This is a genomic window from Maritimibacter dapengensis (genome assembly GCF_019218265.1).
GTDB classification, from domain to species: domain Bacteria; phylum Pseudomonadota; class Alphaproteobacteria; order Rhodobacterales; family Rhodobacteraceae; genus Maritimibacter; species Maritimibacter dapengensis.
This window is the reverse complement of sequence record NZ_JAHUZE010000002.1, coordinates 53,849-110,568: the sequence shown is the minus strand read 5'-3', so window position 1 is coordinate 110,568 and position 56,720 is coordinate 53,849. Positions and strand designations below refer to the sequence as shown.

At 62.9% G+C, this 56,720-nt stretch carries 55 protein-coding genes (2 of these 55 running past the window's edge); 26 read left to right on the top strand and 29 right to left on the bottom strand.

Features of this window, described 5'->3' with window-relative positions:
* Positions 1–739 carry the 3' portion of an SPFH domain-containing protein gene (locus tag KJP28_RS06840; RefSeq protein ID WP_218391829.1) on the top strand. Its footprint begins 362 nt before the window's first position, so 739 of the gene's 1,101 nt are visible here — the last part of the coding sequence; its start codon lies beyond the left edge, outside the window; its stop codon occupies positions 737–739.
* 99 nt (positions 740–838) lie between these two features.
* Here the strand turns inward: KJP28_RS06840 and KJP28_RS06835 are convergent, their stop codons facing one another.
* Complete coding sequence (locus tag KJP28_RS06835; protein ID WP_255552263.1) at positions 839–1,375, bottom strand: hypothetical protein; 537 nt, start codon at positions 1,373–1,375, stop codon at positions 839–841.
* Between the two features lie 122 nt (positions 1,376–1,497).
* Between KJP28_RS06835 and KJP28_RS06830 the strand changes: the two genes are divergently transcribed.
* The 5 genes from KJP28_RS06830 to dtd all read left to right on the top strand — a co-directional run bounded on the left by KJP28_RS06830 (position 1,498) and on the right by dtd (position 5,105).
* Positions 1,498–1,854, top strand: a complete 357-nt coding sequence (locus tag KJP28_RS06830) for a nuclear transport factor 2 family protein (RefSeq protein ID WP_218391828.1) — start codon at positions 1,498–1,500, stop codon at positions 1,852–1,854.
* Positions 1,844–2,965: a TFIIB-type zinc ribbon-containing protein gene (locus KJP28_RS06825; protein WP_218391827.1), complete on the top strand. Its 1,122-nt coding sequence runs from the start codon at positions 1,844–1,846 to the stop codon at positions 2,963–2,965. Before KJP28_RS06830 ends, KJP28_RS06825 begins: the two co-directional genes overlap by 11 nt.
* 76 nt (positions 2,966–3,041) lie before the next feature.
* Positions 3,042–3,713, top strand: coding sequence for a nitroreductase family protein (locus KJP28_RS06820; protein WP_218391826.1), 672 nt, complete (start codon positions 3,042–3,044; stop codon positions 3,711–3,713).
* 55 nt (positions 3,714–3,768) lie between these two features.
* Complete coding sequence (locus KJP28_RS06815; RefSeq protein WP_218391825.1) at positions 3,769–4,671, top strand: carbohydrate kinase family protein; 903 nt, start codon at positions 3,769–3,771, stop codon at positions 4,669–4,671.
* Entirely contained in the window at positions 4,668–5,105 is a 438-nt protein-coding gene (dtd, locus tag KJP28_RS06810) for a D-aminoacyl-tRNA deacylase (RefSeq protein ID WP_218391824.1), read from the top strand. Before KJP28_RS06815 ends, dtd begins: the two co-directional genes overlap by 4 nt.
* A 13-nt stretch (positions 5,106–5,118) precedes the next feature.
* Here the strand turns inward: dtd and KJP28_RS06805 are convergent, their stop codons facing one another.
* Together KJP28_RS06805 and guaD are read right to left on the bottom strand one after the other, a co-directional pair.
* Entirely contained in the window at positions 5,119–5,784 is a 666-nt protein-coding gene (locus tag KJP28_RS06805) for a methyltransferase domain-containing protein (RefSeq protein WP_218391823.1), read from the bottom strand.
* A 94-nt stretch (positions 5,785–5,878) separates the two neighbouring features.
* Positions 5,879–7,165: a guanine deaminase gene (gene guaD, locus KJP28_RS06800; RefSeq protein ID WP_218391822.1), complete on the bottom strand. Its 1,287-nt coding sequence runs from the start codon at positions 7,163–7,165 to the stop codon at positions 5,879–5,881.
* 117 nt (positions 7,166–7,282) lie between these two features.
* Here guaD and mgtE point away from each other — a divergent pair, with 117 nt between their 5' ends.
* On the top strand, positions 7,283–8,665 hold the full coding sequence (gene mgtE / locus KJP28_RS06795) for a magnesium transporter (protein WP_218391821.1): 1,383 nt from the start codon (positions 7,283–7,285) through the stop codon (positions 8,663–8,665).
* Positions 8,662–9,237 (top strand): 5-formyltetrahydrofolate cyclo-ligase, encoded by a 576-nt coding sequence (locus tag KJP28_RS06790; protein WP_218391820.1) that lies wholly within the window; start codon positions 8,662–8,664, stop codon positions 9,235–9,237. Before mgtE ends, KJP28_RS06790 begins: the two co-directional genes overlap by 4 nt.
* Before the next feature lie 111 nt (positions 9,238–9,348).
* On the opposite strand, the gene KJP28_RS06785 is transcribed toward KJP28_RS06790, so the two are convergent.
* Complete coding sequence (locus tag KJP28_RS06785) at positions 9,349–10,470, bottom strand: cobalamin-independent methionine synthase II family protein (RefSeq protein ID WP_218391819.1); 1,122 nt, start codon at positions 10,468–10,470, stop codon at positions 9,349–9,351.
* Positions 10,471–10,740: 270 nt separating this feature from the next.
* On the opposite strand from KJP28_RS06785, the gene KJP28_RS06780 reads away from it, so the two are divergent.
* Entirely contained in the window at positions 10,741–11,556 is an 816-nt protein-coding gene (locus KJP28_RS06780) for a TIGR00282 family metallophosphoesterase (RefSeq protein WP_218391818.1), read from the top strand.
* 54 nt (positions 11,557–11,610) lie between these two features.
* On the top strand, positions 11,611–13,389 hold the full coding sequence (locus tag KJP28_RS06775; protein ID WP_218391817.1) for an SLC13 family permease: 1,779 nt from the start codon (positions 11,611–11,613) through the stop codon (positions 13,387–13,389).
* Positions 13,390–13,395: 6 nt separating this feature from the next.
* On the opposite strand, the gene KJP28_RS06770 is transcribed toward KJP28_RS06775, so the two are convergent.
* The 3 genes from KJP28_RS06770 to KJP28_RS06760 are packed head-to-tail and all read right to left on the bottom strand — an operon-like array spanning position 13,396 to position 16,976.
* Positions 13,396–14,562, bottom strand: coding sequence for a hypothetical protein (locus KJP28_RS06770; RefSeq protein WP_218391816.1), 1,167 nt, complete (start codon positions 14,560–14,562; stop codon positions 13,396–13,398).
* Between the two features lie 7 nt (positions 14,563–14,569).
* Entirely contained in the window at positions 14,570–16,351 is a 1,782-nt protein-coding gene (locus tag KJP28_RS06765; RefSeq protein ID WP_218391815.1) for an SLC13 family permease, read from the bottom strand.
* 31 nt (positions 16,352–16,382) lie between these two features.
* Complete coding sequence (locus KJP28_RS06760) at positions 16,383–16,976, bottom strand: LysE family translocator (protein WP_218391814.1); 594 nt, start codon at positions 16,974–16,976, stop codon at positions 16,383–16,385.
* A gap of 72 nt (positions 16,977–17,048) precedes the next feature.
* Between KJP28_RS06760 and KJP28_RS06755 the strand changes: the two genes are divergently transcribed.
* Together KJP28_RS06755 and KJP28_RS06750 are read left to right on the top strand one after the other, a co-directional pair.
* Positions 17,049–17,501: an Lrp/AsnC family transcriptional regulator gene (locus tag KJP28_RS06755; RefSeq protein ID WP_218391813.1), complete on the top strand. Its 453-nt coding sequence runs from the start codon at positions 17,049–17,051 to the stop codon at positions 17,499–17,501.
* Between the two features lie 73 nt (positions 17,502–17,574).
* Complete coding sequence (locus KJP28_RS06750; RefSeq protein WP_218391812.1) at positions 17,575–18,315, top strand: YebC/PmpR family DNA-binding transcriptional regulator; 741 nt, start codon at positions 17,575–17,577, stop codon at positions 18,313–18,315.
* 63 nt (positions 18,316–18,378) lie between these two features.
* On the opposite strand, the gene KJP28_RS06745 is transcribed toward KJP28_RS06750, so the two are convergent.
* From KJP28_RS06745 to KJP28_RS06735, 3 genes are read right to left on the bottom strand one after another with little or no spacing between them, the layout of a single operon-like run.
* Complete coding sequence (locus KJP28_RS06745) at positions 18,379–18,846, bottom strand: hypothetical protein (RefSeq protein WP_218391811.1); 468 nt, start codon at positions 18,844–18,846, stop codon at positions 18,379–18,381.
* 8 nt (positions 18,847–18,854) lie between these two features.
* Positions 18,855–19,016, bottom strand: a complete 162-nt coding sequence (gene hemP / locus KJP28_RS06740) for a hemin uptake protein HemP (RefSeq protein ID WP_218391810.1) — start codon at positions 19,014–19,016, stop codon at positions 18,855–18,857.
* The gene (locus KJP28_RS06735; RefSeq protein WP_218391809.1) at positions 19,013–19,216 is read right to left on the bottom strand and encodes a hypothetical protein; all 204 of its coding nucleotides are present in this window, start codon (positions 19,214–19,216) and stop codon (positions 19,013–19,015) included. The genes hemP and KJP28_RS06735 overlap by 4 nt, the downstream gene beginning before the upstream one ends.
* A 137-nt stretch (positions 19,217–19,353) precedes the next feature.
* On the opposite strand from KJP28_RS06735, the gene KJP28_RS06730 reads away from it, so the two are divergent.
* A complete protein-coding gene (locus KJP28_RS06730) occupies positions 19,354–20,265 on the top strand; it encodes a DMT family transporter (protein WP_218391808.1) in 912 nt (303 codons plus the stop codon).
* Here KJP28_RS06730 and KJP28_RS06725 read toward each other — a convergent pair.
* Genes KJP28_RS06725 through KJP28_RS06715 form a run of 3 tightly spaced genes read right to left on the bottom strand, consistent with a single transcriptional unit; the run spans position 20,262 to position 21,646 of the window.
* The gene (locus tag KJP28_RS06725; RefSeq protein ID WP_218391807.1) at positions 20,262–20,849 is read right to left on the bottom strand and encodes a hypothetical protein; all 588 of its coding nucleotides are present in this window, start codon (positions 20,847–20,849) and stop codon (positions 20,262–20,264) included. The two genes, KJP28_RS06730 and KJP28_RS06725, sit on opposite strands and share 4 nt — an antisense overlap.
* A gap of 12 nt (positions 20,850–20,861) precedes the next feature.
* Complete coding sequence (locus KJP28_RS06720; protein WP_218391806.1) at positions 20,862–21,161, bottom strand: DMT family transporter; 300 nt, start codon at positions 21,159–21,161, stop codon at positions 20,862–20,864.
* A complete protein-coding gene (locus tag KJP28_RS06715; protein WP_218391805.1) occupies positions 21,158–21,646 on the bottom strand; it encodes a hypothetical protein in 489 nt (162 codons plus the stop codon). Before KJP28_RS06715 ends, KJP28_RS06720 begins: the two co-directional genes overlap by 4 nt.
* Positions 21,647–21,808: 162 nt before the next feature.
* Between KJP28_RS06715 and KJP28_RS06710 the strand changes: the two genes are divergently transcribed.
* Positions 21,809–22,378 (top strand): hemerythrin domain-containing protein, encoded by a 570-nt coding sequence (locus KJP28_RS06710; protein WP_218391804.1) that lies wholly within the window; start codon positions 21,809–21,811, stop codon positions 22,376–22,378.
* Between the two features lie 78 nt (positions 22,379–22,456).
* Positions 22,457–22,702, top strand: a complete 246-nt coding sequence (locus KJP28_RS06705; protein ID WP_218391803.1) for a YdcH family protein — start codon at positions 22,457–22,459, stop codon at positions 22,700–22,702.
* A gap of 72 nt (positions 22,703–22,774) precedes the next feature.
* Here the strand turns inward: KJP28_RS06705 and KJP28_RS06700 are convergent, their stop codons facing one another.
* The 5 genes from KJP28_RS06700 to KJP28_RS06680 form a co-directional block, all read right to left on the bottom strand.
* The gene (locus KJP28_RS06700) at positions 22,775–23,254 is read right to left on the bottom strand and encodes a CoxG family protein (RefSeq protein ID WP_218391802.1); all 480 of its coding nucleotides are present in this window, start codon (positions 23,252–23,254) and stop codon (positions 22,775–22,777) included.
* Positions 23,255–23,355: 101 nt separating this feature from the next.
* Positions 23,356–24,747: a helix-turn-helix domain-containing protein gene (locus KJP28_RS06695; protein ID WP_218391801.1), complete on the bottom strand. Its 1,392-nt coding sequence runs from the start codon at positions 24,745–24,747 to the stop codon at positions 23,356–23,358.
* Between the two features lie 65 nt (positions 24,748–24,812).
* Complete coding sequence (locus KJP28_RS06690) at positions 24,813–26,060, bottom strand: multidrug effflux MFS transporter (protein WP_255552261.1); 1,248 nt, start codon at positions 26,058–26,060, stop codon at positions 24,813–24,815.
* Between the two features lie 92 nt (positions 26,061–26,152).
* A complete protein-coding gene (locus KJP28_RS06685; RefSeq protein WP_218391800.1) occupies positions 26,153–27,679 on the bottom strand; it encodes a M10 family metallopeptidase C-terminal domain-containing protein in 1,527 nt (508 codons plus the stop codon).
* 188 nt (positions 27,680–27,867) lie between these two features.
* Positions 27,868–29,325, bottom strand: a complete 1,458-nt coding sequence (locus KJP28_RS06680) for a M10 family metallopeptidase (RefSeq protein ID WP_218391799.1) — start codon at positions 29,323–29,325, stop codon at positions 27,868–27,870.
* A gap of 330 nt (positions 29,326–29,655) precedes the next feature.
* On the opposite strand from KJP28_RS06680, the gene KJP28_RS06675 reads away from it, so the two are divergent.
* The 5 genes from KJP28_RS06675 (at position 29,656) to KJP28_RS06655 (ending at position 36,200) form a co-directional block, all read left to right on the top strand.
* Positions 29,656–31,188 carry an acyl-CoA carboxylase subunit beta gene (locus tag KJP28_RS06675; RefSeq protein ID WP_218391798.1) on the top strand — a complete coding sequence of 511 codons (1,533 nt, stop codon included), beginning with the start codon at positions 29,656–29,658 and terminating at the stop codon, positions 31,186–31,188.
* Between the two features lie 58 nt (positions 31,189–31,246).
* On the top strand, positions 31,247–31,660 hold the full coding sequence (locus tag KJP28_RS06670; protein WP_255552260.1) for a DUF6497 family protein: 414 nt from the start codon (positions 31,247–31,249) through the stop codon (positions 31,658–31,660).
* A gap of 1 nt (position 31,661) precedes the next feature.
* Positions 31,662–32,075 (top strand): hypothetical protein, encoded by a 414-nt coding sequence (locus KJP28_RS06665; protein ID WP_418887919.1) that lies wholly within the window; start codon positions 31,662–31,664, stop codon positions 32,073–32,075.
* Positions 32,076–32,414: 339 nt separating this feature from the next.
* Complete coding sequence (locus KJP28_RS06660) at positions 32,415–34,460, top strand: ATP-binding protein (RefSeq protein WP_218391797.1); 2,046 nt, start codon at positions 32,415–32,417, stop codon at positions 34,458–34,460.
* 144 nt (positions 34,461–34,604) lie between these two features.
* Positions 34,605–36,200, top strand: coding sequence for a hypothetical protein (locus KJP28_RS06655; protein ID WP_218391796.1), 1,596 nt, complete (start codon positions 34,605–34,607; stop codon positions 36,198–36,200).
* Between the two features lie 13 nt (positions 36,201–36,213).
* Here the strand turns inward: KJP28_RS06655 and KJP28_RS06650 are convergent, their stop codons facing one another.
* Positions 36,214–36,654 (bottom strand): DUF4174 domain-containing protein, encoded by a 441-nt coding sequence (locus KJP28_RS06650; protein WP_218391795.1) that lies wholly within the window; start codon positions 36,652–36,654, stop codon positions 36,214–36,216.
* Between the two features lie 84 nt (positions 36,655–36,738).
* On the opposite strand from KJP28_RS06650, the gene scpA reads away from it, so the two are divergent.
* A complete protein-coding gene (scpA, locus tag KJP28_RS06645) occupies positions 36,739–38,865 on the top strand; it encodes a methylmalonyl-CoA mutase (protein WP_218391794.1) in 2,127 nt (708 codons plus the stop codon).
* Between the two features lie 130 nt (positions 38,866–38,995).
* Here the strand turns inward: scpA and KJP28_RS06640 are convergent, their stop codons facing one another.
* The 8 genes from KJP28_RS06640 to KJP28_RS06605 all read right to left on the bottom strand — a co-directional run bounded on the left by KJP28_RS06640 (position 38,996) and on the right by KJP28_RS06605 (position 48,305).
* On the bottom strand, positions 38,996–39,799 hold the full coding sequence (locus tag KJP28_RS06640; RefSeq protein WP_218391793.1) for a DUF1194 domain-containing protein: 804 nt from the start codon (positions 39,797–39,799) through the stop codon (positions 38,996–38,998).
* 57 nt (positions 39,800–39,856) lie between these two features.
* Positions 39,857–40,786 (bottom strand): 2-hydroxyacid dehydrogenase, encoded by a 930-nt coding sequence (locus KJP28_RS06635; protein ID WP_418887918.1) that lies wholly within the window; start codon positions 40,784–40,786, stop codon positions 39,857–39,859.
* A complete protein-coding gene (gene rodA / locus KJP28_RS06630) occupies positions 40,783–41,928 on the bottom strand; it encodes a rod shape-determining protein RodA (RefSeq protein WP_218391792.1) in 1,146 nt (381 codons plus the stop codon). The genes KJP28_RS06635 and rodA overlap by 4 nt, the downstream gene beginning before the upstream one ends.
* Positions 41,925–43,868, bottom strand: a complete 1,944-nt coding sequence (mrdA, locus tag KJP28_RS06625) for a penicillin-binding protein 2 (RefSeq protein ID WP_218391791.1) — start codon at positions 43,866–43,868, stop codon at positions 41,925–41,927. The genes rodA and mrdA overlap by 4 nt, the downstream gene beginning before the upstream one ends.
* Positions 43,865–44,404: a rod shape-determining protein MreD gene (locus tag KJP28_RS06620; RefSeq protein ID WP_218391790.1), complete on the bottom strand. Its 540-nt coding sequence runs from the start codon at positions 44,402–44,404 to the stop codon at positions 43,865–43,867. Before KJP28_RS06620 ends, mrdA begins: the two co-directional genes overlap by 4 nt.
* Positions 44,401–45,429 (bottom strand): rod shape-determining protein MreC, encoded by a 1,029-nt coding sequence (gene mreC, locus KJP28_RS06615; RefSeq protein WP_218391789.1) that lies wholly within the window; start codon positions 45,427–45,429, stop codon positions 44,401–44,403. Before mreC ends, KJP28_RS06620 begins: the two co-directional genes overlap by 4 nt.
* A gap of 43 nt (positions 45,430–45,472) precedes the next feature.
* Positions 45,473–46,510: a rod shape-determining protein gene (locus KJP28_RS06610; RefSeq protein WP_218391788.1), complete on the bottom strand. Its 1,038-nt coding sequence runs from the start codon at positions 46,508–46,510 to the stop codon at positions 45,473–45,475.
* Between the two features lie 232 nt (positions 46,511–46,742).
* The gene (locus KJP28_RS06605) at positions 46,743–48,305 is read right to left on the bottom strand and encodes a 2-isopropylmalate synthase (RefSeq protein WP_218391787.1); all 1,563 of its coding nucleotides are present in this window, start codon (positions 48,303–48,305) and stop codon (positions 46,743–46,745) included.
* A 262-nt stretch (positions 48,306–48,567) separates the two neighbouring features.
* Between KJP28_RS06605 and KJP28_RS06600 the strand changes: the two genes are divergently transcribed.
* The 4 genes from KJP28_RS06600 to KJP28_RS06585 all read left to right on the top strand — a co-directional run bounded on the left by KJP28_RS06600 (position 48,568) and on the right by KJP28_RS06585 (position 52,958).
* Positions 48,568–49,227: an SDR family NAD(P)-dependent oxidoreductase gene (locus KJP28_RS06600; RefSeq protein ID WP_218391786.1), complete on the top strand. Its 660-nt coding sequence runs from the start codon at positions 48,568–48,570 to the stop codon at positions 49,225–49,227.
* Positions 49,221–50,750: a cryptochrome/photolyase family protein gene (locus KJP28_RS06595; protein ID WP_255552324.1), complete on the top strand. Its 1,530-nt coding sequence runs from the start codon at positions 49,221–49,223 to the stop codon at positions 50,748–50,750. The genes KJP28_RS06600 and KJP28_RS06595 overlap by 7 nt, the downstream gene beginning before the upstream one ends.
* A gap of 114 nt (positions 50,751–50,864) precedes the next feature.
* On the top strand, positions 50,865–51,461 hold the full coding sequence (locus tag KJP28_RS06590; RefSeq protein ID WP_218391784.1) for a TetR/AcrR family transcriptional regulator: 597 nt from the start codon (positions 50,865–50,867) through the stop codon (positions 51,459–51,461).
* 204 nt (positions 51,462–51,665) lie between these two features.
* Positions 51,666–52,958, top strand: coding sequence for an NAD(P)/FAD-dependent oxidoreductase (locus KJP28_RS06585; RefSeq protein WP_218391783.1), 1,293 nt, complete (start codon positions 51,666–51,668; stop codon positions 52,956–52,958).
* A 15-nt stretch (positions 52,959–52,973) separates the two neighbouring features.
* On the opposite strand, the gene KJP28_RS06580 is transcribed toward KJP28_RS06585, so the two are convergent.
* Positions 52,974–53,378 carry a hypothetical protein gene (locus tag KJP28_RS06580; RefSeq protein ID WP_218391782.1) on the bottom strand — a complete coding sequence of 135 codons (405 nt, stop codon included), beginning with the start codon at positions 53,376–53,378 and terminating at the stop codon, positions 52,974–52,976.
* Positions 53,379–53,515: 137 nt separating this feature from the next.
* Complete coding sequence (locus KJP28_RS06575; protein ID WP_218391781.1) at positions 53,516–55,231, bottom strand: 2-isopropylmalate synthase; 1,716 nt, start codon at positions 55,229–55,231, stop codon at positions 53,516–53,518.
* 148 nt (positions 55,232–55,379) lie between these two features.
* Here KJP28_RS06575 and KJP28_RS06570 point away from each other — a divergent pair, with 148 nt between their 5' ends.
* On the top strand, positions 55,380–56,720 hold the 5' portion of the coding sequence (locus KJP28_RS06570; RefSeq protein WP_218391780.1) for an NAD+ synthase. Its footprint extends 321 nt past the window's final position; the window shows 1,341 of its 1,662 coding nt (coding positions 1–1,341); it begins with the start codon at positions 55,380–55,382; the stop codon falls past the right edge of the window.

The window sequence follows — 56,720 nt, the reverse complement described above, 5'->3', positions numbered from 1 at the left end:
CGGCCCGGTCCGCCTGCGTGCCTTTGGCACCTATTCCGTGCGCGTCTCGGACCCGTCCAAGTTCCTCGTCGAAATCGTCGGCACCGACGGCGAATTCACCATGGACGAGGTCAGCTTCCAGATCCGCAACATCATCGTGCAGGCGTTCTCGCGCGTCATCGCGGGCTCCGGCATCCCGGTGCTCGACATGGCCGCGAACACGATGGAACTGGGCAAGATGGTCGCCTCGGAAATATCGAAAATCGTGGCCGATTACGGTCTGTCGATCCCGGAATTCTACATCGAGAACATCTCGCTCCCCCCGGCGGTCGAAGAGGCGCTGGACAAACGCACTTCGCGCGGGCTGGCCGGCAATCTCGACGAGCATATGAAATGGTCCGCCGCCGAAGCTCTGCAAAAGGGCGGGGCCGCGTCCGAAGGCATGGGCGCCGGAATGGGCATGGGTATGGGCATGGCGATGTCCGGCATGGCCGCAGGCCCATGGGGACAAGCGCCCGCCGCCGCACAGCACGCCGCGCCGCCGCCACCTCCCCCCGCCGAGAAAGTCTGGCACATCGCCGAGGGCGGAGCGACGACCGGCCCCTTTTCCCGCGCCACGATGGGGCAGAAGGCAGGCACGGGCGAGGTGACGCGCGACACGCTGGTCTGGACCGCTGGTCAGGACGGGTGGACTCGCGCCGAAGACACCGAGCTTGCCACGCTCTTCACGGTGATGCCCCCGCCCCCGCCGGGCGCATAAGCCGTCTCGGAGGCCGACACAGAGAGGTCCCGGATCAAGTCCGGGACGTGCGTTTCTTGCTTCCAATGCCCCGGACCTGATCCGGGGCCTCCCTCAAGGTCATTCCAGCGCGCTCAGCATCATCGCGTCCCGGCAGGCATCGGGCGAAAACGTCACCGCGTCGTCGCGCACCGCCGGAAACGGCGTGCGCGGGGGCATCTGGCTTGCGATGAGGAGCTTGCCGTCGAGACACAGATCCTGAGCGTAATTCCCGATGTTGAACCCGAAGCCGCCCTCGCCGCAGCTCGTCCCCAACCCGTCCATGTTCCATTCCTGCGGCGTCGGGGTCGCCAGCGAATAGACCGCGAAGGCGCCCTGCCCCGGCAGGAACGTCAGCCGCCAATCGGTCTCGAGCGTCACCATGTCCAGCGCGAAGCGCCCGATCGCATCCCCATCCTGCCGCCCTTCGATCTCGAAACAGGCCAGATCGCCCTCGTAGATCACCGGTTCGGACATGAGGCTCTCGTCGAAGGCCAGCGCGCCGACCATCTCGAACCCGCTCGCCCCTTCCCACAGAAATCGAAAACCCACGTTCTCGGCGACGGCCGGAAGGGCGACGACGCTCAGAACAAGACCCATGATCGCGCGTATCAGCATGCCCCGACCCTAAGCCCGCGACGGAAAGTTGCAAATGCGCGATCCGCGCACGGTGATCGGTTCCCGACCCGCCTGCCCCATGCTACCACTTCCCCAAATCACCCGCGAGCCAGAGAGACCCCGTGACCGAAGTTATCCGCTCCGCCGATTGTGGCAACAGCCCAAAGAACGCCCGCGCCGAAGACATCGCGCTCGCGCTCATGGGCGTTGGCGACCTGCCAAGCGAACTCGTCGCCGAAGGCGTAACGTGGGAGCGTCCGGCGGGCGCGATCACCGGGCGCGACCGGGTGCTCGCCGCCATCGAGACCGGATTGACGCGGGTCGAAGTGGACCAGGTCGTCACCCACGGCAAGGCGGGCTCGGTCTCGGGCCGCCTCACCCGTGATGGCGAAACCCGGCTCTTCTGCCACGTGATCCGCTTCACCACCGCCACCCAGAAACAGATCGGCCAGCTCGTGAGCTTTGAGCATGCAGGATGACGCCAACCCCTTCGACGTGACCGCCCCCGAGGAAGAGCACCGCTTCCCCTGCGACCAATGCGGCGCAGACATGCGCTTCGACGCGCAGGCGGGCGAATTGAAATGCGACCATTGCGGCAATGTTGTCGAGATCGAAGGGCACGGCGGCCACGTCACCGCGATTCACGAACTCGACTTCCGCGCCGCCCTCGACGCGCAATTGCCCGAAGCCGAGATCGAGGAAACCCGCGTCGCCAAATGCCCCAATTGCGGTGCACAGGTGGAATTCGACGAACGCACCCATGCCGATGAATGCCCGTTCTGCGCAACACCCGTCGTGACCGACACCGGCACACACCGGCACATCAAGCCCAAAGGCCTCCTCCCCTTCGCGGTCGAGGAAAGCGCGGCGCGGGACGCCATGAACAAATGGCTGGGCCGGCTGTGGTTCGCCCCCAACGGCTTGCAGCAATATGCCCGCAAGGGGCGCAAAATGTCCGGCATCTACGTGCCCTACTGGACCTTCGACGCCGACACGAAATCGCGCTACCGGGGCGAGCGCGGCACGGTCTACTACGTCACCAAAACCGTGATGCGGGACGGAAAGCGCGTGCAGGTGCGCGAACAACGCGTGCGCTGGTCCCCGAAATCCGGTCGGGTCGCGCGGTTCTTCGACGACGTGCTCGTTCTCGCCTCCCGGTCCCTGCCCAAGCGCTTTACCGACGGGCTCGCCCCATGGGATCTCGCCGCGCTCGAACCCTATCGGCCCGAATACCTCGCGGGGTTCCGGGCCGAGGGCTATTCGGTCGAGCTTCCCGACGGCTATTCCGAGGCGCGTATGCATATGGATCAGGTGATTCTGCGCGACGTGAAGTTCGACATCGGCGGCGACCGCCAGAGGGTCCATTCCGTCGATACCAGCGTCAGCGACGTCACCTTCAAACACGTGCTGCTCCCGGTCTGGCTCGCCGCCTACAAATACCGGGGCAAGACCTACCGCTTCGTCGTCAACGGCCGCTCCGGCAAGGTGCAGGGCGAACGCCCTTGGTCGTGGATCAAGATCACCATCGCCGTCATCCTCGGCCTGATCGCCGCCGCCGTGGTCGGCTATATCGCGAGCCAAAGCCAATAACCTCACCCGCGCGGCGGTGCCGCCTCTTCGGCCCGCGAAGAAAGGGCCACGCCCTTGATGAGCGCCAGGAGAAACCATGTCGAAATACGAGACCCTGCTATCCATCCTCACCGCCCGCCACTCCTGCCGCGCCTTCACCGATGCCCGGGTGTCGCGCGCCGACATCGAGGCTATCCTGACCGCCGCCCAGCGCGTGCCGTCATGGTGCAACGCACAGCCATGGCAGGTCTCGGTGACCTCGGGGGACGAGACCGACGCCCTGCGTGATGCGCTGACCAAAGAGGCGATGGGCGGCAAGCCCGCGCCGGACCTGCCCTTTCCTGAAGGCTATTCGGGCGAACACCGGGACCGCCGCCGCACCTGCGGTTGGCAGCTTTACGAAGCGGTCGGCGTCGAAAAAGGCGACCGGATCGGCTCGGCACGCGAAATGATGAAGAACTACGCCTTCTTCGGCGCGCCCCATGTCGCCATGATCTCTTCGGGTCGGGAACTCGGCGCCTATGGCGCGCTCGACACCGGCGGCTTCGTCACCGCCTTCACCCTTGCCGCACAGGCACGCGGCATCGCCACCATCGCACAGGCCGCCCCGGCCGCCTTCTCGCCATTCCTGCACGACTGGTTCGGGCTGGGCGAGGATCGGCTCGCGCTCTGCGTCATCTCCTTCGGCTACAGCGATCCCGACCATCCCGCCAACAGCTTCCGCACGGCCCGCGCCCCTCTGGACGAATGGGTCGACTGGCGCGGGTGATGGACAAGCGCCGCCCGCCTCGCTACTCATGTGACCGCTAACATCCGAGGTCCAAATGATCCTGTGCTGCGGTGAATCCCTGATCGACATGCTGCCCCGTGAAACGGTCGCGGGCGAACCGGCCTTCGCGCCCTATCCCGGCGGGGCGGTGATGAACACGGCCATCGCGCTCGGGCGTCTCGGCGCGGCGTCCGGCTTCCTCTCGGGCATTTCCACCGACATGTTCGGCGCGATCCTGACCGATGCGCTTGCCGCGTCGAAGGTCGATACCGCGCTCGCCATCCGCTCGGACCGCCCTACCACGCTCGCCTTCGTCAAACTCACCGACGGCCACGCCCAATACGCGTTTTTCGATGAGAACACCGCTGGCCGGATGCTGACCGAAGCCGACCTGCCCGTGATCCCCGACGGCGCGGGTGCGATGTTCTTCGGTGGCATCTCTCTTCCCGTCGAACCCTGCGGCGCGGCATACGAGGCGCTCATGCTGCGCGAAGCGCCCGCCCGCGTGACCATGATCGACCCCAACATCCGCCCGGACTTCATCGAAGACGAAAACCGCTTCCGCGCCCGGATCGAGCGCATGATCGGCGCCGCCGACATCGTGAAAATCTCGGATGAAGACTTGGACTGGCTCGGCCTCGATGTCGCCGGGATGATCGCGCTCGGCGTGAAACTCGTCTGCCTGACCGAAGGCGCGAAAGGCGTGACCGGGCACACGAAGAACGGCGCGGTCTCGGTCCCCGCCCGCCGCGTCGTGGTCGAGGACACGGTCGGCGCGGGCGACACGTTCAACGCCGGGCTGCTGGCCGGTCTGGACCGCGCAGGCTGCCTGACGAAGAACGCCCTCGCGGCCCTGCCCGAAGACACGCTTCGCGACGCACTCGCGCTTGGTGCTGCTGCCGCTGCCGTCACCGTCTCGCGCGCCGGTGCGAACCCGCCGTGGGAGCACGAGTTATGAGAGCGCTACTGCAACGTGTGACCGAAGCGGCGGTGCGCGTCGATGGCGAGGTGGTGGGCGAGATCGATCCCGGCCTCCTCATCCTCGTCTGCGCCATGCGCGGCGATACCGAAGCGAATGCCGACAAGCTCGCCGCCAAGGTCGCCAAGTGCCGGATCTTCCATGACGACGCCGGCAAGATGAACCGCTCCGTCTCCGACATCGGCGGTGCGGTGCTGGTGGTGAGCCAGTTCACCCTCGCCGCGGATACGAGCGGCGGAAACCGTCCCGGCTTCTCCACCGCCGCCGCGCCCGAAGACGGCGAGCGGCTCTACGAATATTTCTCAGACCAGATGCGCGGCCACGGGCTGACTACCGCACAAGGCCGGTTCGGCGCGGACATGAAGGTGTCGCTCCTCAATGACGGGCCGGTGACGATCTGGATGGAGTTCTGAGCGGCAAGCACGCTTATTCCGCGGCGATCTTTCCGGCGCTCGTTTCGGGATGCAGCGCCACGAAGTGGCGCATGTAGTCGAGCGCTACGGTATCCGCTGTCGCCTGCGTCTTCACGAACACGCCCACGGTATCGCCCCAGAAATTGTCCTCGTGCCGCCGGGTCCGGATCAGCCGCTTCGCGCGTGGCTTGTTGGTCTTCTGGTAATGCTCGACATGCTCCTGCGACCAATCCGTGGTGGTTTCGACGCAGTCGAACCCGGCCCATTTCGCCATCGCGAACATGCCGTCCCGATAAAAGCGCCAGCAATCCTGCGGGTCGCGATGCTCCGGCCCGCGCGAGGGCACGACATGCACCATGATCCCACCGGGCTTCAGAACGCGGGACATCTCAAGGAAGGTGAGCCAGAAAAACTCGTTGTGTTCCAGCATGTTGCCTGAAATCACCGCATCATAGGACTCGTCGGCAAGATCGAACTTCCAGGGATCGTCGAGCACGATGTCCACGTTGAACGTGTCCTTCATGTCCATGCCATGATAGGTCCAGCCATGCGTCTCCCAAACATCGCGGAACCAGGCCCGTTTCTGCGCCGACCCGACGTCGAGCACGAGGCCCGGCTCGCGCTGTGCCACATGTCTGCGGAACGCGCGTTTCATCAGATTGATTGTCTCTTTGTGCATTTGGGTCGCCTGTCCCTTGATCTGCCCGGTGCCCCGGTTGTCCGGGGTCTTTAGCGGAGAATCGCAAATTAACTGCGTATGGGGAAGGGTTTTCTCACACCTTCCGCCCGGCGACATAAGTCGCGGCCACGGCCCGATCATCCCCCATCATGATGGTCGGGAACACCTGCTCCCAGATATCCTCGGCCCGCGCCGCACGTTGCGCGATCCCCGGTGTCGATGCCATGTCCAAGACCACGAGGTCCGCCTCGTATCCCGCCGACAGCGTCCCGATCCGGTCGCCGAGCCTCAGCGCCTCCGCCGACCCGCATGTGGCGAGCCACAAAAGCTGTGCAGGGTGAAGCGCGGTGCCATGCAACTGGCCCACGTCATAGGCCGCCGCCATGGTGCGCAGCATCGAGAAGGACGAACCACCCCCGGTGTCCGTCGCCAGCCCGATCCGCTGCCCCTCGGCCTTCAGCCCCGGCATGTCGAACAGCCCCGATCCGATGAAGGTGTTGGAGGTCGGGCAATGGATCAGGCTCGCGCCGACCTCCTTCAACCGCGCCCGCTCCCGCGCGGACAGGTGGATCGCGTGGCCCATCAACGCCCCCTCGCCCAGAAGCCCGAATCGGTCGTAGATGTCGGTGTAGTCCTTCGCCTCGGGGAATAGCCCCATGACCCAGTCGATTTCCTCGGTCTGCTCCGACAGATGCGTCTGCATCAGGCACTCCGGGTGCTCGCCCCACAGCGCGCCCAGCGCCTCGAGCTGCTCCGGCGTCGAGGTGGGCGCGAAACGCGGCGTCACCACATAGCCGAGCCGATCGACCCCGTGCCATGCCTCCAGAAGTGCCTTGCTGTCGTCATAGGCCGATTGCGCACTGTCGCGCAGGTCGTCCGGCGCGTTTCGATCCATGCAGGTCTTCCCGCCCAACGCCCGCAGCCCGCGTTTCTGCGCCACGGTAAAATAGGCGTCCACGCTTTCGGGATGGATCGTGCAATAGCTCACGCTGGTGGTGGTGCCGTGTGACAGGGCGAGGTCGAAGAACCGCCCTGCGATCTCGTCGGCATAGGCCCGGTCCCCGAACCGCGCCTCCTCGGGAAATGTATAGCTGTTCAGCCAGTCGATCAGCCGCTTGCCCCAGCTCGCGATGATCCCGGTCTGGGGGTAATGCACATGCGCGTCGATGAAACCCGGCAGAATGAGCGCCTCGCCGTGATCCACCACCTTCGCCTCGCGATAGGATGCGCGCAGATCCTCCGCCGGCCCGACCTCGACGATCCGGCCCGTCGCCTCGTCCACGGCCACCGCACCGCGCCGTTCCCACCGCGCCGAAGCGGTCGGCTCCTCCACGAAGGGATCGGCCACGAAGGACAGGGTCTGACCCAGCAACAGTTTCATAAAGCACCCCTTTTTCGGTCACGTTACGAAGCCCCCCCTGAAACGTCCATCGCTTTCCCCCCTGTATCTCCCCGGCCCCTTCGCCTAATGTCGCCACGACGACAGGTGAGGGCGAGAATGGCGGAAGACCAGACAGCCGAAGAGATCATCGCCGAGGGCGATTATGTGCTGGACCGCGACACCGTCGCCCCGGTCCTCAACGCCGTGCGCGAAGGCGATTCCGACGCGCTCATCGCGGCGTTCGACCCGCTTCACCCCGCCGACATCGCCGACCTTCTGGAACAGGTGGACGACGACACCCGCGTTCGGATGGTCCAGCTTTACGGGCAGGAATTCGACGGCGACATCCTGTCCGAACTGGACGAAGGCGTGCGCGAAGAGGTCATCGCGGCGCTCCACCCCGAAGTGCTGGCCGAAGCGGTGCGCGATCTCGAATCCGACGACGTCGTCGACCTGATCGAGGACCTCGAGGACGAGCAGCAGAACCTGATCCTCGACGCGCTCGCGGTGTCCGACCGGGTCGCGGTCGAGCAATCGCTCTCCTACCCGGAGGAATCCGCAGGCCGCCTGATGCAGCGCGAGATGGTCGCGGCCCCCGAACATTGGGACGTGGGCCATGTCATCGACCACATGCGCGCCCATGACGATCTGCCGGGGCAATTCTACCACGTCATCCTCGTGGACCCCCGGATGCGGCCCACCGGCTACGTCACGCTGGGGCGCATCATGTCGGCGGCGCGGACGACCCCGATGCGCGACCTCGTCGAAGACAGCTTCCGCACCATCCCCGTCACGCAGGACGAGGAAGACGTGGCCTATGCCTTCAACCAGTATCACCTGATTTCCGCCCCCGTTGTGGACGAAGACGACCGGCTCGTCGGCGTCATCACCATCGACGACGCCATGGCGATCCTCGACGAGGAGCACGAAGAGGACATCCTGCGCCTTGCCGGTGTGGGCGAAGGCTCGCTCTCGGACCGCGTTGTGGAAACCGTGCGCGCGCGCCTTCCGTGGCTCGCGGTGAACCTCGTGACCGCCATCCTCGCTTCGCTGGTGATCGACCAGTTCGAAACCGTGATCGCGGGCTTCGTGGCACTGGCTGTCCTGATGCCCATCGTCGCCTCGATGGGCGGCAACGCGGGCACGCAGTCGCTTACCGTCGCCGTGCGCGCGCTGGCGACCAAGGACCTCACCTCGTCGAACCTCTGGCGCGTGATCCGACGCGAAGTCGCGGTCGGCTTCGTCAATGGCGCGATCTTCGCCATCGCGATGGGCGCGGTCGGTGCGCTCTGGTTCAGCACGCCGATGCTGGGCGTCGTCCTCGCCGCCGCCATGATCATCAACCTTGTCATCGCGGGGTTGGCGGGCGTCCTGGTCCCGGTCGTGCTCGACAAGCTGAAAATCGACCCGGCGCTGGCCTCAGGCGCCTTCGTGACCACCGTCACCGACGTGGTCGGCTTCTTCGCCTTCCTGGGCCTCGCGGCGGTGGTCCTGCTGTGACCAGCGATCTGACCCAACGAAAGAAAGACGCACGCGCGGCCGCCTTCGCCCGGCGGGCCCGCGCACATGGAACCGGGTTGGACCGGGCCGCGCAAAACCGATTGCGCGATTGGCTGGCCCCGTATCGTGGAAAGTCACTTTCGGGTTTCCTGCCGATCCGAACCGAGATCGACCCCGTGCCCATCATGTCCGAACTGGCCCGACATGGCCCTGTCTGCGTCCCGATCACCGGAAAAATCGGCGAACCGCTCCGGTTCGCGCGCTGGACACCGGGATGCGACATGATCGAGGGAAAGTTCGGCACGCTCTCGCCCGCGACGCCGGACTGGGTCGTGCCGGAGGTCCTGATCGTGCCGCTTCTGGCCTTCGACTCCGAGGGAAACAGGCTGGGATACGGGGGCGGGTTCTACGACCGCACGCTTGAGGCGCTCCGCGCGCAGCGGCCGACCCTCGCCGTCGGGTATGCCTATGACGCGCAGCGTGTCGACAGTCTGCCGTTAGAAGCAACCGACCAACCGCTCGACGCGATCGTCACCGAGACCCGGACATACACGTTCCCTAAACCCGCCTGAGACACGTCTGCCGAAGTCCCGGATCAAGTCCGTGACGGGTGTGAGCCGCAGGGGGTCCATTCCATGCGCCATACGCCCCGGACCTGATCCGGGGCCTCGACACGCCGCCCATCAGCTCGACGCGAGGTCGGCCCCGGCACGCAGATTGCGCAGCTTCTTCCACGTCACGTCCGGGTCGATCTTGCCGTAACCCGCGAAGGTCCCGAACCCGCAATCCGTGCTCGCGATCACCCGATCTTCGCCCACGATGTCGATGAATTTCTGCAACCGCTGGCGCACAAGCTCCGGGTGCTCGACATAGTTGGAACAGGTGTCGATCACACCGGGGGCGAGCACCTTGTCCTCGGGAATGTCCGCATCGCGCCAGACCACCCATTCGTGTTCGTGGCAGGGGTTCGCGCTCTCGAACAGGATGGTCGACGGGTTCGCCGACAGCACCACGTCGATCACCTTTTCCAAAGGAATATCATGGTCATGCGGGCCTTCGTAGTTGCCCCAGCACAGGTGCATCCTCATCCGGTCTTTCGGCAGTCCTTCCGTCGCCGCGTTCAGCGCCTCGACATTGGCCGCCGCGACCTTCACGAACTCGTCCTGGCTCATGTCCTGATACCCGGTGTGGGCCGACATGGCGAGGTCCGGGCAATCGAACTGGATGTCGAATCCCGCGTCGAGAATGGCCTCGTATTCCGGGCGCATGGCCGCGGCAAGGTCGGCCAGGTAAGCCTCGTGGCTCGGATAGTATTTGTTCACCTGAAACGCCGTAATCAGGCCCGGTGACGCGGCATTCATGAAGGCGCGCGTGCCATTGCCCTCGGCCTCCAACGCGGCCTTGAACCGCCGGATATCCTCGAGCGCCGGTTGCAGATCGACGAGCTTCACCTCTCCGATACAAGAGGCGCGGGTGAACTCCTGGCTCCCCATGATCGCCGAAAGCTTCTTGGCGAGGTTCGGGTGGGCTGCAAGGTCCTTGGCCGGCTTGCGGTCGATATGCCCGCCGAACCCGCTCAGCCGCTCCTGCATGTAGGTCGAATAGCCGACCTTTCCCAACTCGCCATCCGACACGACGCTGACGCCGGCGTCCTTCTGATGGCGCACCGCTTCGTTTATTGCGGCCTGCACCACCTCTTCGAACGCCTTCGGGTCGTAATCCTCGCCCTTGTCCTTCGCGATCAGCAACGCCGACAATTGATCGCCGCGCGGCAGACTCCCGACATGGGTGGTCTCGATGGTCATGATGTTCTCCCCCTGCTCGTGGCTTCGGATGTCATCTGACCATCACACCGCGCGAATGACAATCGGCCTCTCACGCGTTGCGCGAACGCTGGGTTAAGGGCGCTGATCCGGGCGCGGTTGCCATACGTCTTCCATACGTGTTCCATACGTATTCCATACGTGCCCTGTTCGGCCCGCCGTCACAGATTGCCTTGGGGAACGCACCCTTAACCTTTCGCTCAGGTTGCGAGCGGTCTTGCCCTCTTCGCGCAGTCGCAATACTCACTAATCATGAAGATTTTGTTCCTCGGTGATGTGATGGGCCGCGCCGGACGGCAGGCCGTTTCCGAACACCTCCCCACGCTGCGCCGTGACTGGTCCCTCGATTTTGTGGTCGTCAATGGCGAAAACGCTACCAATGGTGCTGGTCTGACCGAAGAACATGCGAAGCTCCTGTTCGAAGCAGGCGCGGACGTGGTCACGCTGGGCGATCACGCGTTCGACCAGAAAGAGATGCTGTCCTACAGCCAGAAAGAGACCCGGATCATCCGCCCGCTCAATTTCGCCAAGGACGCCCCGGGCCGCGGCGCACGGGTGTTCGAGGACCAGCGCGGCCGCCGCATTCTCGTCGCACAGGTGCTCGGAAATGTCTTCATGAAACGCGCCTTCGAAGACCCGTTCGGCCATATAGAAAAGGCGCTTCAGCCGTTCAATCTCGGTGGCGCGGTGCAGGCCACGCTGGTTGATGTCCATTGCGAAGCCACCTCTGAGAAGATGGCGATGGGCCACTTCCTCGACGGCCGCGCGTCGCTCGTCGTCGGCACCCACACGCATGTCCCGACAGGCGACGCGATGATCCTGCCGGGCGGTACCGGATACCTTACCGATGCGGGCATGTGCGGCGACTACCATTCGGTCATCGGCATGGACAAAGCCGAGCCCCTGCGCCGTTTCGTGACCGGCATGGTCAAGGGCCGGTTCCAGCCCGCGAATACCGAAGCCACCCTGTCCGGGGTTTATGTCGAAACGGACGACGCCACCGGCAGGGCGACGCGGATCGAGATGGTGCGCCAGCGCGGACACCTCCAGAACACCGGACCTCAATAAGCTTGCCGAACGCCAGTAGGGCGGGCAAACTGTGCCGGATCGAGACAGGGCTACATGGACTTCATCGCGCTTTCCCCAACAACCGAAGCCATCGTCGCGCTTGCTGTCGTAGGCGTCATGTTCCTGTTTTTCCTGCGCGAATCCTTCCCGACCGAAGTCGTCGCAATCGGCGGCGTGGCGGTCATGCTGCTCTCGGGCATCCTGCCCTATGACGCGGCACTCGACGTGCTCGCAAACCCTGCGCCGTGGACCATCGCCTGCATGTTCATCGTCATGGGGGCGCTTGTGCGCACCGGGGCGCTCGACTGGTTCACCCAGATCGCGGATTCGCAGGCCGCCGCCCGCCCCATGTTTGCGCTCGCCGTGCTCATGGGCTTTGTCGTGCTGGCTTCGGCCTTCGTCTCGAACACACCCGTCGTGGTCGTGATGATCCCCGTCTTCGCCCAGCTCGCCCGGCGGCTCGACATTGCGGCATCCAAGCTCCTTATCCCCTTGTCCTACGGCGCGATCCTTGGCGGCACGTTGACCCTTATCGGCACATCCACGAACCTGCTCGTCGATGGTGTGGCACGGGTCAATGGCTTGGAACCCTTCACGATTTTCGAGATCACGCCCCTCGGCCTCGTGGTCGTCGCATGGGGCATGGCCTATCTCTACGTCGTCGCGCCACGCCTGCTGCCGGACCGATCCTCGATGGCGAGCCTGCTCACGGACCGGTCCCGCAAGAAATTCTTCACCGAGGCCGTGATACCCCCGGACTCCAACCTCATCGGGCGCGAAGTCACGGATGTGCAGCTCTTCAAACGCGAAGGTGTCCGCCTGATCGACGTGCTGCGCGGTGACGTGTCGCTGCGCCGCAACCTGACCGGGGTCAAATTGCAGGTCGGCGACCGCGTCGTGCTCCGCACCGCCATGACCGAACTGCTTTCGCTTCAGCGCAACAAGTCGCTCAAGCGCGTGGATCAGGTGTCGTCGGTCGAGACGACGACCGTGGAAGTGCTGATCTCCCCCGGCTGCAAGATGATCGGGCGCAAGCTCGGCCAATTGCGCCTGCGCCGTCGTTACGGTGTCTATCCGTTGGCGGTGCATCGGCGGAACCAGAATATCGGGCAACAGCTCGACAGCATCACCGTGCGCGTCGGCGACACGCTGCTTCTCGAAGGCGCGCCCGAGGATATTCAGCGGCTCGCATCGGACATGGACCTCGTCGATGTGGCCAAGCCCTCAGGTCGCGCGTTTCGCCGTGGGCACGCACCCATCGCGTTGGGAGCCATGGTCGGGATCGTCGCCATAGCGGGTCTTGGCCTGTCCCCGATCCTCGCCATCGCTGTCGTCGCAGTAGCCGTCGTGCTCCTCACCGGCGCCATCGACGCGGACGAGGCTTTTGCCCAGATCGACGGACGGCTTCTCGCACTGATCTTCGCAATGCTCGCCATCGGCGCCGCGCTCGACGCCTCGGGCGCCGTGTCGCTGATCGCCAATTCACTGGCGCCATGGATCGAAACGCTGCCGCCGTTCTTCATCGTCTGGGCGATTTACCTGCTGACCTCGGTTCTGACCGAGCTCGTGTCGAACAACGCCGTCGCGGTCGTCGTGACGCCCATCGCCATTGGCATCGCCACCGCCATCGGTTACGACCCCCGACCGCTCGTCGTCGCTGTCATGATCGCCGCATCGGCCAGTTTCGCGACCCCCATCGGGTATCAGACGAACATGCTGGTTTATGGTCCGGGCGGCTACAAGTTCACGGATTTCATGAAGGTCGGCATCCCGCTCAACATCACGACGGGCCTCATCGCCTCGGCGGTCATTCCGCTGATCTGGCCGCTCTGACCGGCGCTACTCGATCTTGACCTTGAAGCCCTTGGCGCGTGCTGCCCGCGCCTGCGCTTCGACCTGCCGCGCGGCGAAATCGTCCTGACCCACATGCATCCGACCGGGAAGCGCATAGCCCGGATCGAACGGGGCGCTTTCGCCGTATCCGAATGCGCTGTCCTGCACGAACACCCGCCCACGCATGCACGGCCAGATCTCCTGCCGCAGGAAAAGCTGGTCCTCGACGCGGGAGTTCAGGATCTTCTCGCGCGACTTGGCATAGGCGAGGATCTTCTTCCCCATCCCGCCCGGAATATTGCCGCGATGCGCGCCCCAAAGTCCTGCGAGCACGAGTTCCGAATGGGTCGGATAGTCGCGCATGACATGAAACGGCTGACCGGAGGCGAGCCAATCATGCACCGCCACGGCTTCGCGCACCGACGGCACGCTGTCGGCGTCGCGCACGAGATAAAGGTCCACGTCCGTGTCGTCCTCGACAAGAAACCGCCAGAACAGCCCATAGCGTTCCGCGGGCATGTTCGGCACCTTGCGCAATTGAGCGCCGTTCCGGGCAAGCTCGCGCTGGGTATCGGCCGGAACGCTGTCGTCCACGTAAAATCGCGGTGTCCAACCCGGATAGACGTGGCGCACCACGATGGCATTGCGCACGGCCCCTTCCAGATACCGCGCGCCGGCGCCATACAACGAATAGGCGATGATGTTGCGCTCGGGCGTCTCGGGGTCGAACGCGCGGACCGAAGGCTCTGGCCTGTCCTCGATCACCGGCGCTTCGGCATCTTTCAACTCCAGCGCGCGGTAGGACCACTTCCGGTTCGCCCCCATGTCCTTCTTCCGGGCAAAAAGTTCGGAAAGATAGCTCGCCCGCGTGACCTCTGTCAAAGGCGTGTCCGGGTCTGCGGCCACCTCGACCGCCTCGTCCAGACGCCCGGAGCGGCTCAGGGCCGATACGAGGTTCGAGGCGTTCTCGGCATTCGGTTCGGCATCGAAAACCCGCCGCGAAATGTCGGCGGCGCGCCCCGGCTCTCCCACGTTGAACCAATGCGCGGCGAGGATGCGTTGGGCCGGCAGATACCCGGCGTCCACGGTTTCGAGCCGCGCCACATCCTCCGGCGACAGCTTCAGATGCCCCCGCCCGGTGATCTCGTCTACGAGCCGTTTCGGATCGTCCATTGCCGCCTCACATCGGCCAGAACGTCAGGATCGCCGGGATCGAGACCGCGACGACGATCACCTCGAGCGGCAGGCCCATACGCCAGTAATCCCCGAACTTGTAACCCCCCGGGCCGAGGATCAGGGTGTTGTTCTTGTGCCCGATGGGCGTGAGGAAGGCGCAGGACGCTGCGACCGCGACGGCCATCAGGAACGGGTCGGGATTCTTGTCCAGTGCCTGTGCCATCTGAATACCCACCGGGGCGGCGACGATGGCCGTGGCGGTGTTGTTCAGCACGTCCGAGAGCGACATGGTCACCACCATCAGGAGCGTCAGCACCGCCCAGGCGGGAAGCCCCTGCGTGACGTTGACCAGTCCGGTTGCGATCAACTGCGTGCCGCCCGCGTCTTCCAGCGCCGCCCCGAGCGGGATCATCGAGCCGAGGAGCACGACCACGGGCCATTCGATGTGATCGTAGAGCTCTCCCAGCGGCACGATGCCCAGAAGCACGAACAGCACCACGACGATGCCAAGCGCGATGGGAAGGTAGAGCAGACCGAAGCTCGCGAGCGCCACGGCGGCGGCGAAAATGCCGATGGCGAGCCAGACCTTGTTTTCCTGTGTGACGGACAGGCCGCGCTCGGCCAAAGGCAGGCAGCCAAGCCATTCCGTCACGGCCGCCTCGCGACCGGATGGCACCAGAAGCAGCAGGATGTCGCCCGGTTTCACGCGGGTCTTGGCGATCTGTTCGCGGGATTTGCGGCCAGAGCGGCGGATGCCGAGAAGCACCGCGTTGCGCCGCCAGTTGAGCCCGATGGACTGCGCGGTCTTGCCCGCGATCCGGCTGTCGTCCGCCACGACGACTTCGATCTTGGACAGACCCGCGCCGTCGGCCCGAAGCCGGTCCTCGCGTTTCGTGTCCGCGAATTTGAGCGACATGGCCGCCCGGAATTCGTCCAGCGCATCCGGCGTGGCTTCCAGCACCAAAGTATCGTCTGCCTCGATCTTCGTCGTTCGCTGGGTGCCGTATTTGCGTTTGCCGTCGCGAATCAGGCCAAGGATCACGACGTCGTTCGACTCCGCCTCCTCGTAAAGTTCCTCGACCCGCTGACCGATGAGTTTCGATTCCTCAGGGACGACGAGTTCGGCGGTGTAGTCCGAGTAATCCTCCATCGGGTCGATCGCCGCCCCGCCCTCTTCGGCGCGCGGGATGAGCCGCCAGCCGACGAAGGCCACGAAGACAAGCCCGACCGCAGCCGTGATGACGCCGACCGGGGCGAAGTCGAACATGCGGAACGGTTCGCCGAGGTTCTCTCCACGGATCGAGGCGATGATGATGTTGGGAGGCGTGCCGATCAGGGTCGCCATTCCGCCGAGGATCGTCGCGAAGCTGAGCGGCATGAGGCTCAGCCCCGGCGCACGACCGGCTTTGCGCGCGGTCTGGATATCGACAGGCATGAGAAGTGCGAGCGCCGCGACGTTGTTCATGAAGGCCGACAGCACGCCGCCGATGGCGCCCATGATCGCGATATGCGCGCCGAGCTTTCGCGAACTGTCCACCAGCGTCCGGGTGATGAGAAACACCGCGCCGGAGCGCACCAGCCCGGCGGAAACAACCAATACAAGTGCCACGATGATCGTTGCAGGATGACCGAACCCGTCGAAGGCGTGGTTCGTGTCCACGACGCCCAGCACGACCCCGGCCATGAGCGCCCCGAAGGCCACGAGGTCATAGCGGAAACGGCCCCAGAGCAGGAGACCGAATACGCAGACAAAAAGCCCGAACAGGAGGATCTGATCCAGCGTCATGTCAAAGGCTTACCGCGTCCGGCAGGCGAGGTCACGCCAATAGAACGGGGATCAGCGAAGCGACGAGAAGGACCGCCATGGTCCAGTTGAAGATGCTCAGCCGGCGCGGGTTGGTCAGGATGCGGCGAAGCTCCTGCCCTGCCCTGATCCAGACGCTGGTCGAGAACATGGTGACGACGAAATAGCTTCCCGCGACAATGGCGATCGTCGTGGCGGCGTTGTCGGGGACGTAGATGGTAGCAGCCGAAAGCGCCATCGCCCAGGCTTTGGGATTGACCCATTGGAACGCGGCTGCTTGCAGGAAGGTCATTGGCTTTCCCGCTCCCGCCCCGCTTCCGGGCGCGGCGGCATGGGCGATCTTCCAGGCAAGCCACAGCAGATACACCGTCGCGGCGGCCATCAACACGATATCGAGGCGGGGGAACGCTTCGAAAACGACCGCGATGCCGAGCGCCATGAGGATCACCATGAACGCGAAGCCGACAGCGATGCCCAGTTGATGCGGCAGCGTGCGTCGATGCCCGAAGTTCGCGCCCGAGGCCATGACCATCAGGTTGTTGGGCCCCGGGGTGAGCGAGGCGGCCAGCATGAAGCCGACGAAGGCCATATAGAGATCGAACGTCATGGCGCAATATATGCATCTTTCACGCGCGGAATTGTTGTAATAATCGTTCAGGAACGCAAATCTGAGCAACTCATGATGGAAATTGACCATATAGACCGCAAAATATTGCGTGAGCTTCGGGCGGACGGGCGCATTGCCAACACGCGGCTTGCCGAGCGGGTCGGGCTGTCGCCCTCGGCCTGTCTGCGCCGGGTGCAGGCGCTCGAAGCGGCCGGCGTGATCGCAGGCTACCGCGCGGTGATCGACGCGGGCCGCACCGGCGTCGGTTTCGTCGCCTATCTCACGGTGGGACTGTCGGAGCACACGAAGGCGTCTCAGGCGCGGTTCGAACAGGCGATGATCGCAAGCCCCGAAGTACGCGAGTGCCACAACATCACCGGAACGGTCGAATACCTCCTGCGGGTCGAGGCTGCCGACCTCGCCGCCTACAAGGCATTTCACACGGATCGGTTGGGCACCGTGGACGGCGTGAACCAGATCGTGACGCATGTGGTCATGGGGTCGCCCAAGGACGAGCGGGCATAGCGCGGGAGGTCTTGCCCCGCCCCCGCTAGCTGCCATATAGAAGCGCGACCAACGGATACAGGCGGAGGCACAGATGGCTGGCCACTCAAAATGGGCGAATATTCAGCACCGCAAGGGGCGTCAGGATGCCGCCCGGTCCAAGCTCTTCTCGAAGCTGGCGAAGGAGATCACCGTCGCCGCCAAGATGGGCGACCCGGACCCGGACAAGAACCCGCGCCTGCGGCTTGCGGTGAAGGAAGCCAAGACGAGCTCGGTGCCGAAAGACGTGATCGACCGCGCGATCAAGAAATCGCAGGCGGGCGAAGGCGAGGATTACGAGGAAATCCGGTATGAGGGCTACGGCCCGAACGGCGTGGCGGTGATCGTCGAGGCGATGACCGACAACCGCAACCGCACGGCCTCCACCGTGCGCTCGACCTTTTCCAAAAACGGCGGCAACCTCGGCGAAACCGGATCGGTCGGGTTCATGTTCGACCGGATGGGCGAAGTCGTCTATCCGGCTTCGGTGGGAGACGCCGACACCGTCATGATGGCCGCGATCGAAGCGGGTGCGATGGATGTGGAAAGCTCGGAGGACGGGCATATCATCTACTGCGCCGACACCGACCTCAACGACGTGTCGAACGCGCTGGAAGCCGAGCTTGGCGAAAGTGAATCGACGAAGCTGATCTGGAAGCCGACGACGACGACCGAAATGGACCTCGAGTCGATGCAGAAGCTCATGAAGCTGATCGACGCGCTCGAGGACGACGATGACGTTCAGCGTGTGACGACCAATTTCGAAGCGTCCGACGATGTCATGGAGCAGCTCTGAGCTTATTGCAAAAGTGCAGGCGATGGGGGCCGAAAGGCCCCCTTTTTCGTTTCAAATGCAGGATTAATGCAACCGGCACCCTTGCGCTTCGCCCGCCACAGGGGTCGCTGCCAGCCTGGCGAGCGCTGCGCCTGCGCGTTCGGCATACGCCACGACACCCGGCGCATAGTCGGCCCGAACCATGAGGGTCGCCAGCATCATCGCATCGTCCCGGTCGCCCAGCAGCGCGGCCTGAACCATATGGGCGAGGCAGGCTTCATCGGCACCAAGGCAGTCGCAGCGGAGATGATGGCGCACCATGGGCCGACGCCCGAAATCCTGCCAGATCGCGCAGATACCGCCGATCGCCTCCAGCGCAGCCCGACCGCCGAACCGCCCCATGTCGCGCTCGAAATCCATACGAGCGGGCGAAGCCGGGGCTTCGTGCCAGAGCCGGAGACACAGCACAGCGCCAGCTTCGATCGCTCCGAGATCCATGAGCCGTCCGACCGCCGCACCGCCGCGTCGATCATCGAGTAGACTACCGTCCATGGCGGGCCTCACTTCGTCAGGATGAGCTTGCCGGCCTTTGTGATGCGCAGCGTGTAGAGGGCGTCGCCCAGCATGATTTTCGCCGTGCGCCCACCAAGCGTCAGTTCCTCGGCGTGGTGAAGGGGCGATGGGATTTCGCGCGCTTCGTGTGTATTTCTGACCATATTCATGCTCCGGCCTCCCCTTTCTTGGACAGCCAGTCGAGCCATTCCTCGATACCACGGCGGCGACCGAAACCGAGATCGGCGAACATGTCAGGGATGTCGTGGTCCCCGCGTTGATCCGTCTCGTTTGCATGTGCGCCCGTTTTCGGGGGCGTTCGATCCTGTCCGCGTGTCACGACCGGCTCCTGGCGTTTCAACTCACTCAACTTTCCTCTGGCGGGCCGTCGTTCGGGTGGCTGGAGGTTCTGAACTAATCCTGAGTGTTTTGCTAAGTTTTGTCAATTCGAGATTGGACGAAACGTCGCAGCTTGCGCATCGCCGCTTAACCCTGCACAGGTTTTTCATGGAAAATAAGGCTCAGCCCCCTGTTTCCCGACCCGTCGTCGGCGTGCTCTGGATGGTCGTCACCGGCTTCTGCTTCGTCGGCGTGACCGCAATCGTGAAGCATGTGGGCGGACGGATTCCCGCAGCCGAGTCGGCGTTCCTGCGGTACGCGTTGGGGATCGTCTTTCTGATCCCGATGCTCAAACCTCTTGCCGCCGCCAAGCTCGATCGCCGGACGCTCGCGCTCTTCGGGTTGCGTGGCGTCGCCCATACCTTCGGCGTGATCCTGTGGTTCTACGCGATGACGCAGATCCCGCTGGCCGAGGTGACGGCGATCAACTATCTCAACCCGGTTTTCGTCACCATTGGCGCTGCGCTGCTCTTTGGGGAGGTTCTGGCGGCACGCCGGATCTTGGCCATCTGCGTCGCGTTGTTCGGGGCGCTGGTGATCCTCAGGCCAGGGGTCCGGGAGATCGAGACCGGGCATATCGCCATGATCGGAACGGCGGTGTTCTTTGCCGTCGGATACCTGATTGCGGGCCGACTGGCCGGACGGGTGCCGCCCGTGGTGGTGGTCGCGATGCTGTCGATCACGGTGACCATCGGCCTTGCCCCCTTCGCTGCCGCGAATTGGGTGGCCCCGACGGTCACGGAAATCGCCTGGTTGTTCGGGGTCGCTGCCTTCGCGACGGCGGGGCATTACACGATGACGCTGGCCTTCGCCGCTGCACCGCTGACCGTGACGCAGCCGGTGACGTTCCTGCAATTGGTCTGGTCCGTCAGCCTCGGGGCGATCCTGTTCAACGAAGCGGTCGATATGTGGGTCGTCATCGGCGGCTCCACGATCCTCGCTGCGGTGACATTCATCACCTGGCGCGAGGCGGTGCTGCGCCGCAGGGTGACGCCGGGCGCGAACGAAGCGAAATTCTAGCGCGCGACGTCGGCGGCGGTTCCGATCCAAGAATAGGCGTAGTCCTGCGTCGCGAGGATCACGCCAAGGTCCGGGGTGTAGACCACCTGCCGCTCGCCTTCGATCTGCCCGTCAATCACGAAAGTCTCGGTGATCTCCCACGTGTCATAGTCGCAGCCCAGGATGCTGACGTCGTTCGTCGCAGCAAAAACATGCACCAGTTGAAAGGCGCGCGGGGTTCCGTCCGGTTCGACCAGTTTGCCGTTCGTCACCATGCTGCCCGCCGCCGGCAGACCATCGAGCCGCGCTGGATCTTCGCCGGGGATGATCCGCGTTATGTCGCGACCTTCGGAAAAGCCGAGCGGGACAAGCCCGTGGCCAAAAATGATGACCCGTTGACGTTCACCGCTTTCATCCCGCTCGATCCTGACCTCGCGCAGACCCTGCGCCGTCAGTTCGAAATCAGAGCGGATGAAATGGTCGCCGTTCTGGACGAGCGTGATGCCTTCACGCAGGTCGGCACGGGTCGGGCACGATGCCAGGGCGGTGACCGGCAGTTGGGTCAGGGCCGCGAGCAGGAAAGCAGATCGGAAACGTGCGGTCATGATAGTCCACTCCTATCGCGAGAAAGCGAGGCCGACGATCCCGATGGTGATCAGCGCGATGAATGCATACCCGGCCAGGGACAAAGCCTCGCCGAAGAACACGCGCCCGATGGCGATGCTGCCGACGATCCCGATGCCCGCCCACAGCGCATACGCCGCCGACAGAGGAACGACGACCAGCGCCTTCTCGAACACGAAATATGACAGGACGAGGAAGCCGATGGGGATGAGAGAGTAAGGAAAGCCCCAGCCTTTCTTCAGGAAAGCGAGCGCGACCAATTCGATGCAGACGGCAATGACGAGGTATCTCACGCGGTCACCTCCTCCAGGACGCGCAGGCAATAGGCCGCGAAATCCTTGTCGTAGAGGTTCTCATCCGCGAGGATGGTGCGCACCAGGTCGGCGCGTTCAGACAGGAGGCCGAGCTGGCCGCGAATGGTCGTATCCGCGAAGCTGCCTTTCACCGCGTTGCATTCGTCCAGATGCCAGGAATCGTAAAGCATGTTGAGGATGTAATACACGATGTGGCGCTGACGCAGCTCTTCGTCGGTTCCCTTTTCATAGCCGAGTGCGCGCAGGGATTCGAAGGCTTGCGGATGTTCGATCATGTGCAGGTTGAACTCCTGCCACTGGCGGTTCAGAGCATTCGTGTTCTGCACGGAGTCGGCCCCGCGACGGATACGATCGAGAACGATCGCGATGCTCAACGTGGCGAGAAGGCTCAAGAGCGCGACAAAGATCGACGTGAGTTCGACAACCACCGAATGTGTCTCGAGCCAATTCAATGCACCGCTCATTCTTCACCTCAATCTGAAACCTTAATGACTTCGTTCTAATGCGGCAGGGCGCGGGAATGAAGCCGGAACCCGACCGTGCGCTGCGCGGGCATGTCCGGGGCGCACATCCATTGCGCGACGAGACGGCTGGTTCAACGCGCGCCCTGCCCTTACATAGGCCGCATGAACACGGAAGACGATCTCGAAGGGCGCGATGGCCTGCCGCATGACCTGCGGGTGCTGGCGGAGCTGTATCCCCGCGCCGATTGGACGGCGCATGCGAATTTCAACGAGCTGACCGCGTTCTGGCTCGACCGGCACGGCATGTTCCGCAAGGTGATCGGGGAGTTGACCGAAAAAACGCAAGGGATGCTGGACGGTGAGATCGACCCGATGCGTTATGGCGCGGTGACATCGCGCTACACCGGGTTCTTCCTCGACGGGTTGCATGGTCATCACACGATCGAGGATCATCATTATTTCCCGCAACTCGCGCCATTGGATTCGCGCGTGGTGCGGGCCTTTGACCTGCTCGACAGAGATCATCACGCGCTCGACCATCACATGCGTGCGCTGGCGAATGCGACGAACGCGGTGCTCAGGCCGCTACAGGAGGGTAAAGACACCCGCGACGTATCAGGTAAGCTTCTGGAAACGCAAGAAGATTTCTCGCGCTTCCTCCATCGTCACCTGGAAGACGAGGAAGAGATCGTGGTGCCCCTCATACTCGAATACGGGCCCGATATTCACTGAGCGCGATTTGATCCCTGTCAAAGTGGATGATGGCACGCGGGCCTAATCTCGGTCGAACACGCTGAACAGGAGAGTGAGATGGCGAACACCCCGCATGAGCTGCACGAGGAATTTCCCGAGCAGGCAGACCGCATCACCGCGTTGAAGACAACGGATGCGCATTTCGCCAAACTCGCCGAGGAATACCATGAGGTGAACCGCGCGGTGCATCGTGCCGAAACCAATGTCGAACCGACCGACCAATTCGCAGAAGAGGACCTGCGCAAAAAACGGGCCTCTCTCAAGGACGAAATCTACAGGATTCTGAATACCCCGGCGATTTGAGCCATCGCCAAGCTTCCGCACGCCTCCCAGTGCGGACCTCGAAAGCCCCGGCCATTACTGCCGGGGTTTTCTTTATTCGACGCCCTTTTCCTCGGCCACTTCGTCGGGGTCGCGTCCTTCGACGACCGCTTCGAACCGGGTGAAGAAGCTGTCGACCATCTTTTTGGCGAACCCGTTGACGATCCGGTTGCCCAATTGGGCAAGCTTGCCGCCGACCTTGGCATCCACGTCGTAGAAAAGCTCTGTTCCGTCCTCGACCTCTTCGAGCCGCACATTGGCGCCGCCCTTGGCGAAGCCGGCAACGCCACCCTTGCCCTCTCCGACGATGCGGTAGCTTTCCGGCGCATTGATATCCTCGAGCGTGACGGCACCCTTGAAGGTCGCCTTGACCGGGCCGACCTTCTGTTTCACCACGGCCTCGAACCCGTCGTCGGGCGAGCCGTGCAATTCCTCGCAGCCCGGAATACACTTTTCCAGCGTGTCCGCTGAGTTCAGGTGCTTCCAGACCGTTTCGCGGTCCGCCGCGATAACGCGGCTTCCATGCATTTCCATGCGGTTCCTCCCTCATATCTGGATATGACGTTACGTGCCCGCCGCAAGGCGGTAAAGCATCTGAGCAACGGCGCGCCCCATGCTGTCTCAGACGTGAGACATCAGCGTTCGATTTCGTATGGCAACACGCCGCGCGCGTCGGGGTCGATACGAAGACGGCGTTCCAGTGGGGGAACGGACCTTTGGTGGCAATCCGGGCGTTCGCAAATGCGGCACGAGATGCCGATCGGTTCGAAGGCAGCGGCGTTGGTCACGTCCAGATCGTCCGCATAGACCAGAGAGCCTGCATGTTTCACCTCGCACCCGAGCGCGATGGCGTAGCGCCGGATCGGCGCCGCGAAGCTGCCGCCCGATTTCGAGACGTCTCGTGCCAGGCTGATATAGCGGACCCCGTCCGGCGTCTGGGCGAGTTGGCGCAAGAACTGGCCCGGCGTCTCGAAGGCGCGATGGACGTTCCATAAAGGGCAGGCCCCGCCGAAGCGCGCGAATTGCAGCCGCGTTGCCGAATGGCGTTTCGTGATGGTGCCGGCCTGATCGACGCGCACGAAGAAAAACGGGATGCCCTTGGCGCCGGGACGTTGGAGGGTCGAGAGGCGATGCGCGACCTGTTCGATGGATGCGCCGAATATGTCGGCCAGCCGCTCGACGTCGTGACGGGTCTGACGGGCCGTCTCGAGAAAACGGTTGTAGGGCAACAGAGCCGCGCCAGCGAAATAATTCGCCAGCCCGATCCGCGCGATGGCACGGGCTTCATCGGACTGAAAACGGGCGAAATCGAGCGTTGCATCAAGCAGGTCGGACTGGGTCAGGAGTGCAACCTGATGGAGGAGTTGGAACCGCCGTGTCGCGGGAGAGGCGAGCGAGGACAGCGTGAGGCACCCGGCCGCCGCGTCGAAGCCGCGCAAATTGGGTTGATCGACATGTTGAACCGAGATTCCGCGCCGTTCGAGAAGTGCCTGTGCCGCCAGTTCGGGGCTCGCGTCCCGGACGAAATGCTCGGCGGCGCGGTCCACCGCGTCTATGTAGTTGTCGCAATAGTGGAAGAAATCCCGGACCTCTTCCCAAGGGCTTGCCTGCACGGACGATCCCTCGCGGCCAAGCGCCTCGTCGAGGGAGGCGAGCTGTTCGTGGCCCTGCCGATAGGCGCGGTGCAGCTCGAGAAACGCGCGCGCCAGCGCCGGGGCGTTCGACGCGACGAGGCGAAGGTCCGCGACGGGCGGCGCGCCATCGGCAAAGACCGGGTCGGCCAGCGCCTCGCGCATATCCGTCACCAGCCGCTCGGCATCGCCGGTGGAAAGCTCGGCGACGTCGAAGCCGAATTCCTGCGCCAGAGCGAGAACGACCCCGGTCGACACCGGTCGGTTATTGTTCTCCATTTGATTTAGGTAGGGGAGCGAGACGCCCAGCTTTTCCGCGAATGCCTTTTGCGTGAGACCGAGGCGCGTGCGCGTTTCGCGCAATTTCACCCCGGCGTAGAGTTTTTGCGTGGCCATGTCTGTTGCGCCTTCCCTTTGCAAAGACAGTTTGTAGCCTTTGCAAAGCATGGCGTCCAGTTGCGTCAGCGGGTCAATTGCAGGCGACGTTCGCGGGCAATGACGAAGAGGATGCAGATCAGAGCGAGCGTCGTGCACAAGAGCATCATCAGCACGAGAGGCAGCGGTCCTGTTTCGATCGTGAGCATGGCTCCGACGATTGCGGAGATTCCGGCACCGCCCCCGATCATCAGCGCACCGCCGAGGCCGGACGCGCTCCCGGCAAGTTCCGGGCGGACCGAGAGGAGGCCTGCGTTTGCGTTGGGCAGAACGAGCCCGTTGCCCAAACCGACGAACGTCATCATCGCAAAGAACAGAATAGGCGTGACCGATCCTGCCGCCATCATGAGCAGCAAGAGGCAAAGCCCCAGTGCAGTCGCGATATTTCCCATGAGGATCAGGGGATTGATCCCGAAGTGAACAGCGTATCGGCCTGTCAGGAAATTCCCGATAAGATAGCCGACCGCCGGCGCACCGAACAGGAAGCCCAGCAGTCCGCTGTCGAGCCCGAAAATCTCGCTGCCGACGAAAGGCGCGCCGCCCAGATATGCGAAGAACGCGCCCGAAGCGAGCATGGCGGAGAGGGCGTAGCCCCAGAACCGCGGCGATGCAAAGAGCTTCGGGTAGGAGCCGAACTGTGCCCGAAACCCGCCTTCGCCGCGTGGCTTGGTTTCCCCTAGGTCGCGGTACATGAGGATCAGGACCAGCAGGCCCGCACCGAACTGGAGCCAGAAGGTGGACTGCCATCCGAATTGCTGAGCCAGGAAACCGCCAATCGCTGGCGCGAACATGGGAACGAGCGACATGCCCATCGTGACGTAGGCGATCATGGACGCCGCTTTTGGCCCGCCGACGACGTCACGGATGACGGCGCGGGACAGGACAAGGCCCGTCACGACAAAGGCCTGGGTCATGCGAAAGACGAGGAAAACCCAGACGTTCGGTGCAAAGATACATCCAAGCGTCGCGATGAGAAAAACCGCAAAGCTGGCCAACAGAACAGGGCGGCGACCGTATTGGTCGGACACTGGACCGAGAATCATCTGAAGCCCCGCGTTCATCGCGAGATAGATCGCCACGGAGAGCTGAATGAACCGGTAGTCGACCTCGAAATATGCCGCCATTTCGGGGAGAGCCGGCAGAAAGACGTTCATGGCAAGAGCCGCGGCGCCCGTCATCAGGATCAGGGTCGCGATGTGCGGAGGCGATTTCGGGTCGAGAAACCGCGAAGGGACAGCGTCACTCATACGGTCCACAGCCGTAAGCCCGTCCATGGCTATTGCCAAGATGAAACGTTGTGTATCGGTGCAGAATCAGCGCTGGGACTGCGCACCGATACACGCGACCTCAGGCTCGAGTCGCTTCGTCAGGCGAACACGTCTCCGTCCTGAAGTTCGACGAGGCTCATGTTTTCGACGATCAGCACATTGCCTCCGCCCAGATTGAACACGGTGTGACTGCCGACGTCGTAGCCTGTGGCGAGCACTGCGGTGGTGTCGCCATAGCCTACGACCTGTATCTGGTCGATGTCGTCCTGAAACCCGCGGACCCGGTCACGACCGCCGGTGAAGATAATGGTATCTGCGCCACCGCCCGGAAGGATCAAATCGTCCCCGTCGCCACCGTCGAGCACGTCGGCGTGGGCCCCGCCATTGAGCGTATCGTCCCCTGCGCCGCCTTCCAGCGTGTCGAGGCCGGCCCCACCGATGAGCACGTCATTGCCCGCATTGCCCTCGAGCGTGTCGTTGTCGTTGCCGCCAATGATCCGGTCGTTGCCGTTATGGCCGATCAACGTGTCGTCTTGATCGCCGCCATTGATGTAATCGTTCCCGCCGGCGCCATTGATGTGGTCTTTTCCGCTCACACCGAACAGGCGGTCATCGCCGCCGCCGCCATTGATGATGTCGTTCTGAACGCCGCCGTTGGCGTAATCGTTTCCGGCCCCGCCGCGCAGAACGTCCTGCCCCTGATCGCCGAACATCCGGTCATTGCCGCCTGCGCCGATCATGAGGTCGTCGCCCTGATAGCCCCGGATGAAATCATTGCCGGCCATTCCGTTGAGCTCGTTTCCGAGGAGGTTGCCCATCAAACGGTCGGCGAAACGCGATCCCGTCGCGTTCTCGATCTCCACACCATAAGCGATGACCACATCGTGGTGCGCGCCGAATTTCGAGAACATACCCTCCTTGAGGTCGATCTTCACCGCACGGTTGCGCCCGGATGCGTCGAACGTGTCGATGCCGCCGGTGTCCCAGATCGTGTCGGTCGTCACGCCGCGCGGGCCAGTATAGGTGTTGTTGCCATTCGCAAGTTCCGCCGCGCCCCAGACATCCTGCATCGCGAGCACATCGAACAGCCCCATGGATTTCGACGCGCCGCCGGTCTCGGGATTGTCCGTGTAGGACATGAGCGTGTATTTCTTCGACTCGTACTGGCCCTTGAGGATGTCCGTGTCGAATGAATGGCGCAGCCCGAGCGCATGGCCGAGTTCGTGCAGGATCACGCTGTCGCGGTCGCGGACGAGGTCATAGGATTTGTCGAACACGACGAAGGATTCGAGCCCGTAATAATAGCTCCAGCCACCGACGCCGATGGTATTTCCGGGCAGCGCGACAAGCGCCATTTCCAGATCGGCATTCTGGTTTTGGCCCACTTCAACGAAGTCGATGTTCGCGAAGCTTTCGATATGGCGCATCGCCGTCCGCACTTCGCGCTTTTCCGCAGGGGTCCATGTCGTGAAGCCGTTGTACGTCGGGTCGTAGAAATTATTCCCGCGCGTGTGGAAGGAAAACGTAACAGTGGTCCGACCGTAAGAGGGTGCATCGCCGTTGATCGTCCAACCCTGGAAGAAATCGTATTGCATCGCGTCCAGAATATCGGATTGGGTCGGCATCGTAGGTTTCCTCGTAATACTGGCAGGTCTCAGCCTGCTTGTGCGGCGAACTGCGCCGCGAACTCTCGATTTATGCGAGCTGAATAGCGTGCCAGAGACGCCACGTCACCTCGCTTGGATTTCAGGCGATCCGGTCTGTGACTCACGCGCCACCCTTTTTCGCCCCGGTTGTTGGTCGTTCCTGCGATTCATGCCAGCAACGCGTCCATGACATCATCCATCGTGCTGTTCTGGAACGTAATGCTGTCGCCATCGCCGAAAGCGAGCGTGACATCGGCGCCGTCCTGCTGCGCGTAGGACATGATGTCCGGAACGCCGCCGCGTCCCCTGATTATCACAAGGTCGCGCGGGTCCAGATCTTCGACGATGTCCGCGCCGTCACCGGGCAAAAAGATGAACCGGTCCGCGCCGTCGCCGCCTGACAAGATATCGTCGCCGGTGCCGCCGACCAGACGATCGTTATGATCGCCACCCACCAACGTATCATTACCGGCTCCGCCGAACAGGCGATCACGCCCGGCACTGCCCACGAGCAGGTCGTCGCCTGCGTGGCCTGCCAAGAGATCGTCTCCGTCCTGACCGAAAAGGGAATCGTCACCCACCTGCCCCGTCAGCGTGTCGTCGCCCGCCCCGCCGAATATGCGATCGGCCCCACTGCCCCCGAACACGATGTCGTCACCTCCGAGGCCGGAAATCTCGTCGTCACCTCCGCGCGCGACGATCCGGTTGCGCAGGTCGTTCCCCATGATCTCATCCCCGAAGTTCGACCCTGCGGCGCGTTCGATTTCCACGCCGCGCGCGATGACGACGTCGTCGAACGAGCCGAACCGCGAGAATTCCCCCGCGCGCAAATCGAGGTCCACGCCAGCGGTCGCGTCCAACGCGTCGAGCGTGTCGAACCCTCCTGTGTCCCAGATCAGGTCGACCTTGTCGTTCTCAGGGCCACGGTAGAATGTGTGATCGGCGTTGTGGTCGGCCTTACCCCAGATATCCTGTAAGGCGAGGACGTCGAATTGCATCATTTCCTCGCCGACTTCGCCGGTTTCCGGGTTCGCGTGATAGGACATCACGGTGTATTTGGTGCTCTCGTAGGTGAAGGCCACGTCGCTCACATGGTCTGCATCGTGGCTGCCGCCGCAGCCGGGGCATACGTCCGGCGACTCTTCGGACAGGATCGTGGTGTCGTGTGAATGCCTGAGGCCGAGCGCGTGGCCGAGCTCGTGTAGGATGACCCCGAGGGAGCCGTCGACCAGATCATAGTTTCTGTCGAAGGCGACGAAACCGTCCCAGTCGGTGATCCGGTCGCCGGCATATCCGACGGAATAGCCCCCTTGCCCGATGATCCGGCCCGGCAGGTCGACCTTGCCGATGTTCAGGTCGGGATCGTCTTCGCCCCACACTTCGACGAACTCGACGTTGAGAAAGCTCTCGATATGTTCGAAGGCGGCTTCGATACGCGCCTTTTCGGCGCTTTTGAAGGACGTCCAGCCCGAGTAGGAGTCTGGCGTCGGCAAGTCGACCGGCTGGCTGTTGCCAGCGAACTGATAGGTGATCCGGTAGGCGTCGTCGCCCGTGTTATTGATCGGTCGGGACACGTTGAAGATGCTGTATTGCAGCGCTTCGAGGATCTGATTTGTCGTCGGCAAGTCAGTGCTCCCATCCAAAAGGCCCCCACCCGTCAGATATCGGCCACCCTGCTCGCCCAGATGCGGCCACTCGACCTCCCGCGGCGGTCGCGCGGGACGGCGGCGCGGTTGAAATCAGATCAACCTTGCCTGTGCTATCGGGTATCGGGCGATTGTGTCGGGATTTGGATGAAGATTGGGCAGATCGCGGGCCCTGTTTCCTGCGCGGAAAATTTGCACATTTGCAATTCGCAAGTTGATATCGACCAAACGTTTGCAAATACGCGGGATTCCGGTTGGGATTACGCCGCGGCACCGTTAGGTTGCAGCGAAAATCAGGAGGAGTGCCCGATGAAGGATATCATTCACGAACTCGAACAGCGTCGTGGCGTGGCCAAGCTCGGTGGTGGCGAAAAGCGGATAGAAAGCCAGCACGCCAAGGGCAAGCTGACCGCGCGTGAACGTATCGAGCTGCTTCTCGACGAAGAGAGCTTTGAAGAATTCGATATGTTCAAAGCGCATCGTTGCACCGATTTCGGGATGGAAAAACAACAACATCCCGGTGACGGTGTGATCACGGGCTGGGGCACGATCAATGGTCGGCTGGTCTATGTCTTCTCGCAGGATTTCACCGTGTTCGGTGGTTCGCTGTCGGAGACCCATGCCGAGAAGATCTGCAAGATCATGGATATGGCGGTGCAGAACGGCGCCCCGGTCATCGGGTTGAACGATTCGGGTGGTGCGCGCATTCAGGAAGGCGTCGCCTCGCTCGCGGGCTACGCCGAGGTATTCCAGCGCAACATCATGGCCTCGGGCGTGGTGCCGCAGATCTCCGTCATCATGGGGCCGTGTGCGGGCGGTGCGGTCTACTCCCCCGCTATGACCGACTTCATCTTCATGGTGAAAGACACGTCTTACATGTTCGTCACCGGCCCCGACGTGGTGAAAACCGTGACGAACGAGGTCGTGACCGCCGAAGAGCTTGGCGGCGCATCGACCCATACCAAGAAATCCTCTGTCGCGGACGGGGCGTTCGACAACGATGTCGAGGCGCTGACCGAGGTCCGTCGCCTGGTTGACTTTCTGCCGCTCAACAACCGTGAAAAGCCGCCCGTGCGCCCGTTCTTCGATGAACCGGGGCGGCTCGACGAAAGCCTCAACACGCTCGTTCCGGCGAATGCGAATACGCCTTATGACATGAAGGAACTGATCGAGAAGGTCGCGGATGAAGGCGATTTTTACGAGATCCAGGAAGACTTCGCGAAGAACATCATCACGGGGTTCATCCGGCTCGAGGGTCAGACCGTGGGCGTGGTGGCGAACCAGCCGATGGTGCTCGCGGGGTGTCTCGACATCGACTCGAGCCGCAAGGCCGCGCGGTTCGTGCGGTTCTGCGACGCCTTCGAGATCCCGATCCTGACCTTCGTGGACGTTCCCGGCTTCCTTCCGGGCACAGGGCAGGAATACGGCGGCGTCATCAAGCATGGCGCGAAACTGCTCTTTGCTTACGGCGAGGCGACGGTGCCGAAAGTCACGGTCATCACCCGCAAGGCTTATGGCGGGGCCTATGACGTCATGGCGTCCAAGCACCTGCGCGGTGATTTCAACTACGCCTGGCCGACTGCCGAGATCGCGGTGATGGGGGCCAAGGGTGCGACCGAGATCATCCATCGCGGCGATCTGGGCGATGCCGACAAGATCGCGCGTCATACGCAGGATTACGAGGACCGTTTCGCCAACCCCTTCGTCGCCGCCGAACGCGGGTTCATCGACGAGGTGATCCGGCCCGAAAGCACCCGCAAGCGCGTCTCCCGCGCCTTCGCGAGCCTTCGCAACAAGAAGCTCACGAACCCGTGGAAGAAGCACGATAACATTCCGCTCTGAGTTCAGGCAGGACAGGACGGAACGGATGCTCAGGATGTGTCGGAACAAGCGAAACTCGTTGGCGGGCCGTACGCGCCATGCGGTGCGCGCGCTCGCAATACCGCTTGCGCTCCTGCCGGGCGTGGTGCTGGCCGACGAGATCGAATTGCCGTCCGGCAAGGCTGTCACCTTTCACGACGTGATCTGGGGGGAGCCGGGGCCTGCGGGGCTGACAGTCAGGTTCCGTTTTCTCGACCCCGACCTTGCCGCCACGATCGACGAGCTCGATTTCGACGGTATGGAGGCCGACACCGCGTTCCTGTGCGAGACTTATGCGCTTGAACGGATCACGGAGATGGGACCGCAGCCCCAACAGATCATCGTTTCGATCGCGGATCGCGAAGTGCCATTCGGGGAACCGGCCCCCGAGGCAGCCCAGATCTTCGAGGCCTATGCCTTCGACGGGGAAACCTGCACGTGGGAGGGGTTCTGACATGGCGCTTCCCTACATGCTCAAACATCGCGGGTTTCCCGGACGCCTTCCCGGCACGGATTTCCAGTTCACCCTGCGCCGCGCCAACAAGAAGGGCGCGACACCGATCACCCAGCGCGAACGCTACAAGGACCGTCGCCCGGCCGACAAACGGGCCGATATGGGTTTCATGGCCGCGCTTTGGGACCATTTCGGCGAAGAGCCGTTCGAGCGCGGCAATCTCGACGCGGGGCGGCTGTCATGGCTGTTCGGGCGCGAGGTGAAACCCTATTCCGACCCGTTCGATCCGGCGGATTACGAAGCCCTGCTCATCATCGACCGAAAAGTGGCCGAGGCGAGTTTTCCGGAGGTGTTCTCGGAGGACGAGGATTTCGGATTCGACGGGTTCGATGACGAAGGATGGGACGACGAATGAGCATCTTTTCGCCTGCCCTGCTTGGATTTACGCAAAGTTGCGCTCATTTGGCCGGACTGTTCACAGCACGCTCTACCCGTGGCCAATTCTGCGCTTATGTTGAAGCCATGGCAGGGAAGCTATCCCCTTCCCCTGCTTGGTTTAGTCAAACCGTTACCCTTCCCCTTCTCCCCGGTTCCGCCGTTCGGCGGGCCGGGGATTTTTCTTTGTATCCCTGCTATTTGCGCGACCCGGTTCATGTGGGCGCCGTGCCCCATCGCCGGGGCGCGACGGGACGGGATGCGACCCACCAGACATCGCGGCAAAGCCGCCAACACCGCTAACAAAGAGGGACAGGACATGTTCAAGAAGATCCTGATTGCCAACCGTGGCGAAATCGCCTGCCGGGTCATCAAGACCGCGAAGAAGATGGGGATCGAGACGGTCGCCATCTATTCGGATGCGGACAAACACGCCCTGCATGTCGCGATGGCGGACGAGGCGGTGCATATCGGGCCGCCGCCCGCGAACCAGTCCTACATCGTGATCGACAAGGTCATGGACGCGATCAAGCAAACCGGAGCGGAAGCCGTGCATCCGGGCTACGGGTTCCTGTCGGAGAACGCCAAGTTCGCCGAGGCGCTGGATGCCGCCGGTGTCGCCTTTATCGGGCCGCCGAAAGGCGCGATCGAGGCGATGGGCGACAAGATCACCTCGAAGAAGATCGCGCAGGAGGCCGATGTCTCGACCGTGCCGGGTTACATGGGCCTGATCGAAGACGCGGACGAGGCGGTGAAGATTTCCAACGAGATCGGCTATCCGGTGATGATCAAGGCCTCTGCCGGTGGCGGCGGCAAGGGGATGCGGATCGCGTGGAATGACGAAGAGGCGCGTGAAGGCTTCCAGTCGTCCAAGAACGAGGCCGCCAATAGTTTTGGCGATGACCGTATCTTCATAGAGAAATTCGTGACGCAACCGCGCCACATCGAAATTCAGGTGCTGTGCGACGCACATGGCAACGGCATCTACCTGGGCGAGCGGGAATGCTCGATCCAGCGCCGGAACCAGAAGGTCGTGGAAGAGGCCCCCTCGCCCTTCCTCGACGAAGAGACCCGAAAAGCCATGGGCGAGCAGGCCGTCGCGCTGGCGAAAGCCGTCGGCTACGCAAGCGCGGGGACGGTTGAGTTCATCGTCGATGGCGAAAAGAACTTCTACTTCCTCGAAATGAACACCCGGCTTCAGGTGGAACACCCGGTGACCGAGCTCATCACCGGTGTCGACCTCGTGGAACAGATGATCCGCGTGGCCAATGGCGAAGAGCTGACCATCACACAGGACGATGTGACGCTGACCGGCTGGGCGATTGAGAACCGGCTTTATGCCGAAGACCCTTATCGCAACTTCCTGCCCTCCATCGGGCGTCTGACCCGCTATCGTCCGCCAGAGGAAACTGCCGCCGGTCCGCTGCTCATCAACGGCAAGTGGCAAGGCGACGCGCCCGAAGGCGAAACCGCCGTGCGCAACGATACCGGCGTTTTCGAAGGCGGCGAGATTTCCATGTATTACGACCCGATGATCGCCAAGCTCTGCACCTGGGCGCCGACGCGGGACGAGGCCATCGAAGCGATGCGCATTGCGCTCGACAGCTTCGAGGTCGAGGGGATCGGGCACAACCTCCCGTTCCTCGCAGCCGTCATGGATCACCCGAAATTCGTCTCCGGCGACATGACGACGGCCTTCATTGCCGAAGAATACCCGGACGGGTTCGAAGGCGTCACGCTGTCTGATCCGTCGTTGAAGCAGATCGCGGCGGCGGCGGCAGCGATGTATCGCGTCACCGAAATCCGTCGCACCCGCGTATCCGGGCGGATGGACAACCACGAACGCGTGGTCGGAACCGATTGGGTCGTGAGCCTGCAGGGTAAGGATTTCCCGGTTCACATCGACGCCGACCGTGGCGGCGCGACCGTGACCCACGACGACGGGTCGGTGCAGCGGGTATCGTCTGACTGGACGCCGGGCGACCAGCTTGCCGAAATCGATATCGACGGCGAACCACTTGTCCTCAAGGTCGGCAAGATCACCAACGGCTTCCGTATTCGCAGCCGGGGCGCGGATCTCAAGGTCCATGTTCGCACGCCGCGCGCGCACGAACTGGCGCAACTCATGCCCGAGAAACTGCCGCCCGACACCTCCAAGATGCTGCTCTGCCCGATGCCGGGTCTGGTCGTGAAGATCGACGTCGAGGTCGGCCAAGAGGTGCAGGAAGGTCAGGCGCTTTGCACGATCGAGGCGATGAAGATGGAGAACATCCTGCGCGCCGAAAAGCAGGGGGTCGTTTCCAAGGTCAATGCCGGTCCCGGCGACAGCCTCGCGGTTGACGAGGTGATCATCGAGTTCGAATGACGGTATGGGGCGGAAGCGCGAAATAAGGTCGGAAGACATGGTGCGAGAAAGACTCGCCTTGTCCGAATCCGGCCTGTTGCCCGTATTTCCGCCCCAAATTTCTGCTATTTCTTGCCGAAAACGAACAAGCGATGAGGCAAGTCGATGACCGATACAACCTTCGAAGAGACCGGCACACGCACGCTCCCCGCGTTGCCCACATTGTCGATCTTGTCGTCGGTTGCGGTCTTCGCGCTGTTGCAGGCAGTGTCATTCTATCTTGCGGGGGCTTTCGAATACCCGCTCGATGATCCGTATATCCACCTCGCCATCGCCGAAACCATCGCCCAGGGCGGCTATGGTGTGAACCTACAGGATATGTCTTCTCCCGGTTCGTCTGCGCTCTATCCCCTCCTCCTCATTCCCTTCAATGGCACCGAGTTCCACCGGTTCCTGCCGCTGCTCTGGAACCTCGCTGGCCTCATATGCGCTGCGCTGTTCTGGGGTCGACTTCTGTTCGAAGCGGGATATTCGCGCGAAGGCTGGCGCGGCCTCGGCATGATCGCCGCCATTCTGGGGCCGATCGCCCTCATGATGCCGATGGTGGCTTACGTGGGCATGGAGCACACGCTTCACGCGGCGGCGGCGCTCGCGGTTGTGCTGGGCCTGCACCGACATTTAACCGACCGAGGCGGCACGGCGTTGATCCTTGCGGGCGTCTTTTTCGGCACCGCCCTCAGGATGGAAGGCGCGGCGCTCGCCCTGCTTGCCGCTGGGGCCGTGTTCCTCACCGGTAAACGAGGCCTCGGCATGGCAACCGCGGTTGTCGGGGTTCTGCCACTCGGACTTTTTGCGCTTTGGCTGACCTCTCTGGGGCTCGACCCGACGCCGTCCTCGGTCAAGGCGAAGCTGGCGCTCACCAACCCAGAGGAGATTTCCTTTGTCGTGCGACGCCTGACGATCCTCGTGGTCAACCTTCGCGAGGCGCCCGGCATGCTGCTCGCTGGGTTTGCCCTCGCGTCTCTCGTTCTCTGGCGCATGTCGCCGCGGCTGAAAAGCAGCCGATGGGGCATTTTCGCCGCCGTGATCATTCTGGCCACATTCGCACATCTCGCTTTTGGCCAGATCGGTTGGCTGAACCGCTATGAACAATACATCCTCGTCATCGCGGGGGGCGGCCTTCTCGCGTTGATCCCCAAGGCGATGGGCGACAAACGCCCGAATATCGCGGCCATCGCCGGTGTGGCCGGGGTGATCCTGGGCGGGATGGTCGCTTACAAGACTCCGGTCGCCTTCTTCGAGACGGCAAGATGCGGTCGCGCAATCCACCTGCAACAAGCCCAGATGGCCGTTTTTGCGAAGGAATACCTCGGCACCGATGTGGCGGTGAACGACCTTGGCTGGGTCGCGTTCCAGAACCCGAATTACGTGCTTGATCTATGGGGGCTGGCCTCCGCCGAGGCCCGGGTCATGCGGCTTGACCATGCGACGCCGGGATGGACCGGCACCCTGACCGAAAAATACGACGTTCCTGCTGCACTGGTGTACGAAAACTGGTTCGAGGATGGGATCGGAGAAGACTGGGTGCGGATCGGGCGCCTGAACCTGACAATCTCGGGCGGGTTCCTCGGGGGCTACACCGTGTCGTTCTTCGCAACCGGGCCAGAACATGTGGACATGATGCGGGACGCGGTATCCGCCTGGACCCCGACGCTCCTTCCGCACAGCGAATTCATCTGGGACGAAGGGATGGAACCGTGACCGACCGAGCGCCCTACCGCACCGTGCGGGCTTTCTCGACCTCCTGCACACGGATCGGCATCTTGTCGATCGACCGGGTGAGTTCGCGCACGCTCCACGGGAACGGTTTGCGCAGGTATTTCTGCCCGTCCTTGCCGATCAGCACGATCATGAAGCCGCGCGGCCGCAACTCCAGCCGCACGTCCGACCGCGCATCCGGGTCGGTGTCGGTGATGACGACCACCTCGCGTTCGATCAGCCGCGCGCTGTCCTGCGTGATGAGTTCCAACTGCTCGACGAAATTCGGGTCGTTCGGACTGTCTGCAAACACGACGAGCGGGCGCGCTTCCCACAGGAAGTCGTCGAGCGTCACGTCGCCCGCGTCGATGATGCGCAGATCGGGCGCTTCCTGCGCCGCCATCGCGCTTGGACCCGTGAAAGCGACCAGCGCCGCAAGAGATAGAATTTTCAGCATCTTGTCTCCCTTACCCCACAATATAGGGGCCGGAGGCCAGCACACAACGGGCGGATTTGACGCCCCGACAGAAGGAGCCTGCCAGTGAGTGACACGAGCGAATGGAAGAAGATCGCGGAGAGGGAACTTCGCGGGCGCAGCCTTGACGACCTGAACTGGGAAACGCTCGAGGGGATCACGGTCAAGCCGCTCTATACGGCTGAGGACACGGAGAGCCTTCCGCATATGGGTGGCGTGCCGGGCATGGGGCCCTTCACACGCGGCGTCAAAGCCACGATGTACGCGGGCCGTCCTTGGACGATCCGGCAATATGCGGGCTTCTCGACAGCCGAGGAATCAAACGCGTTTTACCGCAAGGCGCTGGCCGCCGGGCAACAGGGCGTCTCGGTCGCCTTCGACCTCGCGACCCACCGCGGCTACGACAGCGATCACGAACGCGTGGTCGGCGATGTGGGCAAGGCCGGTGTCGCCATCGACAGCGTGGAGGACATGAAGATCCTGTTCGACGGTATCCCGCTCGATCAAGTCTCCGTGTCCATGACGATGAACGGCGCCGTGATCCCGATCCTCGCCAATTTCATCGTGACCGGCGAAGAACAGGGCCATGATCGCGGCGTGCTTTCGGGCACCATCCAGAACGACATCCTCAAGGAGTTCATGGTCCGAAACACCTATATCTATCCGCCCGAACCGTCGATGCGGATCATCTCGGACATCATCGAATACACCTCGAACGAGATGCCGCGTTTCAACTCGATCTCAATCTCCGGCTACCACATGCAGGAAGCCGGAGCGAACCTCGTCCAGGAACTGGCGTTCACGCTGGCGGACGGCAAGGAATACGTCAAAGCCGCGATGGAAGCGGGCATGGACGTGGACAAGTTCGCGGGCCGCCTGTCGTTCTTCTTCGCCATCGGCATGAACTTCTTCATGGAGGCCGCCAAACTCAGGGCCGCGCGTCTGCTGTGGTACCGGATCATGGAGGAAGCGGGTGCCAAGCAGGAACGCTCCAAGATGCTGCGCACCCATTGTCAGACCTCGGGCGTCAGCTTGCAGGAACAGGACCCGTACAACAACGTCGTGCGAACGGCGTATGAGGCCATGTCGGCGGCGCTCGGCGGCACGCAGAGCCTCCACACCAACGCACTGGACGAGGCCATCGCGCTCCCCACCGAATTCTCGGCACGGATCGCGCGCAATACGCAGCTCATCCTTCAGGAGGAGACGGGGATCACCAACGTGGTCGACCCGCTCGCGGGCTCCTACTACGTCGAGAGCCTCACCCATGAGCTGGCCGAGAAAGCCTGGGCGCTGATGGAGGAGGTCGAGGAGATGGGCGGCATGACCAAGGCCGTCGCCTCGGGGATGCCGAAACTCAGGATCGAGGAAACCGCGGCGCGGCGTCAGGCCGATATCGACCGCGGGGATGAGGTGATCGTCGGCGTGAACAAGTACCGCAAGGAAACCGAAGACCCGATCGACATCCTCGACGTGGACAACGTCAAGGTCCGTGACGGCCAGGTGAAGGCGCTGGAACGCATACGCGCCGAGCGCGACCAGCCCGCCTGCGATGCGGCACTCGATGAACTCACCCGCCGTGCCACGGAAGGCGGCAACCTGCTCGAGGCGGCCGTGGAAGCGGCACGCGCACGGGCCACAGTCGGAGAAATCTCGATGGCCATGGAAAAGGAATTCGGACGCCACCGCGCCGAAGTGAAGACCCTCGCCGGTGTCTACGGCGCTGCCTATGAAGGCGACGAGGGCTTCGCGGCGATCCAGGCGGATGTCGAGAAATTCGCCGAGGAAGAGGGACGCCGTCCCCGTATGCTCGTCGTCAAGATGGGGCAGGACGGCCATGATCGCGGTGCCAAGGTCATCGCGACCGCCTTCGCCGACATCGGTTTCGACGTGGATGTGGGCCCGCTCTTCCAGACGCCGGAAGAGGCCGCGCAGGATGCGGTCGACAACGACGTCCACGTGGTCGGCATCTCGTCTCAGGCGGCGGGTCACAAGACGCTCGCCCCGAAACTCATCGAGGCGCTGAAGGCGCAGGACGCCGAGGACATCATCGTCATCTGCGGCGGGGTCATCCCGCACCAGGATTACGAGTTTCTCACGAAAGCCGGCGTGAAAGCCATTTTCGGCCCCGGCACCAACATTCCGGACGCCGCGAAAGACATCCTGAAAATCGTGCGGGACGCGCGCAAGTAACCCGGCCTTTCCGGTCTTCAAATATCCTGGGGGGAACGCCGTGGTCGCCTGCGACCATGGCGTGGGGGGCAACGCCCCCCCCCCGCGCGTCAGCGCAAAACCTGTGCGCGCCTTGGCGCGCGCGATTTGATTACGGCATGCCGTAGCCGCGTCGGGCTTCCCACATCTTTTCGCCGATCTGACAATCAAGCGGGTTGGGCGCGCCGAACTGGGCGCGATGCAGGAGGTCGCCTTCCTCCCGCATGCCGCCGATCACGATTTCCATGACCATCTTCTTCTTCACGGCCTCCGCGAAGTCGTCCCAGTCCAGCACAGGGAGCACGAAGGCGCCCAGCCCGCCGATGACGCAAGCTTCGTAGTAGAGATCGAGGCCTTCCAGATGCCACTGGCTTCCCATCCCCTCGCGGGTCAGAAGCGGCAGGCCGTTGATGACGATACCCTGCGCCACCACCCAGTCGCGCGCCATGTCGACGAAACGCCCCTGGTTGTTCGGGCCGTCGCCGGAAATGTCTATCACGCGGCGGTCGCCCATGTACTCGTTGTCCTCGAGCAGCCGCGCGCCGAAATAAAGCGCCTCGGAGATCGAAGTGCGACGGAAGGCCGGGTTGAAGGTCACCGATAATTCCGCCGCGAAGGCATCGAGGTCTTCGCGCGTCTCGACCACGCGCCAGGGCACGATGACATGTTGCGACCCGGCCCATTCGACATAGGTGATCGCGACGCGTCCCGTGTAGCCAGACTCGATCGCCGCCAGCACGTCGTCCGAGCGCAGGGCTTCGACATAGCCGACCCGTTGGATTTCAAGCTCGTTCTCGGTCATCGAGCGTGACACGTCGACCATCAGGACGAGTTCGAGGTCCACCCAGTTTTCGTCCTGCGCGAACGCGGTGACAGGAAGCATAAGGGCGGCAAGCAAAGCGATGATCCGAAACATGGGTCAGATCATGCGAAGCGCACCCTGCCCTGTCCAATCACATAAAGGCGCGCGGGATCAGTAGCCGCGACTTTTGTCGACCAGATAACGTGGCGTGTCCCCGCGTTCGACGCGCGCGACATTGTCGGCCACGATCCGTGACGCGGTCTCGGGCCGGGTTTCCGACGCGATATGAGGCGTCACGGTGACGCGCGGATGGGACCAGTACGGATGCTCCTTTGGGAGCGGTTCGATGCGGAACGTGTCGAGCGTCGCATGGGCGACCTGCCCTGCGTCGAGCGCCGTGAGCAACGCATCGTCGTCGATCAACGCGCCGCGCCCGGGGTTCAGAACCACCGCACCCTTTGGCATTCGCGCAAGCGCCCGGTCGTTCAGAATGCTTTCGGTCGCAGGGGTCGCGGGTAGCAAAAGGACGAGGATTTCGCCATGCGCCAAGGCATCCGCCAACCCGTCATCGCCCGCGAAGCAGGTGACATTGGCGATCCGTTTCGGGCTGCGGCTCCACCCTGCGACCTGGAAATTCAGCGCGGCAAGCGCCGTGGCGCAGGCCTCCCCCAGCTCGCCCAGACCCAGCACCGTGACGCGCCGGTCGCGGGCCAGCGGGGGCGCAACCGGCGACCACTCCGGCGTTGTCCGCTGAATATGTGCATCGATTCCGAGGTGATGGTGCAGGACATGCCCCGTCACCCATTCCACCATGCCCTCGCGCAACCCATCGTCGACCATGCGGGCGTAGGGCTGTGTCAGTGTCGGGTTCGCGATAATCGTCTCGACCCCGGCCCAGAGCCCCTGCACCAGCTTCGTGCGCGTGTAGTCGGAAAGATCGACCGCGCCATGCGGCGCATAGATCACGTAATCGACGTGATCGGGCGCGTGATCCGTCGCGAGCGCGACATCGAGGCCGGCCTCGGCAAAGGCCGCAGCGAGCGCCGGGCGCCATGTCCCGACCGCCTCGGGCTTCAGAAGCATCTGGACGTTGAGCGTCACTTGGAGCGGGGCCTGTGGACATGGGCGGATTGGACGAGACCGAAGCCCATCATCAGGATCAGCATGGCCGAGCCGCCGTAGCTCACCAGCGGTAGCGGCACGCCGACGACCGGGGCCAGCCCCATGACCATCGACATGTTGACGGCGAAGAAGAAAAAGAACGTCGCCGCCATTCCGAGCGTCAGGAGCGATCCGTAGCGGTCCGCGTTGCGCACCGCCGAGGCGATGCAGAAAATGATGATCGCCACGTAGACCGCAAGCAGCGACGCCGCGCCCACGAAGCCGAATTCCTCGGCGAGCGTCGTGAAGATGAAGTCGGTGTGCTTTTCCGGCAGGAAGTTCAGCCGGGATTGCGTCCCTTGCATGAACCCGCGTCCTGTCCAGCCACCAGAGCCCAGCGCGATCTTGGATTGCGTGATGTGGTACCCCGCGCCGAGTGGGTCCGAGGCCGGGTCAAGAAACGTGTCGATCCGACGGTACTGGTAATCCTGCAGTAGCTGCCATTCCGTCCCGCGCGAGGCAAAGACGGCGGCGACCACGCCCACGCCCGCCCCGATCACGACGAGGAAATAAAGGATGTGAACACCCGCCAGAAACATCATCACGCCGCCGCCGGCCGACAGCAGGATCGCGGTCCCAAGGTCGGGCTGGCGCAGAGTGAGATAGGTCGGGACGAGGATCAGAACCACCGGGATCAGCACCCAGAGCGGACGCGACACCTTGTTCACGTCGAGCCAGTCGTAATAGGCCGCGATCACCATGACGAGCGTGATCTTCGTCAATTCCGAAGGTTGCAGGCGGATGAACCCGAGGTCGATCCAGCGCTGCGCGCCCATGCCGATCTCGCCCATGAATTCAACGGCGATCAGCAGGATCAGAGACGCGCCGAAGGCCAGCGCAGAGACGTTGCGCCAGAAGTAGATCGGGACCATGCCGATGACGAACATCGCCACGAACCCCAGCGCGAAGCGTTTCATCTGCGGCTCGGCCCAGGGTGAGAACGACCCGCCCGCGACCGAATAGAGCATCAGGAACCCGACACTCGCCGCCGCAGCCAGCAACAGAGCCAGCACCCAGTTGTAATAGAAGACCTTCGACAGGCCGGTTGGCGTGACCTTAACGTTGTACTCGAGAAAACTCATGCGCGGCTCCGCCCTTCTGACGGCGCCTGCGGTTCACGCAATTCCATCGCGTCGAAGCGCGAGCGGATAGTGCCGCGTTGCGAGGACGGATAGGCGTCGAGCGGCGGCACACCGTCGTAGAGCGCGGCCAGAACGATGTCGCGCGCAATGGGGGCCGCGGCGGTCGAGCCGCCACCGCCATGTTCGACCACGACCGACACCGCGACTTCCGGCGCGTCATGCGGCGCATAGCTGACGAACAGCGCGTGGTCGCGGCGCTCCCACGGCAGGTCTTCGTTTCGGAACACGCCCGCGGCGCGCTCGGCGGCGGTGATATTGCGGACCTGGCTGGTGCCGGTCTTGCCTGCCATGCGCACACCATCGGCCACGATGCGGGAGCCACCGCCAGTGCCACGCGCCCCGTTGACCACTTCGTACATCCCTTGCTGAACGGCGGCGAGGTTCCGTGGGTCGATGTCCAGACCTTCCGTGCTCAGGACCGGCTGCTCGACCCCGTCGATGGAGCGCACAAGCCGTGGCAGGACCGCATTCCCCGATGCGATACGAGACGTCATTACCGCCAGTTGCAGGGGTGAGGCGAGCACGAAGCCCTGCCCGATTGCGGCGTTGAGGCTGTCACCCACCACCCAGTCGGCACCCCGCACTTCACGCTTCCAGTCCTTCGTCGGGATCAGCCCTTCGGCCACGCCGGACAGCGGCACGTCGTAGCGCATCCCGAGGCCCAGCTTGCGCGCCATTTCGGAAATCCGTTCAATCCCGACTCTTTGCGCCAGTTCGTAGAAATATACGTCGCAGCTTTCGCGCAGGCTTTTCACAAGGTCCACGCGCCCGTGGCCGCCGCGGCTCCAGCAATGGAAACGACGGTTGTAGATTTCGATGGACCCGCGACAGGTGATCGTCTCTTCGGTGTCGATCTCGCCGGATTCAAGCGCGGCGAGCGCTGTCACCATCTTGAAGGTCGACCCCGGCGGATAAGTGCCCTGCGCGGTCTTGTTGGCGAGCGGGCGATACGGATCTTCGAGCAGCGCGTTGTAATCCGAGACCGAGATGCCGCGCACGAATTTGTTCGGGTCGAAGGACGGCGCGGACGCGATGGCGAGGATATCGCCGTTGCGCGGGTCCAGGACGACTGCTGCCGCGCTTTCGCCGGCCAGACGCGCCTCGGCGAAATTCTGAAGCGCGTGGTTCACCGTCAGTTGGATGTTGGACCCCGGAACGCCCTCTTCCCGGTCCAATTCACGCATCACGCGCCCGACCGCGTTGACCTCGATCCGTTTCGTTCCCGCCTCGCCCCGCAGATGCGATTCCAGCTTGGTCTCCACGCCGGTCTTGCCGATCTGGAAACGCGGAATTTGCAACAAGGGGTCCGGGTCCTCGATCCGGGACAGATCATAATCCGACACCGGGCCGACATATCCGATGACATGGGCGAAATCCGAGCCGAGAGGATAAATGCGGCTCAGGCCCATTTGCGGAGTGACGCCGGGGAGCGCGGGTGCGTTGATGGCAACTTCCGACACGTCTTGCCACGACACTCGCTCAGCGATCGTCACCGGAACGAAGGGCGAGCGACGGTGCATCTCTTCCAAAGCGTTCGCGGTGTTTTCCGGATCGAGCCAGACGAGCTTTTCCAGTCGTTCGATCACCGCTTCGGGGTCGCCCGCCTCTTCTCGCACCATGACGATGGAGTAATTCTGCTCGTTCCCCGCCAAGAGCACGCCTTTTCGGTCGAAGATCAGGCCGCGCGCCGGCGGAAGGAGCCGGAGGTTGATGCGGTTTTCGTCCGCGAGGGTGCGGTATTCGTCCGCCTGATCGACCTGCATGAACCGCATACGGCCAACGAGCACGCCCGCCATCGCCAGTTGTGCCCCACCCAGAAGGAGGCCGCGGCGTGTCACGACACGTGCGCTTTTTTCGGTGTCGACCGGAGAACGTCTCATGGCACCTGCGCCTCCGGGTCAAGCGCACCGGGTTTGAGCCAGGTCACGCGAAGCCCCAGCGTCGTAATCAAGACGGCGATCGGATAGAAGACGGCCGAGACGAGCGTCTCGAGAACCGACAGACCGAACGCGGGCTGGGGGACGAGAAACAGACCGAGGATCAGCCGCTCTGCAAGCATCATCAGGGTGAATATCGTACCGACAAGAACCCATTCGACGACGAACCCCTGATCGGCCAGTTGCGCCCGGCGGGACCGCAAAGTCTCGAGCGCGATGAGTGCGAGAAACGGCGCGAGAAATGGGGCCGAAAGCGTCAGCATGTCGGCCACGATGAGCACGGCAATGACAACGACGACGGGAAGGTAGTCGGGGCGCCGAACGGACCAGGCGAACGCGAAGCACAGGATCAGGTCTGGGGGCGGAAACCCCCCAGGTCCGGTGTCGATCGGCAGGATCCGCACGAACAGGATCGCCGCTGACAGAAGAACGAACCCCAGCGCATAGAGCGCGCGACGCAGGAGATACGGGTCGATCATTGGGTGACCTCCACCGTCTGCTCCGGGTCATCCGGGGGGCAATCTTCGGGTCGGTCCGATATGGTGTCAGTCTGGGAGGTGTCAGGCTCGGAGGTGTCGGTCCCGGAAGCTTCGGTGTCGGAACACCTGCTCGTGTCCCCCTCGGAGACCGGGGCGAGCACCGGGTTCATCACCAGCAAGGCACCGTCGTCCATGACAGCTTCGCCCGGATGGGAACGCAGAACGCGGAGGAATTGAAGGCGTTCGTAGTCAGCCGACAAGCGAACGCGCAGCCGACGATCCCTGTCCTGCACGATCTCGCCCACCAGAAGCCCGGCCGGGAAAACACCGCCGTCGCCGGAGGACATGACCCGATCGCCGGGTCGCACGAGATCGCGATTTTCGATGAAATCCAGCGGCGGAGCAGAGGAATTGTCGCCTGAAAGGATCGCGGTCTGGCCAGAGGGCTGCACCGTGACGGGAATACGTGAGTTCGAATCTGTCAGCAGGATCACCCGCGCCGTGCGCTCTCCGACACCGGAAATCCGGCCCACAAGCCCAAGCCCGTCCATCGCCGCCCAACCGTCAACAAGACCGTCGCGGGCCCCGAGATTGATCAGGACCGATTGCCGGAACGGAGAGCCGCTGTCGGCCAGAACCACACCGGTCACGTAAGAGAGCCGCGCGTCGAGCCGCACATTGTTCAGGTCACGCAGTTTCGCGTTTTCCTGCTCGAGTTGAAGGGCAGCTTCCTTCCAGGCCTTCAACTGCTGCAATTCCCGGCGAAGTTCCTGATTTTGCTCGTATATCCTCGAGTAGCTCTGAAATTCCTCGGCCATGTCGCTGACCTTGGTGACCGGCACCAGCGCCCATTCGAAACTCGGCACCACCTTGTCTACCAGATCGGCGCGGAAGCGTTCCACGCGCGGGCTGTCGATCCGCCACAACAGGAACAGGGCGAAGAGGACAAATAGCGTCAGACCGATCAGGATGCGCCTGACCGGGCCTACGTAATCCTCATTCCGTGTTCGTGTCGGTTTCGCCAAGTTGGCCCCCTGACCCTGCGGGCGGCGAGGCCGTCAGACGGCCTCAGCTCTCGTAGTCGATAACGTGACGCAGTTGCTTTTCGTATTCCAGTGCCTTGCCGGTGCCCAAGGCTACACAATTCAGCGACTCGTCGGCGACCGAGATCGAAAGCCCGGTCTGTTCACGCAGCGCGAGGTCCAGTTCACCCAGAAGCGCGCCGCCCCCGGTGAGCATCACGCCCCGGTCCACGATGTCGGCGGCAAGGTCCGGCGGGGTGGTTTCCAGCGCGGTCATCACCGCCTCGCAGATCTGCTGCACGGGTTCGGCCAGAGCTTCGGCCACCTGCGCCTGACTGATCTCGAGCTCTTTCGGCACACCGTTGAGCAGGTCACGCCCCCGGATCTGCATCGACGCGCCGCGCCCGTCATCGGGCATCCGCGCGGTGCCAATCGAGGTCTTGATCCGCTCGGCGGTCGCTTCGCCGATCAGCAGGTTGTACTGGCGACGCAGGTAATTGACGATCGCCTCGTCCATCCGGTCGCCCCCGACGCGCACGGACCGGGCGTAGACGATGTCGCCAAGCGAGAGCACGGCGACCTCGGTCGTCCCGCCGCCGATATCGACGACCATAGAGCCGGTCGGATCGGTGATCGGCATCCCTGCCCCGATGGCCGCCGCGATGGGTTCGGCGATGAGGCCCGCGCGGCGCGCGCCTGCGGACAGGACAGACTGGCGAATGGCGCGTTTTTCAACCGGGGTCGCGCCATGGGGCACGCAGACGATGATCTTCGGCTTCGAGAACGTCGTGCGCTTGTGAACCTTGCGGATGAAGTGCTTGATCATCTCTTCGGCAGTGTCGAAGTCGGCGATCACGCCTTCTCGCATCGGGCGGATGGCTTCGATCGAGCCGGGCGTCCGGCCGAGCATCAGCTTGGCGTCCTCGCCCACGGCGAGCACCTTCTTCACCCCGTCCTTGACGTGGTAGGCGACCACCGACGGCTCGTTCAGGATCACGCCCCGGCCCTTCACATAGACCAGCGTGTTCGCCGTGCCGAGGTCGATCGCCATATCGGACGAAAAAAGCCCAGAAATCGGTGCCATAAGTCGCGTCTTCCGTAAGTCCCAAATCCCCGCATGGGGTGCAGCTTCCCCGCGTTCGGGGCCTTATATGGGCCAAAGCAAGTCAGCGAAAGGGGGTGCGGGGTCCCGGATGGCAAATTCTTGCCGTCTCGCAGGCCGAAAATTCCCTGCATCGGAAGGGATCGCCGCGTCCCGCCGGATGCGGGGCGCGGCATGTGCGATGCGTGGCGCGGCTCGGGCCTTTCGCGGCGGGTCAGCTCGCGTCGGTGTAATGCACCTCGGGCGTGGATTTGGTCAGCCGAATCTGCAGTCGGTTAAGCGCCGTGATATAGGCCTTGGCCGAAGCGACGACGGTGTCCGTATCCGCCGATTGCCCGGTCGAAATGCGGCCGTCCTCGGACAGGCGCACCGACACGGTGGCCTGCGCGTCCGTACCCTCTGTCACTGCGGACACCTGGTAGAGTTCCAGCCGCGCGTCGGTCGGAAAAAGGGCCTTCACCGCGTTGAACGTCGCGTCGACCGGACCGTCGCCCGTCTGTGAGGTCGAAACCTCTTCACCATCGATTTCCAGAACGATATCAGCGGTTTGCGGGCCTTCGGTGCCACAGACGACCTTGAGCGTCTTCAGCTTGATTTTCTCGACCGCCTTGTCGCCCGCGGTGTCTGCCACCAAGGCGATGATATCGTCGTCGTAGACCTCTTTCTTGCGGTCGGCCAACGACTTGAACCGCACGAAAATGTCCTTGAGCTGGTTGTCACCGACTTCGAGCCCCAACCCGTTCAGCTTGTCGCGCAGCGCGGCCCGGCCCGAATGCTTGCCCAGCGGCAACTGGCTCGAAGCGAGCCCGATGTCTTCCGGGCGCATGATCTCGAACGTCTCGGCGTTCTTCAGCATCCCGTCCTGATGGATGCCGCTTTCATGCGCGAAGGCGTTTTTGCCGACGATGGCCTTGTTGTATTGCACCGCAAAGCCCGACACCTGCGCCACCCGGCGGCTGGTCTGCATGATCTTGGTCGTGTCGATCCGGGTCTGATAGGGCATGATGTCGTTGCGCACCTTGAGCGCCATCACGACCTCTTCCAATGCCGTGTTGCCGGCCCGTTCGCCCAGCCCGTTGATCGTCGACTCGATCTGGCGCGCGCCCGCCTCGACCGCGGCGAGGCTGTTGGCCGTCGCCATGCCCAGGTCGTTGTGACAATGGGTGGCGAACACCACCTCGTCCGCGCCGGGAACCTTCTCGATCAGCATCCGGATCAGGTCGGCGCTTTCACGCGGTGCGGTATAGCCCACGGTGTCGGGGATGTTGATCGTCGTGGCCCCCGCCTTGATCGCAATCTCGATCACGCGGCAGAGATAGTCGTGCTCGGTTCGGGTCGCGTCCATCGGCGACCATTGCACGTTGTCGCAGAGATTGCGCGCATGGCTCACGGTGTCGTGGATCAGGTCGGCCATCTCATCTTTCGACAAGCCGGGAATATCGCGGTGCAGGGGCGAGGTCCCGATAAACGTATGGATGCGCGGGCGCTCGGCATGTTTCACCGCATCCCAGCAGCGGTCGATGTCCTTGTAATTGGCGCGCGCCAACCCGCAGATTACCGCTTCTTTGGATCGCTCGGCGATCTCTTTCACAGCTTCGAAATCGCCTTCGGAAGCGATCGGGAAACCCGCTTCGATAATGTCGACACCCATATCATCGAGCATCTCGGCAATCTCGAGCTTCTCATCGTGGGACATGGTCGCGCCGGGGCTTTGCTCGCCGTCACGCAGCGTCGTGTCGAAAATCAGGACGCGGTCCTGGTCGGTCGGAATATTCATCGGAATGTCTCTCTTGTCTGTCTTAGCCTATGGGTCGCATGGCGCGGTGCAAATCCCCTGAGCGCATGCGCCGACGGCACGCTCAGAGGCGGCTAAGAAGGAGAAGAAGCGCGGCACGGGCGGATCGGCGCCCAAAGGCGTCGAAACTCGCAATGCTGGTGGCCGCGTTCATCATGGGGGCGTTTATACCGCGCCCAGCGTGAATGAAAAGTAACTTTTTGCCCGCTTTGGTCCGCTCGACACCCCGCGCCGTAACACCTGTATGACACGCAAGGCATTGATAATCGGCGCCACCGGCGGCATCGGAAGCGCCATTCGCACGCAACTTGAGACCGGCGATTGGGAGGTGACGGGCCTTTCGCGCGCCGACGGGCTGGATTACGACACACCGGACAGCGTAAGGCGCGTGCTGCGCGGACTCGACGGGCCCTTCAACCTGATCTTCATCGCGACCGGTGCGCTCGAGATCGACGGGATGGGACCGGAAAAGGCGCTGAAACAGCTCACGCCCGATGCGCTCGCGGCACAGTTTCGGGTCAACACCATCGGCCCGGCGCTCGTGATGGCGCATGTTCCACGACTGCTGGCGAAAGACGGCACCGTCGCCGCGCTCACCGCGCGGGTCGGGTCCATCGGTGACAACCGGCTGGGCGGCTGGCATTCCTACCGAGCAGCGAAGGCTGCGCTCAACCAGATCATGCATGGTGCGGCCATCGAACTGGCGCGCTCCCACAAGAAAGCGATCTGTGTGGCGCTCCACCCCGGCACGGTCGCGACCGGCCTGACTGCCGTTCATGGCCAGGGGCACGACAAGCTCACCCCGGCGCAAGCCGCCGCGCACGTGTTGGCCGTGCTGGGCGGTCTGACGCCCGAGGATACCGGGCTCTTCTTCGACTGGACGGGCCAAAAGGTGGTCTGGTGACGCGGCTTGTCCTGATCCTCGGCGACCAACTGTCTCCGAACCTGTCGGCGCTCGAAGAAGCTGACAAATCGTCGGATGTGATCGTCATGGCCGAAGTGCACGGCGAAGCGGACAGTCCGAAGCATCATCCGCAGAAAATTGCGCTCATCTTCTCGGCCATGCGCAAATTCGCGGCTCGTCTGGAGGGGGACGGATGGGATGTGAGATACGCCAGGCTCGACGACAGAGATAATGCGCAAAGCATCTCGGGTGAATTACTCAGGAGGGCCGAGGAGACCGGCGCGAATGAAGTCATTGCGACGACGCCGGGAGACCATCGACTCATCGCGATGTTGGACGAGCACCCCCTGAAAATCACGCGCCTGCCCGACACCCGGTTCATCGCCACGCACGAGGAGTTCGCCACATGGGCCGACGGGCGCAAGGAACTCCGCATGGAATATTTCTACCGTGAAATGCGCCGCAAGACCGGCATACTCATGGATGGCGATGACCCGGCGGGCGGCAAGTGGAACTTCGACCATGACAACCGCAAGCCCGCGTCAAACGACCTCTTTCGCGAAGCGCCACCAATGTTCCCGCCGGACGAAACGACGAAAGAGGTGATCGCGCTGGTCGAGAAGGAATTTTCTGACCATTTCGGCACGCTCGACACATTCGGTTGGCCCACGACCCACGAGGACGCCGAGCGCGCCGCCGATCACTTTTTCGAGCATCGGCTGGAGTGTTTCGGTGATTATCAGGACGCGATGCTGCGGGGCGATCCATTTCTTTATCACTCGATTCTGTCGTCCGCGTTGAATATCGGGCTGCTCGACCCGCTTGAACTGTGCAAAAAGGCGGAAGAGGCGTATCGCAGCGGAAATGCGCCGATCAACGCGGTTGAAGGTTTTATTCGGCAAATTCTGGGGTGGCGTGAATATGTGCGCGGTCTCTGGGCGTTCGAGGGGCCTGGATATACGGAACGGAACATCCTTCGATACGATCGAAAGCTCCCATGGTTATATTGGGGCGGCGAGACCAACATGGCTTGCCTTTCGGAAGCCGTTAACCACACGAAAGAATACGCTTATTCCCATCACATACAGCGGCTCATGGTGACGGGGAACTTTGCGTTGCTGGCCGGTGTGGACCCCGCGGAGGTTCACGAATGGTATCTTTCCGTCTACGTCGACGCGTTCGAATGGGTCGAAGCGCCTAATACCATAGGCATGAGCCAATTCGCGGATGGCGGTATCATTGCGTCGAAGCCCTACGTGTCATCGGCCAATTACATCGACAAAATGTCGGATTTCTGCGAGACTTGCCATTATAGCGCAAAAGCAAAAACCGGCGAGGGCGCATGTCCATTCAACCTTCTGTATTGGCACTTCATCGACCGGCACAGTCAGCGCTTCGGGAACAACCCGCGAATGGGAAACGTTCTCGCAACATGGCGTCGCATGGACGCCGAGAAGAAGAAGACAATACTGGATGAAGCGACGCGGGTCCTGGAGGCCCTTGACGATGGCGAGACCGTGTAGTGACGGTTTAGCTTAAAAGTTGTATCTAGGACTCGTTTTTCAGGGGACAGGGCTTATTATGCTCATCGGCCGATCGCGGTTCCGATGGGCCAGTCAGATGCGGAGGTATCTACGGTGGACAAAGTCCGAAGACGCAAGAGTGCCGCCGACCGAAAAGCGGAGATCATCGACACGGTTATCGACCTGGCGGCAGATATGGGTCCGGACCGGGTTACGACGCAGCACCTTGCCGACAGGGTCGGTGTGACCCAGCCCGCCATATTCCGGCACTTTTCGACCAAGTCGGAAATCTGGGAGGCGGTGTCGGAAAAGCTCGCCCAACTCGTGACACACACGGCGAAATCCGGCCCTTCCGATGGTTCGGCGGACACAATTCCGCAGCACCTTGGGCGGTATTTCGAACTCGTCACGAAATTGCCCGCCCTGCCCGCCATTCTTCATTCGCGTGAACTCCACGCCGATAACGACAGGCTTCGAAACAGGTTTCAGGATCTTTCGCATGCACGGCGGGATTGGCTTACATCTCTGGTGCTTGAAGGACAGGAAAGCGGCACGCATCGAAACGACATGAACGCACCCGCCGTGGCGAACATGATTCTTTCGTCCGTGCAGGGTCTGACCATGCACTGGACGTTGGACGATCGTCGGCTCGACCTGCTGGAAGAAGGAGATCACCTCGTCTCGACGCTGATGGACGCGTTGAGCAGGTGATGACCCTATCCTTTTGAGATTGAACGCCCTTTGGGGCCGTGCTGCGACAAATTCGCGAAAATGAATTTGTAGTGGATTTTCTGGTCTTCCATCGCATACAATCGGCGCCGAACTTGGCCAGTTGTCCAAGTGGATCAGGCGAGTCGGCGGATTGAACATGTCGGCGGATGGCTCGCCTCTACGCGGTCTTGCGGGAGGGATATCATGGCACATGTCGTCGTTTTGGGCGGTGGCCTAGGGGGCACCATTCAGGCTTACGAGCTGAAGGAGACTTTGACGAAGAGCGACAGGATCACGCTCGTTTCGGACAAGCCCTATTTCCAGTTCACCCCCTCGAACCCCTGGGCAGGTGTCGGCTGGCGCTCGAAGAAGGAAATCACGGTCGACCTCGCACCGGTGATGAAGCGCCGCGGTATCGAGTTCATTTGCGACGGGGCCGCAAAGCTCCTGCCGGACGAGAACAAGATCAAACTCGAGAGCGGCGCGGAAGTCGACTACGACTACCTCATCATCGCGACCGGCCCGGAGCTTGCCTTCGACGAGATCGAAGGGTTCGGACCCGAAGGCCATACGAATTCGGTCTGCACGATCGAACATGCCGAGAAATCGGGCGGCAAAGGCGGCACGTGGGAAGAATTCTGCAAGAACCCCGGCCCGATCGTGGTTGGCGCAGCGCAAGGCGCGTCGTGTTTCGGACCGGCCTACGAATACCTCTTCACGCTCGACACAGACCTGCGGCGGCGCAAGATCAAGCACAAGGTGCCGATGACTTTCGTGACATCGGAGCCTTATATCGGCCACCTCGGGCTCGGCGGCGTTGGTGACACCAAGTCGATGCTGGAAAGCGCGATGCGAGACCGCGACATCAAGTGGATCACGAATGCCCGCACCGACAGGTTCACCGAGGACGCGGTTCATGTGACCGAGTTCGACGAGGACGGGAACGAGAAGAAGACCCACGAGGTGCCCGCGACCTACAAGATGATGCTCCCGGCCTTCCGTGGCATCCCCGCCGTGCGGGACATCGAAGGGCTGGTGAACCCGCGCGGTTTCATCATCGTCGACGAGTATCAGCGGAACCCGAAATACAGGAATATCTTCGGCATCGGCGTGGCCATCGCCATCGCCCCACCCGTGGCGACCCCTGTGGCGACCGGCGTGCCGAAAACCGGCTTCATGATCGAAAGCATGGTAACGGCGACCGCGCATAACCTTCCGCGCATCCTGCGCGGCGAGGAGCCGAACAACCTGCCCTCATGGAACGCGCTTTGCCTCGCCGATTTCGGAGACCGTGGCGCGGCCTTCCTTGCCATGCCGCAAAACCCGCCGCGCAACGTGAACTGGGCATCCGAAGGCAAATGGGTCCATTGGGCAAAACTCGCCTTCGAATGGTATTTCATGCGCAAGGTGCGGAAGGGCGTGTCCGAGCCTTGGTACGAACGCACCATGATGAGGATGATGAAAATCAACAAGGTGCAGGGCGGGCGCAAACACTGAGGCCCGGATGGGCGCTCACGCCTCGCGCGTCAGCCGCTCGTCCCACATGATGTAATGGCCGGCAGCGTTCTTTTCGGACGAGCCGGCCACAATACAGGTGTCTCCGAAGAAAACATACGTCGCCTCGACCGCGTTTCCGGGGATCGGCAACGTGTAATGCAGCATGTCGTCGAGCATGTAGCCACGCACGCCCCCGACCCCCAGCACGTCGGCGCTCAGGATGGCCGGCGCGGTCTCGTCCAGGTCCAGAGACAATTCTACGGCGTCCTGTTCCGCCTCCTCGACGAAATCGTGCCGAAAGGCTACGGAAACGCCACTCTCATGCCGCCTAAGGGTCAGGCGCACGTGGTAGGCATGGCTCTCCCCCACACTGTCGCGCCACCGTCCTTCGCCGATCCAGGTTCCGGTCATGTCAGCCATATTGGTTCTTCCTGAGGTGGCCACAGACCGCGGACAATGCGTCTTCGAGCGGAAAGCTCTGCGGCGTCAAAAGGTAAAGCTGCGGGATACCATGCAGTGTCGCACGCCAAAGAAGCGCAGGCGTCTCGGGCCCGATGTCAGTAAAGTCCGCCGGACCCGAGGTTTCCGTCCCCACCGTCGAATGTCGGTGCGGGCGCCGGCTCTGGCGTGGGCTGCGGTTGAGGCTCGGGGGCCGGTTCCGGCTCCGGCTCGGAGGCCGGTTCCGGCTCTGGTTCGGGCGTCGGTTCCGGTTCAGGCGTGGTTTCCTGTTCAGGCTCGGGCGCCGAAGGCTCCTCAGGCGCCGGCTCGGCTTCTGGCTCAGGCGAAGCTTCGGTTTCGGGCGCACCGGCAGGTTCGGGCGTTGGCGCCGGTTCCGGCGTTTCTGCCTCGGAATCGGTTGACGCGGGCGCGCCGCCCTCGACCATGGATGACAGAATACCGTCCACCCACTGGCCCGCCGCCTCTTCGCCGGATGCGTAGATCACGGTGCCCTGGCCGTTGCGCATGTCGTTTTCGAAACCGCCTTCGTAAATATCTCCGTTCGGGTAGGTCGCCTTGCCTTGCCCGTGCTTGAGGCCATTCTGCCATTCACCTTCGTAGATGAACCCGTCTGCAAGCGTCAAAGTCCCGGTGCCGTGATACTTGCCGGACGCCCAGCCACCTTCGTAGGTGGACCCGTCCGCGAAGGTCTCGCGCCCCTGTCCGTCCCGTTTGCCGGCTTTCCATCCGCCGGTGTAACCGTGGCCTTCGGGATAGGTCAGAGTCCCCTCGCCTTCGAACAGGGCCGAGACGAAATTGCCCTCGTAGGTCGCGCCGCCAGGATAGGTCGCGCGCCCGGTGCCTTCGATCACCCCGTCACGCCAACCGCCGACATATGTGCCGCCGTCCGGATAGGTGATCGTGCCTTCGCCATCGGGAAGCCCCGCACGGAATTGGCCTTGGTAGACTGAGCCGTCGGGATAGGTGACCTGCCCCTCGCCCTCGATCCGACCATCGACCCAATTACCGGCGTAGGTGTAACCGTCCTTGCCGGTGAAGGTGCCTTGACCCTGACGGTGATCGCCTGCGAAAGCGCCGGTATACCGATCGCCGCTGGCATAGACCACTTCACCTTCTCCTTCACGGGCACCGCGCACGAACGCACCCGTATAAACATCGCCGTTGGCCTGAGTGAGCGTCCCGGTTCCATGCATCTGGCCCTCGGACCACTCGCCCTCATACCGCATGCCGTCGGCCCCGACATAAACGCCTTCGCCCGACCGCTGATCGTCTGCGAAACCGCCTTCGTAGGTGGAGCCGTCGGGATATGTAGCCGAACCGATGCCGTCTTTTTTGCCCATGACCCAATCGCCGTCGTAGACGAAGCCGGTCGGGCTCTCCATCCGGCCCTTGCCGTGGTGCATCGCTTCACGCAGACCGCCCTCGTAAATCACGCCGTTGGCGTAGGATACGAGGCCCGTGCCGATGATCTTTCCGTCGACCCAGTCGCCCTCGAAGCTGGAGCCATCCGCGAAGGTGATCTTGCCGAAGCCGTGCGGGCGACCGGCCGCGAAATTGCCTTCGTAGACCGACCCGTTGGGAAAGCGCGCGACGCCTTCGCCCCGGATTTCGCCATTCACGAAGGTGCCGGAGTATTCGTAGCCGGACGGCGTGCGGAGTGTGCCCTGCCCGTGCGGCTGTCCGTCCTGAAACGTGCCTTCATAAACGCGCCCGTCGTCGTATTGCATCGTGTCCGTATCAGATTGCGCCACGGCGGGCCCTGACAGGACGATACTGGTCAGGAGAAATGCGGCGCTACGAGACAGACGGATCATGTATTCCTCTTGGGCATTTCGGGCATAAGTGCGCGAAACCTAAAGGCTGCGGTGGAAAGTGACAATTCTTTTAAGATGACAATCCCGCCACCCGCTTTCCCTTCGGCGCAAACCTGCTAAACCTTCGACCGGAATTGTGAGGACGGATATGAGCGAGAGTTTTCGGCTGACGCTGGCGCAGTTAAACCCGGTGGTGGGCGACCTGCAGGGAAACGCTGCCAAGGCTCTGGACGCGTGGAGACAGGGGCGCGACGCCGGGTCGGATTTCGTCATGCTGACCGAGGCTTTCATGATCGGGTATCAGCCCCAGGACCTGGTCATGCGGCCGCCTTTCTGGGCTGAAGCGATGGAAATGATCGAGGCGCTCGCGACCGAGATCAAAGATGGTCCGCCCCTGGGTATCGGCGGCCCCTATCATGACGGCAAGTCTCTTTATAACGCCTACTGGATCCTCGAGAACGGTCAGGTCCGTGCGCGCATCCTGAAACAGATGTTGCCGAACGAAACGGTTTTTGACGAGGTGCGTCTATACAAGGGTGCGCCACCGCAGAACCCGGTCAGGATCGGTCCGCTGAACCTTGGAATACCGATCTGTGAAGACGCATGGTGGCCGGACCGGGTCGCCAGAAACCTCGCTGAGAAAGGTGCCGAAATCCTCGCCATCCCGAACGGATCGCCATACTACCGCGGGAAAGTGAAGACGCGTCACGATGTGATCCGTGCGCGGGTCGAGGAGACGGGGCTCCCGGTCATCTATCTCAACATGGTGGGCGGGCAGGACGACCAGGTCTTCGACGGCGCAAGTTTCGGGTTGGACGCTCAGGGGGAGCTTGCCTTTCAACTACCGCAGTTCGACGAAGTGATCCGCCACGTGGATCTCGAGAAAACTGCGGACGGATGGACGATCGTCCCCGGCAAGATTTACGAAGCCCTGCCCGACTATGAGGCCGATTACCGCGTCATGGTTCAGGCCTTGCGAGACTACATGCACAAGACCGGTTTCAAGAAGGTTCTTCTGGGCCTGTCGGGCGGGATCGACAGCGCCATTGTCGCGACGATCGCGGCAGATGCGCTCGGGCCCGACAACGTGCGCTGCGTGATGCTGCCCTCGGAATACACGAGCCAAGGGTCGCTGGACGATGCCAAGGCACTCGCCCGGAACCTCGGCTGTCATTACGATTTCGTGCCGATCAAGGCCGCACGCGACGCGGTCACCGAAACGCTCGCCCCATTCTTCGAAGGGCTCGAGCCGGACGTGACAGAGGAAAACATCCAATCGCGTCTGCGTGGTCTGCTCCTCATGGCGATGTCCAACAAGTTCGGTGAAATGCTCCTGACCACCGGCAACAAATCCGAGGTCGCGGTGGGCTATGCCACGATCTACGGCGATATGGCGGGCGGCTACAATCCGATCAAGGATCTCTACAAGATGCGGGTGTTCGAAACCTGCCGCTGGCGCAACGCCAACCATCGCGATTGGATGATGGGC

What these genes read in the sequence shown, in the direction of transcription:
- KJP28_RS06835 (WP_255552263.1), bottom strand. Translation starts at nt 1,375, where the DNA reads ATGCTGATACGCGCGATCATGGGTCTTGTTCTGAGCGTCGTCGCCCTT.
- KJP28_RS06825 (WP_218391827.1), top strand. Translation starts at nt 1,844, where the DNA reads ATGCAGGATGACGCCAACCCCTTCGACGTGACCGCCCCCGAGGAAGAG.
- KJP28_RS06820 (WP_218391826.1), top strand. Translation starts at nt 3,042, where the DNA reads ATGTCGAAATACGAGACCCTGCTATCCATCCTCACCGCCCGCCACTCC.
- KJP28_RS06815 (WP_218391825.1), top strand. Translation starts at nt 3,769, where the DNA reads ATGATCCTGTGCTGCGGTGAATCCCTGATCGACATGCTGCCCCGTGAA.
- dtd (WP_218391824.1), top strand. Translation starts at nt 4,668, where the DNA reads ATGAGAGCGCTACTGCAACGTGTGACCGAAGCGGCGGTGCGCGTCGAT.
- KJP28_RS06805 (WP_218391823.1), bottom strand. Translation starts at nt 5,784, where the DNA reads ATGCACAAAGAGACAATCAATCTGATGAAACGCGCGTTCCGCAGACAT.
- guaD (WP_218391822.1), bottom strand. Translation starts at nt 7,165, where the DNA reads ATGAAACTGTTGCTGGGTCAGACCCTGTCCTTCGTGGCCGATCCCTTC.
- mgtE (WP_218391821.1), top strand. Translation starts at nt 7,283, where the DNA reads ATGGCGGAAGACCAGACAGCCGAAGAGATCATCGCCGAGGGCGATTAT.
- KJP28_RS06785 (WP_218391819.1), bottom strand. Translation starts at nt 10,470, where the DNA reads ATGACCATCGAGACCACCCATGTCGGGAGTCTGCCGCGCGGCGATCAA.
- KJP28_RS06780 (WP_218391818.1), top strand. Translation starts at nt 10,741, where the DNA reads ATGAAGATTTTGTTCCTCGGTGATGTGATGGGCCGCGCCGGACGGCAG.
- KJP28_RS06775 (WP_218391817.1), top strand. Translation starts at nt 11,611, where the DNA reads ATGGACTTCATCGCGCTTTCCCCAACAACCGAAGCCATCGTCGCGCTT.
- KJP28_RS06770 (WP_218391816.1), bottom strand. Translation starts at nt 14,562, where the DNA reads ATGGACGATCCGAAACGGCTCGTAGACGAGATCACCGGGCGGGGGCAT.
- KJP28_RS06765 (WP_218391815.1), bottom strand. Translation starts at nt 16,351, where the DNA reads ATGACGCTGGATCAGATCCTCCTGTTCGGGCTTTTTGTCTGCGTATTC.
- KJP28_RS06760 (WP_218391814.1), bottom strand. Translation starts at nt 16,976, where the DNA reads ATGACGTTCGATCTCTATATGGCCTTCGTCGGCTTCATGCTGGCCGCC.
- KJP28_RS06755 (WP_218391813.1), top strand. Translation starts at nt 17,049, where the DNA reads ATGATGGAAATTGACCATATAGACCGCAAAATATTGCGTGAGCTTCGG.
- KJP28_RS06750 (WP_218391812.1), top strand. Translation starts at nt 17,575, where the DNA reads ATGGCTGGCCACTCAAAATGGGCGAATATTCAGCACCGCAAGGGGCGT.
- KJP28_RS06745 (WP_218391811.1), bottom strand. Translation starts at nt 18,846, where the DNA reads ATGGACGGTAGTCTACTCGATGATCGACGCGGCGGTGCGGCGGTCGGA.
- hemP (WP_218391810.1), bottom strand. Translation starts at nt 19,016, where the DNA reads ATGAATATGGTCAGAAATACACACGAAGCGCGCGAAATCCCATCGCCC.
- KJP28_RS06730 (WP_218391808.1), top strand. Translation starts at nt 19,354, where the DNA reads ATGGAAAATAAGGCTCAGCCCCCTGTTTCCCGACCCGTCGTCGGCGTG.
- KJP28_RS06725 (WP_218391807.1), bottom strand. Translation starts at nt 20,849, where the DNA reads ATGACCGCACGTTTCCGATCTGCTTTCCTGCTCGCGGCCCTGACCCAA.
- KJP28_RS06715 (WP_218391805.1), bottom strand. Translation starts at nt 21,646, where the DNA reads ATGAGCGGTGCATTGAATTGGCTCGAGACACATTCGGTGGTTGTCGAA.
- KJP28_RS06710 (WP_218391804.1), top strand. Translation starts at nt 21,809, where the DNA reads ATGAACACGGAAGACGATCTCGAAGGGCGCGATGGCCTGCCGCATGAC.
- KJP28_RS06705 (WP_218391803.1), top strand. Translation starts at nt 22,457, where the DNA reads ATGGCGAACACCCCGCATGAGCTGCACGAGGAATTTCCCGAGCAGGCA.
- KJP28_RS06700 (WP_218391802.1), bottom strand. Translation starts at nt 23,254, where the DNA reads ATGGAAATGCATGGAAGCCGCGTTATCGCGGCGGACCGCGAAACGGTC.
- KJP28_RS06695 (WP_218391801.1), bottom strand. Translation starts at nt 24,747, where the DNA reads ATGGCCACGCAAAAACTCTACGCCGGGGTGAAATTGCGCGAAACGCGC.
- KJP28_RS06690 (WP_255552261.1), bottom strand. Translation starts at nt 26,060, where the DNA reads ATGGACGGGCTTACGGCTGTGGACCGTATGAGTGACGCTGTCCCTTCG.
- KJP28_RS06685 (WP_218391800.1), bottom strand. Translation starts at nt 27,679, where the DNA reads ATGCCGACCCAATCCGATATTCTGGACGCGATGCAATACGATTTCTTC.
- KJP28_RS06675 (WP_218391798.1), top strand. Translation starts at nt 29,656, where the DNA reads ATGAAGGATATCATTCACGAACTCGAACAGCGTCGTGGCGTGGCCAAG.
- KJP28_RS06665 (WP_418887919.1), top strand. Translation starts at nt 31,662, where the DNA reads ATGGCGCTTCCCTACATGCTCAAACATCGCGGGTTTCCCGGACGCCTT.
- KJP28_RS06660 (WP_218391797.1), top strand. Translation starts at nt 32,415, where the DNA reads ATGTTCAAGAAGATCCTGATTGCCAACCGTGGCGAAATCGCCTGCCGG.
- KJP28_RS06655 (WP_218391796.1), top strand. Translation starts at nt 34,605, where the DNA reads ATGACCGATACAACCTTCGAAGAGACCGGCACACGCACGCTCCCCGCG.
- KJP28_RS06650 (WP_218391795.1), bottom strand. Translation starts at nt 36,654, where the DNA reads ATGCTGAAAATTCTATCTCTTGCGGCGCTGGTCGCTTTCACGGGTCCA.
- KJP28_RS06640 (WP_218391793.1), bottom strand. Translation starts at nt 39,799, where the DNA reads ATGTTTCGGATCATCGCTTTGCTTGCCGCCCTTATGCTTCCTGTCACC.
- rodA (WP_218391792.1), bottom strand. Translation starts at nt 41,928, where the DNA reads ATGAGTTTTCTCGAGTACAACGTTAAGGTCACGCCAACCGGCCTGTCG.
- mrdA (WP_218391791.1), bottom strand. Translation starts at nt 43,868, where the DNA reads ATGAGACGTTCTCCGGTCGACACCGAAAAAAGCGCACGTGTCGTGACA.
- KJP28_RS06620 (WP_218391790.1), bottom strand. Translation starts at nt 44,404, where the DNA reads ATGATCGACCCGTATCTCCTGCGTCGCGCGCTCTATGCGCTGGGGTTC.
- KJP28_RS06610 (WP_218391788.1), bottom strand. Translation starts at nt 46,510, where the DNA reads ATGGCACCGATTTCTGGGCTTTTTTCGTCCGATATGGCGATCGACCTC.
- KJP28_RS06605 (WP_218391787.1), bottom strand. Translation starts at nt 48,305, where the DNA reads ATGAATATTCCGACCGACCAGGACCGCGTCCTGATTTTCGACACGACG.
- KJP28_RS06600 (WP_218391786.1), top strand. Translation starts at nt 48,568, where the DNA reads ATGACACGCAAGGCATTGATAATCGGCGCCACCGGCGGCATCGGAAGC.
- KJP28_RS06585 (WP_218391783.1), top strand. Translation starts at nt 51,666, where the DNA reads ATGGCACATGTCGTCGTTTTGGGCGGTGGCCTAGGGGGCACCATTCAG.
- KJP28_RS06580 (WP_218391782.1), bottom strand. Translation starts at nt 53,378, where the DNA reads ATGGCTGACATGACCGGAACCTGGATCGGCGAAGGACGGTGGCGCGAC.
- KJP28_RS06575 (WP_218391781.1), bottom strand. Translation starts at nt 55,231, where the DNA reads ATGATCCGTCTGTCTCGTAGCGCCGCATTTCTCCTGACCAGTATCGTC.